The following is a 57041-nucleotide window of genomic DNA, read 5'->3' as shown; positions in this document are numbered from 1 at the left end:
TACCAACAAACGACTGGCAGAGGTCGCCGCAATCGTGGTCGAAGCCGCCGACATCCTGTTTCGCGACTGACGGGTCAGCTTCTCCCGCAAGCATATGCCCTTCGTGGAGGTCTTGACCGAATTCAACCCAGAGCATCAGGCCAGATTGAAACAGAACTATTCCCTGCCTCGCCGCTCAATCTTCAGACTGACAAGCAGAGTGGCCACCTTTCTCTGTTCGCATTTCTGCGCGCCGCATTGGCATCGTATCGATCTGCGACAGAAAGTCCTCCAGCGCATCCGGATCACTGGTTCGTGCCTTGACACCACCATCCTTGCCAACCAGCAGCATCTCGAATTCCGGATGTTCCCTGCTGCGTAGCTGCATCAGTTCCGCGAGCACACCTGCCGGTGCCGTTACAGCATCTGCATCCGGCAAATCGCTGGTATCGACGAAGCGCACATCCGTGTCACGTTCCTGGAGCTGACAGCTCAATTCATCGACCGACGCCTGCATGCGTTTTCCCGCCGGCGAATCGGGAGCGGCAAACACGATTACCTGGCGCCTGTCGGAATAGCCTGCATGACAGCTCATGACGAGCGCCCCGCAAAGCGCCAGTACGAACAGGAAAAATCGGCACGAAATCGATCTTTGCAACATCGCATTCTGCTCATCAATCACTCACCCAGCTGATACGAATATTTGACATCGCCTGATCACTTTCAGCCCGATGAATTTGCCGAACCGTTCACAGATTATCGGGTCGGACCACAAGTGCGATGGAACAGCCCCATAGATGAACCGGTCGGACCACAAGTGCGATGGAACAGCCCCATAGATGAACCGGTCGGACCACATGTGCGAAGGAACAGCCACAGAGAAGAACCGGTCGGACCACATGTGCGAAGGAACAACCACATCGATGAATCGGCAAGACCAAATGTCCAGTGGAACAGCCACAGGATGCCAGCCCTGCCGTGGGAAAAACGAGCCTGGTCGAATTTTCAGTACGATTCCGCACTCTTCTCTGCCGGCAAATGTCAACCGCTTGCGCGTTCGAGGCTTCTGTCCTTGCTCAAGCGGCGACCACGTGCCGTGGGCAAGCCACGGCCGCTGGGTCCCGAAAGTGTCTCTCTGGCATTTTGTGCTGAAATCTCGTTTTTTCGTGCACTGTAACGCCCTGGCATCGGCGCTAGCATGTAGACATTCCAACAACACAGCGATATGGACATGACATCCGTCGTACTGATTACCGGAACTTCCACAGGATTGGGCATTGCGCTGAGCATACAGTCAGCGCAAGCTGGCCATGAGGTCTATGCCACCATGCGCAATCCTGACAAGAAAGAGGCCCTGCTGAGTGCTGCCAGGGACGCTGGTGTGAACCTGAATCTCTTGCCGCTTGATGTTCAGGACAACCAGAGCGTGAACAGCTGCGTCGAACAGATCATCCAGGCACATGGCCGCATCGACATTCTGGTGAATAACGCCGGTGCTGGCTGCGTACGGACGACAGAACACATCACGGAGGAAGAGGCCGATTGGGTCATGGATGTCAACTTTCATGGCGTCCTGCGCTGTACCAGAGCGGTACTGCCGCACATGCGTGCTGCCGGACAAGGCAGGATCATCAACATCAGCTCGGTGGGTGGATTGGTAGGCCAACCGTTCAGCGACATCTACTGCGCCGCTAAGTTTGCCGTGGAAGGCTACACTGAATCTCTGGCCAGCTACATCACGCCCAATTTCGGCATTCAGTTCTGCTGCGTGGAACCAGGCGGTATTGCCACCGAATTTGCCAACAATGCCCTGACACAACTTCAGTCCAGAGGCACCATGCCGGAGGATGACTACAAGCCCGTTTTCGAGCGCTTCGTGGCAAGTGGTGTGGGCGAAGCTCGTGGCGATGTATACCAGAGTGCGGAAGATGTTGCCAGGGTTGTCATCGATATTGCAAGCCAGGAACAGATGCCGCTGCGTCGACGTACCTCATCATGGGCAGAACAGTTCACGGCCCTGAAAACACAAGCTGACCCGGATGGTCTGAAACAGGTAGCACTCGTACAGCAAGCATTCACCTGACCCCGTGAGCGACAAGCACATTCATTTCGAACACATCAGCGACTATTTCTCGGCCATCGGACGAGTTGCACCGTCTCACCCGCTGGTGTCCACCCTGAAAGTCAGCGCCAGCGAACTGGCTGCGCGTCCTCGCCGTTTTCCCGAGGGCGCGCGTCTGTCAGGTGGTTTCTACTATCTGTCACTCAAGCAGATAGTCAGCGGGCAGGTGCACTACGGGCGTACCGAGTACGATTGCCAGACCGGCACCCTGCTCGCGATGGCACCGCGACAGACCATGGCCACCAGCGATGTCATCACCCGATCCGACACTCGGGTGCTGATGCTTCACCCCGACTACATCCGTGGCCATGCCGTTGAGACCCTGATCAGCGACTGTGGCTTCTTTCACTATCAGGTAAACGAAGCACTCCACCTGTCCGAGTCGGAGCAACAGACATTGCACCATCTGTTCGACGCCCTTGACGAAGAATTGATGAGCAGTCGCTACGATCCATCGAGCCGCGACATCGTTCTGGCGCACCTGACGGTTCTGCTTCACTACTGCCAACGCTTCTACCGACGCCAATTCCTGCAACGTCGCGAAATGGTCGGTGATTGGCACACTCGCCTGCAAGGTGTTCTCGATACACATTACAGTGGCAACGGCCTCACGACGCTGCCTGATCTTCAAGTACTCAGTACACAGCTTCGGGTATCCCCGCGCTATCTGAGCGATGCATTGAAGTCGGAAACCGGATCTAGTGCGAAGGCCTGCATTCAGCAATACATCATCGACAAGGCCAAGAGCCTGTTGCTGGCAGATGATCAGAACGTGAGCAGCGTAGCCTACAGTCTGGGCTATGAAAGCGGCAACTACTTCACCAGAGTATTCAAGAAGAAGACCGGAATGACACCGAGTCAGTATCGAGATACCTTGCGCTCAAGACATTGACGCAGGCGTTGCATTCTTCACCTTTGCTGCATTCCTGAAACCCATCGTGTTCATCTCCTCGCCCGACATGTTCACCCAGCAACAGGCACTGACGCAGTTCGCCTACGCTTACTGTGGCACCATGTGGAACATCCAACTTGCTGCCGCCACCATGACTGACATTCTGCAGGTGGAAGCCATGACCATGGCCGACAGAATCGTCGTATTGCAAGGCTGGGTCGTGGAACAGATTGGTACACTGCTGGAGCTCGACGACCGTCCTGCCAACCAGTTCGTGGCAGCCTTCATCGGCTCACCGTCAATGAACTTCATTCGCGGCCGCGTCTGGAACGATACTTTCATGGATCCGGCCGTCAAAGGCAGGAAAACGTGCCTCCTTCATCAACTGAAATCACTGCGGTCACCCCCGTGATTTGACTGAATATCTCCGACGATATCAAGGTTTCAGGTGACGAAACGCGGCGTAAACTGCTCGCCAGACTCAGCGTGAGTCCTGCGACGGTTACCGAACCTGCAAAGTCCCTGGATGCTTTGAGTGAACATTTCCTGCAGGAAACCGAGGATGAATACGCGGTTGAAACGGATGAGCAGGTCAGATGGACTCGATTAATCAGCAGCCGCTGCGGGTCCGGAAATGCGTACCTGCAAACCCGGGCCGTGTGTTCCATTCCTGAACCGATTCAGCTGAAACAGGGACTGGTCGACTACCTGTAGCAGAAGGTTGTATACGTCATCCTGACTTGTATTTCACGAGGTGTGCCATAGTTGCCATGGAATTGATCTTCTGCATTGACCATTGTTTCAGGAGGCGAGACTCGGACAGCCCTTGTACCTGGCTCAATCCTTCTTTTGACACGAAGGTATAGTGGCACGGTCGATACCCGACTGTTAGTCTCCCCGTAGATCTTCCGTTGAATTTCTGATCATCGGGCAACCATTTCATTCAGAAAATGGACGGTTATTCCGCTGTGGAAATATCTTTCCCCTAACGTCAGGAATCAAGCCATACATCTCGATAGTCACCAGGAAATCTCATTGTGAGCATCACCAAAACTGACTTGAGTCATTCAAAACGCATCTGGCTGTCCGGTCTCATCTGTGCGGTCCTGCTGAGTGCTTGCAGTGATGACGATGAAGCAGACAACCCTCCGGCCGCGGGCGATGAATACCAGATATGGGCATCAGATCAGTCGAATTCCGTCGCTGATGCAGACGGGCCAGGCACCAAAGGTAGCTATCTCTGGATCTGGAACTCGGAAGATATGGAAACGCAAATCGCGGGAGGCGACGATGCCATTCCTGTCGGCTGTCTCCCGGCAGACGATGAATCGGTCGCGGTGCCTGCAGGTCCTTGCGACCTTCTGGATGTTTTCCCTCAGGAGCTGGTGGAAATTGACGCGAACGGCAATCCAACAGGCCAGACATTGGCTGATCTGAATGGCTTTGGGCGCTTACATGGCATGCTGGCGGACCCTCAGGATCGGTACGTGACAGCCAGTATCTTTGCACCAGGAGGTGGCTTTGTTGGTGTCATCGACACACGAACACGAGAAGCGATCAGCCTGTTCCGAGTCACGGGAACCAATGTTGGCGATGGTACTGATGTGCGGTCGGTACACATGTCTGACTGGACGACGGATGGTAATGCGATTCTTGTGGCCAATCTCAATGGCAAGGTGCTCGAACGCATTGATGCGACACGGGACGCTGAGGGCAAGATCACAGACATCGTCTTCAATCGGTCGGCGTCACTGGGAGTGGGCAAGGGACAGGTTGTAACGACTTCAGCCACGACTTTCAGTGGCAATAATGCATTTGGCAACCCTTTGCTTGGCAGTGTCGGAGGTGATTATGCCAACGCGGATTTTGCAGATTTGACCCCCGGTGGTGTCTGCAAGGAGAACGGCTGCGATGGCACCGACGGAGCACTGGGTGGCAGACCGAACAACGTGATCATTTGTCCCATTTCCAGTACTGGCGGAAACAGCTATGTCACCTTGGGTGGTGGTGGTTTGATCATTGCCAACACGCAAAGCACACCCATGAGTATTGTCGGAGAATACGGCAATCAGTCTGTCAATGGTGCTGGTTGTGGTGGCATACAAACCGGGGATACAGTCTGGATCAATGCGGGTGTCTCTGCCTCTGCCGCCGGAGCCACCCAGTCCGTGTTCACGATGTACACGTTCAACGACAGTGACTTTCAGGATGTGTCCAATCCGCAAAATACGCCTGCGCCCATGTTGCTGTACAAGGATGAGGGAAATACAGCCACAGGGGGTAACGAGACCGGAGTTGAATCCAATGACAGTGGGCAGTTGCCTGACGCAACCACTCGTCGTGACTCACACGGAATGGCACCCACTGTAGACGGTAGATACGTGCACACGGTTGACCGAATCCGCAACGTGGTAGAGGTGTTCGACTCCACGGAATTCAACAGGACAACCTATGATCTGACATCGGAAGATGGTCGTGGCAATGGCGAAGGCCCCTGTCTGGCGCGGTCCATAACGGACGATGCAGGATTGCCACAAAACGATCCAGCTCCCGATCTGGTGGAGAACACGCCGGATGGAAAATATCTGCTCATTGCCTTTCGCGGGCCATCCCCGGTATCCGTCAATCATTCAGCACAAGGTTCCTGCCCAGGAGCGGGAGTTGTAGAGCTGACCGATGATGGTGCCTATGGCCGATTGGTTACTGTGCTGAATACGCGTAATTCGGTGGATACATCCGCTGTCAGTGCTCCGGGTGGGCATGCCTACAGTGGGACGGAGCGCAGTGATGTTCACGGGGTCATTTCCGTACGAATGCCCTGAGGTTTACGCGCTCTTGATCTGGACACCATCGGCAAGGATTCCACCACAGAGCGTGACGCGGTGCGCCGGTTGAACATGGCTGTGCAGCTACTGGAATACCGCCTGACCCAGTCAGGCGGTGGTACTGGCACGCAGGAGGCGTAGGCAGGCTACCCTGCCACACGCTCCACCAACTGCTCGATCTCCTTCGCCGTTACCGAGTCCGGCAAGGCGGTGGGTGGGCGCACGGTAGCGCGATCAAACTGATTCGCCTCACACAAGATCGCCTTGTGCACGTGATAGAACAAGTCGGCGGATTGAAAGCCCAGACGGCTCACCGGCAGTATGCGGTTCTCGACAATCTCTGCTGCCTGCTCAGACTTACCCTCATTCAGGCAGTTCCAGATCTGCATGAAATCCTGCGCCTGGCTGGCGAACGGCATGGTGCCTCGCGCACCGCGTCGATACTCCTCCACGATTGTGCCACCACCGGCACCTCCGAGAATGGTCAATTGCTCACCCACCGCCGCGGTCATGGCAGCCACTTGCGCCACCGTGGGTTGCGTCTCCACCTTGATGGTGTCGACAAGCGGTACAGCCTCGGCAATGCGCAGTGCCAGTGCTGGTGAGATTGGTGCCTGGGGGACGTCCTGCAGGACAATGGGCAGACTCACGGCATCGGCGATTCGGCGCAAGTGGTCGATCACCGATTCCGCGCCGCAGGCAAAGAAATCCGGCGGCCAGATCATCAGTCGTGTGGCACCGGCCTCAGCCGCCTCGATGGCCAGCTGCACTGCCGGTGCCGTACCGGGAGCCGAGGTGTTCATGATGACAGGCACCCTGCGGTCAACCTGCTTCGCTACCGCGCGCAGTATCTCGCCACGCTCCTTCGGTGTCAGCTTGAAAATCTCGCTGCCGATGGCAATACCGATGCCATGCACGCCAGCGCCGAGCGTGGCCTCGACTTCACGCTCCAGACTGGCGTAGTCGATCGACAGGTCGTCGTTGAAGGGGGTCAGCAGAATGGGGATGATGCCTTCCATACCAGTCATGTGTCGTTCTCCGTCGTGGGCTCCAGTGCGAAAACCTCACGCAATACAGTGTGAATCGGTTGTTGGTCGTCACCCGTCGTCTCCATCAACGGGGCCATCTTGCGCCACCAGCGACGGGTGATGTCACTCGGTGGCGCCGTGGTTGAATCAAAAGGCTGCGCGCGCTCCTGAAAGGCAAAGATCGTGGTGCCGGAACGGTACAGAAAGAAGCGCACGATGCCGCTGTCTGTCATCTGCTCTCGCAACTCCGGCCAGATCTCGGCATGCGCTGCCTCGTAGGCAGCTTCCGAGCCTTCTGTCAGTTGCATCGTCCAGGCGCGGCGGTAGAGGCTCATGAGGCTATCCGGTTGTCGTCGATGTGCTCCCAGATGATTTCGTAGCCAAGCCCCGGCGTCTGTGGCAGTGCCACGTAGCCTTCAGCGTCCATGGGGTCACAATTGCGTTTCAGATAGGGATGGCTTGCGTTGTAGTCGACCCCGGGGGCCAGCAGCCCTTTTTCGTACCATTCACTGGTATCTTCCGAGGTGGCTCCCATGACCTGCAGATTGCCCCAGCCTGCCATGTGAATCTCGCAACGCTGACCGAATGCTTCGCAAACGACCGCTGTCTTGCGACAGCCCGTGACACCGCCGCGCCTGATATCCATGCGGCTCATGTCCGATGCACCACGCAATATCCATTCAGCGCGGGTAAACACCCCACCAGCGGCGATTTCCGGGGCAAGAACCGGGATCGACAATTCCCTGCACAAGCGAACATAACTCTCGACACGGTATTCGGGCATCGGATGCTCGAACCAGTAGAAATCGTTCTTCTCCAGTTCACGACCGACCTTGATGGTCTCTTCGATCGTGTGATACGTACCCCAGACGTCGTACATCAATACCATGTCCGGCCCCACGGCTTCCCGCACCAGATTGATGGTCTCGATATCGGCGCGAATGTTGGACGGGCGCCCCTTGGTCGGTTTGCCGGTGTCCGGATTCCAGAAGTAGTGAGGATGAATCTTGTAGGCCTGGTAACCCTCCTCACGACAGGCCAGCGCATGTTCGGCGTAGACCTCGGGCTGCCCGATATTGGGATAAGTCGAGGCATAGGCCGGCACCTTGTCACGCGCCGCACCCATCAGTTTGTACACCGGCAGGTCGGCGTAGCGCCCCGCCAGATCCCAGAGCGCACAATCGATAACGCTCTGCGCCACTTCCGGAAGATTGGCCACCCACATCCATTTCCACACGGCTTCGCGATCGAAAGGATCTTCGCCGAGCAGAAGATCACGAACGCGCCCTTCGATCAGACGCTGTTCGTCAGGCGTCATGCCGTCCTGATCACCGTGTTTGCCGCCGCCCAGGAAATAGCCGCTCACCCCTTCATCGGTATCGATGCATGTGATCGTCTGATGCACCTCCGCCTGCGGCTTCAGCCGCGCATGACCGATGTCCCATCGATCCGCATGCGTGCGAAAGCGAATTACCCTGACATCCGTGATCTTCATCAGACAGAACCTTGAATCGTCCGTTCAGTCTCCGAGTCGAAGCCGTGCAGCTTGCCTGCGGAGATCGAGAAATGCACTTGATCGCCCGGTGACAGCGTGATTCGATCACGCGTGGTCATGATGATCGACTCACCACCGGTTCGCAGTACCAGCTGGGTTTCCGCACCGGTCGGCTCGATAAGCGCAACCTTCGCCGCAACGCCCGCATCCGACAGACGGATGTCTTCCGGACGAAAGCCGGCAATGACTTCACGTCCTTCATTCAGAGCAACCGGCAGTTGACCCAGCGACTCCTGAGTATCCAGAACCAGCTCACCACCCTTCGCCGTGGCCTTGATGAAATTCATCGAAGGCGAACCGATGAAGCCTGCCACGAACACACTGGCCGGGTTGTCATACAGCTCCAGCGGCGATCCTATCTGTTCGATCTGACCACCTCGCATTACCACGATGCGGTCGGCCATGGTCATGGCTTCGATCTGATCGTGTGTCACATAGACCGTGGTGGTCTTCAGGCGTTGATGCAGTTCCTTGATTTCCGAACGCATCTGTACGCGCAGCTTGGCATCCAGGTTCGACAATGGCTCGTCGAACAGGAAGACCTTGGGATCACGTACAATGGCCCGCCCCATGGCAACCCGCTGTCGTTGTCCACCGGACAACTGTCGTGGATAGCGGTCGAGCAAATCGGTCAGATCCAGAATCTCGGCGGCCGCATTCACCTTGCGATCGATTTCTGCCTGAGACTCCTTGGCCAGTCGCAGCGAAAAGCCCATGTTCTTCGCCACACTCATGTGCGGGTAAAGGGCATAGTTCTGGAACACCATGGCGATGTTTCGCTCTTTCGGCGCCAGGGTATTGATCACTGTTTCGTCAATGCAGATATCACCACCGGTAATGGTCTCCAGCCCGGCGATCGATCGCAGCAAGGTGGATTTCCCGCAGCCGGAAGGACCCACGAGTACGGTAAATTCGCCATCGCGTATGTCAAGGTCGATGCCATGCAGCACTTCGACAGGGCCATAGGATTTGCGGATGTTTTTCAGTGCGACGGACCCCATGGGGCTAGCCCTCCTTTATATGATTGACAGCCACCTCGAAGGCGGCGGAAACGTGTGGTGGTGGACGATTGCCGGCCGGATCGCAAGGCACGGCAACCCGCCCGTCAATGAAATCGGGGCGTGACCCCATCAGACTGTAAAGCGGCGATGCTTCTCCCCGGTCGACACACTCGACCAGTGCATCGTTCTGTCGAGCAGCGGCAAGCGCCAGTGCCCAGGGTTGTTCGCAGGTGTTGTGCAGAATGACCGGCACATCATGACCACTGGCCAGATCGAGAATGCGCAGCGCTTCGCTCACGCCTCCCGCCCAGGCCACGTCCGGCTGCAGAATATCCACCAGCCCGCTGCTCAGCAGATCGGTGCAATCCGCGTGTGAAAACGCAAAATTGCCCAGGGCCAGCGAGATGGATGGATCCATCTCGCTGCGTATCTTCCCCAGCGCTTCCAGATCCTGCGGAGGTGTGGGGTCTTCTATCCAGGTCAGTGGCAGATCGGCGACCCCTTCGGCGAAGCGCAGAGTGTAGTCGGCATCCCACGACAGGAAGGCATCGATCATGATCGGCACATCGGGGCCCGCTGCGGCAGCAAAGCGCCGCATCAATGCGATGTTCTCATCCAGGCCCTGCTGTCCCGATTCCGGACCATAGGGAGCGGCCGCCTTCAGCCCACGCCAATGACCGCCATTGAAGGTCTCGGGCCTCTGGGTGGTCATGTAGACCGGCAATGTGTTCTGGTCCGACCCTCCCAGATGCTCCAGCAGGGATTGTCCCGAAGATTTTGCGCTCAGATCCCACAGCGCAATATCCACCCCCGCCACGGCCATCATGGCAAATCCGGATCGGTCGCACGGCAGTAGCGAGGCACTCATCTGGTCATTCAACATCGCCAGATCATCGATCTCCTCTCCATGGAGCAAGCGTGCCAGATGCTCGTTCACGATCATCTCGACGATCTCACCGCCATTGGTGCATCCCCAGCCGGTGTTGCCATCTTCGCCAGTGACGCAGACAAACACCTTCTTCGTCGGCCACATCCAGCTTGAACGCTCTTTCGCAAAGCGTGCAAAGCGGGACATGGGCGAAGCAACACGACTCGTCTGCAGTGACTGTCGGTTGAAGCCGCAATCCACGGCCCGTGCGCTGATCGAGGTGATCCTCATCCCTTGACAGCCCCGGCCAGCAGTCCGCGGGTGAAATAGCGCTGTCCGAAGAAGAACACCAGCATGATGGGCAATGCCACGATGGTCGCTGCGGCCCCCACGTACTGGAACTCCAGCGTGAACAGTTCGACAAAGCTTGCCAGCCCAATGGTGACGGTCTTGTTCTCGTTGGACTCGAGCAATATGGAGGCAAAGGCAAACTCGGACCAGGCGCCGACAAAGTGCCACATGGATGCGGTGATCAATGCAGGTGTGGCCAGTGGCAGTACCACCTTGACCATGCTCTGCAGACGAGTGGCACCATCGATCATGGCGCTCTCCTCAAGCTCCTTGGGAATCTCACGCAGACTTGACGCGATGATCCAGGTGGCGAAGGGCAAGCCGAAGGCCGAGTAGAGCAGCACCAGCCCGATGAGACTGTCCTGCAAGCCCAGCATGCTCATCAACCGGTAAGTGGGCAGCAGTAGCGCCGCCCCCTGGAACATGCGGCTGATCAGCAGTCCGCCCAGAATGAGGTCACGACCCGGAAAGCTCAATCGTGCGAAGGCATACCCCGCCAGTGTGCCGAAGAACAACACCAGCACGGTGGAACTGATGGCCACGAAGAAGCTGTTGCCGATCAGTTGTGGCCAATCCAGCAACTGCCCCTTCTGATGGGTATCCGAGAACAGCGCCGTGTAGGCATCAAGAGTTGCAGCCTGCGGCCAGAAAGAGATCGGCAGTTGCGCCAGCTCGGCTTCCGTCTTGAACGAGGCCAGAAACAGCCAGAAGACCGGAAACAGCACATAGATGGATATCACCAGGCCTACCAGGCCGAGAAAGAGCCAGTAAAGCGGACGTGGTTGCTCGTTCATTTCGACTCCTCCGACGCCCAGGAGCGGCGATTGACATACAGGTAGAGCGCAACGATGGACGCCAGCATGAAGAGGTTGACCACGGACATGGCTGAGGCAACACCCCAGTTGAAGAACTCGAAGCTCTGTTGATAGATATAGGTGGCCATGATCTGGCTGGCATTGGCGGGGCCGCCTCCGGTCATGATCCACGGCAAGGCAAACTCGGCGGTAATCCAGATCATCGAGATCACGGTGACAGCCGTCAGCGAAAAGGCGATATTGGGCAAGGTGACGAAGCGAAAGCGTTCTACAGCATTGGCCCCATCCATGCGAGCTGCCTCCAGCTGGTCATCCGGCACCGATCGGATGGCGGCACACAGAATCAAGGCCACCAGAGGCATCTTGCGCCAGATGAGCACGATGACCAGCATCCACATCACCAGATCCGGGTCGCCGAGAAAGGAAATGGTGTCCTCGGTAATTCCACTCGACTCCAGTGTCTGGCCGATGATGCCGACCTGCCCATGCAGCATCCACTTCCAGGCCATGGCCGTGACCACATCAGGCAGTACCCATGGCAACAGGATCAGTGCACGCAACCAGCCGGTCATGCGTGAATCAATGGCCAGATACGTTCCGACACCAAGACCGACGGTGACGCACAGGAATGTACCGCCCAGAATCCAGATGGCCGTGTTCTGCAGTACCAGTCCGAAGACCGGATCAGCGGCCAGTGCCCGGAAATTTCCGAGCGTACCGAAACCACGCTCCTGCCCCATCACCACTTGAGTGAGGCTGAGTGTGGCCACGTTGTAAGTAGGCCCGACGACGAATGCAACAACAGCAATCACGACAGGCAAGATCATGGCATACGCCAGTAAACGATCGCTTCGCAGCATCGTCGGGCCCTCCCAGGGGTTGTTGAAGACTTAGCCGCGGATCAGATCGATTTGTGTCTGTGCGGCAGCTGTGGCTTCGTCCAACGCTTCCTGCGGTGTCTTCTGGCCAAGTACGGCTTGCTGTATTGCGGTACCCAGCGAGGACTCGATGGCCGATACCCCGATGAAGCGCGGCATGGGTGCACCGCCCTTGAACAGAGTGCCTGCATCGTAGGACTTGACCCAGTTCGGCCAGGCTTCCTTCAGCTCGGGGTTGTCCCAGGCAGCCTTGCCTGCCGGGATACGTGCAATCTCGGGCTGACCACCCCAGATTTCCATCTGCTGGTTCTGCGACCAGAAGTCGACGTACTCCAATGCCGCTTCCGGATTTTTCGCCCGCGAGGAGATCATCAGCATCGCTGTGCCATCCATGATCGCGCTGACGGGTTCATAACTGCCACTGGGCTTTTCAGGGCGCGGGAATGGCACGCCGGTCCAGCGCACATCATCGTTCACACCCCAGGGGGTGTTGAGCCATGACAAGCCGATCCACATTGCGGTACGCCCCTGTCCGAACAGTTGCGCCGTATCGCGGAAGAAGGTTTCGGTCATGGAAGTGGCCGCCGGGGTCGAGCCATCGGCAATCAGATCCATGTACAACTGCAGGGCATCAACCACGCCCGGATCGTTCAGTGTGACCTTGCCGGTCTCCTCATCGAAGATGCGTCCACCATTGGCATAGGCCAGGCCCTCGAAGATATTGATATCCACAGGCGCTGTCGTCGCCGGGAAGGCAATACCCGGGCGATCGGGCTTGGTCATCGCCTTGGCATACTCACGCAGCTCTTCCCAGGTTTCCGGCGGCCTGTCGAAGCCGGCCTCTTCCATGGCATCGAGGTTGATGGCAAGGAAGCTGGCCATGTCCACATAGGTAGGCAATGCGTAGAGCTTGCCTTCGTGAACACCGGACTGATAGACCTCGGGAACGATGCGCTCCTTCCAGCCGTCCATCTTGCTGCCAGCGATATCGTCAAGTGGCTGCAGCATGCCGAAGCCTGCGAATTCCGGGATGTCCTGACCGAAGGCGATGACGACATCCGCCACGCGGTTGGTCTGGAATCCGGCCAGGATCTTCTGCCGACGGATCTGCCCGTTGAAATAGGAATACTTCAGATCGATGTCCGGATTGGCCTGCGAGAAGACATCGTTGCGTTGTGCCCAGGTTTCGATTTCCTGAGGCGTTCCGCCGAACTTCCAGACGGAAACTTCGCCGGAGGCCGCGTGACCCCGACTGAACGGCAGAAATGCAGCTGCACCGGCAGCTGCGGTGGCGCCCAGAAACCTGCGACGGTTGATTGATGTAGACATGCTATCCCCCTCATGTGGCCTGAAATGGTGTTTCCAAGAAATCTCTATCAACGAATGACATTCGAATATCATTGCGTGTAAACTGACGTTAACGGAAATGATGTTCGTATGTCAATTACAAATTGAGATTTTTCAATTCCGCCTTGCACAAAAGTGCACGGCGCGAATACCTGCACGGCCAAGATGCTGGAGAGAGTGCGACATGACACAACACAACAAGAGGAAAGTGACCCTCAAGGACGTGTCCAGGGCTTCCGGACTGTCATTGATCACCGTGTCCCGCGCCCTGCGCAAGCCGGATACCGTGCACGCAGATACACGCGCCAGGATTCAGCAGACCATTGAAGACATCGGCTACATCCCCAACCTGACGGCGCGCTCCCTGGTGTCGCAGCGCTCCGGCATGATCGGCATCGTGGTACCCATCATCGCCAGTTCCCTGTTCGCCGACTTCGCCCAGGGAGCCAATCAGGTGCTGGAGCCCAAGGGGCTGCAGATGCTGCTGGCCATCAGCGACTGGTCGCCGGCGAAGGAGGAAGAAGCGGTACGAACCTTCATTGCGCGCCAGGCTGACGCCATCATCGTGACCGGTTTCTCTCACACCGAGGCCACCCGCAAGATGCTCGACACCTTTCCCGGTCCCGTGGTGGAAGCCTGGAACCTGTGCGACAAGGTGGTAGACAGCGCAGTCGGCTTTGACAATTACAGCGGTGCCGTGGACATGACGCGTCATCTGATAGAACGCGGATACCGACACATCGTCCTGGCTGGCGGCGCCTCCTCGGATAACGACCAGGCGCAGGACCGGACACGCGGATTCATCGACACCATGCGTCAGGCAGGGCTTGACGCGGATGAGAACGTGATACTGGCTTCAGACAAGCCTGCCACCATCGCCAGCGGCATGACACTGATCCAGTCACTCCTGTCACGCGAGCAAAAGCCCGAGGCCGTTTTCTTTCTGGCAGAGCTGCCAGCGCATGGCGCGATGATGTGGTGCCTGTCGAACAAGCTCAGTGTTCCGCAAGATGTCGCCATTGCCGGCTTTGGCGATCTCGACCTGTCAGCGCTTCTGCCGGTACCCATGACCACGGTCCAGATCAAGGGACGCGCGATCGGCGAGCGCTCCGCCCAGCTGGTCATGGAACGTCTGGAGGGCAAGATCGACCAGCCCTCCACCCATGACGTTGGCTATCACCTTCAAATCAGAGAAAGTACCTGACCCACTCAAGAGGCATCAATCAATGATAAAAGCAGCAATCATCGGCGCAGGGCACTTCGCCTATCGCATGCATATTCCCGTTCTGGCCAATCGGCCCGAGGTCAAGCTGGATTCGGTCTGCCGCCTTGGCCAGAAGGAGCTCAACCTGATCCAGAAGGAATTCGATTTCGACTTCGCCACGGAAAACTGGCAGGAAGTACTGGACCGGGATATCGACATCGCGGTCATTTCCTCGCCACACCACCTGCATCATGAACAGGCCAGAGCGTTTCTGGAAAAAGGCTGTCATGTACTGGTGGAGAAACCCATGTGCCTGGAGCCCGTAGACGCCTGGGATCTGGTTCAGGTGGCAAACGCCTCAGAGCGGGAGCTACTGGTTGCCTACGGCTGGAATTACAAGCCCGGACTGGACGAGATGCGCGAGATGATCTCGCAGATTGGCGAGATCGAACACGTGGTCTGTCACATGGCCTCGTTCACCCGCAGCATATTCTCCGGTGGTGAGCTGGCCAACTGGCGACATATCGCCATTCAGCCGGAACCCAGTACCTGGGAATCTCCCGACCAGGGCGGCGGATATGCCTACGGTCAGCTGTCCCATGCGCTGGGTATCCTGTTCTGGTTGACCGACCTGCGCTGTTCGACCGTGCGTTCGATGAACTTCAGAGCCCCCTCCACCATCGACTTGCACGATGCCGCCGCCGTGCGATTCGACAACGGTGCGACAGGCGTCTTTTCCGGCAGTTGCGGTGTTCCTCATGGGCATGGATTCGAAGTGGACATTCGAGTGTATGGCAAGCATGGCTCGGTGCTGCTGGATATCGAAACCCAACGTCTGGTACTGAAGCTGCCTGATGGAGAAACGCGGGTGGCAGAAGTGCCTGAAGACGCCTGGAAATACAGCTGCGAGGGGCCCGCCGACAGATTGGTCGACATCGCCCTGGGGCGTGGACGCAACGAGAGCCCCGGCCATGTGGGCGCTCGCGCCGTTGAAGCACTGCATGCCATCATCGAATCCGACAAGGCGGATGGGGAGGAGCAGCAGATCACCCGATATGACAAGACAACGACAGAACAGAGTGATGGCTGAGCCTCAACTTCCCGGCACAGGCTTTCTGCAAGGCATCGACATCGTCGATGCGCATCACCATTTCCTGCAGCTTGACCGCTTCCCCTTTCACTGGCTGGCGCCCGATGCCAGCCCGGGTCGCTTTGGCAGCAAGGAGAGCCTGCGCCGCGATTTCCTGCCCGTGCACTATCTCGACGAATTCTCGGGCCTTGCACTGTCGGCAAGCGTACATGTCCAGGCCAATTGCGGGGCCGAAGACCCGGCAGAGGAAACCCGCTGGTTGCAGCAACTGCAAGCCCGGACCGGCTGGCCATCGGCAATCGTGGGAGAGGCCGAGCTGCTTGATCCGACGGCTCCGGAGCTGATTGCACGCCACCTGGAGTGCCCTGCCCTGCGTGGCATCCGAACGCCCGTTGCCTGGGACAGGCAGGGGCGCTGGCGTGTGGCGTCGCAAGCGGGCGTCATGGCCGACGCCGGGTTTCGTCGCTCTCTGTCGATACTGGAAGCCAATGGGCTATGTCTGGAAGTGGTTGTGGTGCCTGAACAGTTCGACGAACTGGCCGCACTGGCCAGGGCACATCCCGGGCAGCTTATCGTCGTTGATCATTTTGGCACACTGGAACCGGACGAGCCCGGCAACGCGCAAGCCTGGAAAACGGGAATCGACCTGCTCGCCGACCTGCCCAATGTTCATGTGAAGTTGTCCGGACTGTGGACTGTGGACAGGAACTGGGAACCGGCGGTGGTTCAACCATACGTTCGCCACTTGCTCGACACCATCGGGGCCGAGAGGATCCTGTATGGCTCGAACCTGCCAATCGAAACGGTCAATTGCTCGTTGGTCCGGCAGATGTCGCAATTGCAGCAGATATTGGCCGAGTGTTCCGCCAATGAGCTTGGACAGATCTTTTCGGACGCAGCCAGACGGGTTTACCGCCTGGTCTGAGGAGGCAGGATTTGTCGCCCAGCACCGCAGGATGTCGCCCATCCACCCGCGCGGCGCGGTTCCACAATCCGCAGCGGGTGGAGGCGAATTGTGACGAGAGACTCGTATGTCGTTGATATCGCTGCATCAGGGTCGTCATGATATGCTGTTTGCACTATCGATCCTGCCAAGGAAGTTCGCGTGTTCTGCATCACATGAAGTCCAGTCATCGGAACGTCACACTCCGAGATGTAGCCAAGGCCTCTGGCTTGTCCCTGATCACCGTATCCAGAGCCTTGCGCCAACCGGAACTCGTGCAGCCACAGACGCGTGAGAAGGTCATGCGTACCATCAACGAGATCGGCTACCTGCCCAATCTGACGGCACGCTCCCTGGTCTCGCAGCGCTCCGGCATGGTCGGCGTGGTAGTGCCCATTCTGGCCAGTTCCCTGTTCGCCGACTTCGCCCAGGGGGCGGCATCAGAATTGCGCCAGCACGATCGCCAGATGCTGCTCGGTGTCAGCAACCGCTCGGTGGATGATGAGTTCGAGGTCATCAAGACCTTCATGGCAAGACAGGCCGACGCCATCATCGTTACCGGTTTCACGCATTCCGATGCCTGCCGGGAACTGTTGTTGCGCTTCGACGGCCCGGTGGTAGAGACCTGGAACCTCAGACCGGATGCCATCGACATGTGTGTCGGCTATGACAACTTCCAGGCATCCGAAGCCATGACCCGCTATCTGTTATCCCGAGGTTACCGCCGAATCGCCATGGTGGGCGGTGCGTTCGAAAACAATGATCAGGCGACTGACCGGCGAGACGGCTTTCTGGCCGCCATGACCGAGGCAGGTGCCAGCGTTGCCCCCGAGCATGTGGTGTCAGTGCCCAATCCGACAACCATTGCCAGTGGCAGGGATGCATTATTGCAGCTGATGAGCAGCAGCACGAAACCCGAAGCCATCTTCTTTCAGGCAGAGATACCTGCACACGGCGCCATGATGGCCTGCCTGTCTCATGGCTATTCGGTGCCGGACGATGTTGCTTTGGCCGGTTTTGGCGATCTGAGCCTGTCCGAACACCTGCCTGTGCCACTGACCACCGTGCGCTTGCGAGCACACGATATCGGCTCCCGCGCTGCGAGCATGGTGCTGGCCGATCTGGATGGACAGAAAAGCGGCGAAGCTGCCCCTTCCCGCCACTGTGACATGGGCTTCGAAATCATCGAACGGCAAAGTACCTGAGCGATTGATACCACGTCGCCCCGGATTACCGGCACTGCCAGCAGATTGACTCGACCTGGCGATTCCAGCGACAATGGCCACCGTTCAATTGCCAGCCCTTGCCGAGCCCATGCCCGATAACGACCCGGATAAGGATCGCCTGTCGCCTTATCGCAGTTTCTCGGTCACCGAGTGGGCCCGACTGCGCGAGAATACGCCGTTGCCCCTGACCGAAGAGGAGTTGACGGAGCTGCGCGGCATGAACGAGCGAGTTTCTCTCGATGAAGTCGCTCAGGTCTATCTGCCCCTGTCTCGTCTGCTGAGTTTCTACGTGGCCTCCATTCAGACACTCAACGAGGGTACGCAGCAATTCATGGGAACCAATACCGAGAAGGTTCCGTTCATCATCGGTATCGCGGGGTCGGTCGCCGTGGGCAAGAGTACGGTGGCCCGAGTCCTGCAAACGCTGCTGGCACGATGGCCCGAGCATCCCAAGGTCGATCTGATCTCCACCGATGGTTTTCTGTACCCCACTGCCGAGCTCGAAAAGCGTCAGTTGATGCATCGCAAGGGCTTCCCGGAGAGTTTCGATCGCGCCGCCCTGCTCGACTTCCTCACCGCAATCAAGAGCGGCCGTGGCAATCTGCGCGCCCCCATCTATTCGCACCGACTCTACGATCGCGTCAAGGATGAACACATTCTGGTCGACCAGCCGGACATACTGATTGTCGAAGGCCTCAATGTGCTGCAAAGTGGCAAACTGACTCCCGGCGAACCGCAGGTGTTCGTCTCCGATTACTTCGACTTTTCCATCTATATCGATGCCGATCTGGATGTCATTCGGCAATGGTATGTGAAGCGCTTCCTGAAACTGCGTACAACGGTATTCAACCGGCCCGATGCGTATTTCAGGGACTATGCAAAACTGGGGGAAGACGAGGCCATCGAGACCGCCAATCGTATCTGGCGCACGATCAACCAGGTAAACCTGCACGAGAACATCGAACCGACCAAGTATCGGGCAAAACTGATTCTGCACAAGGGACCAACGCACGCCATTGATGCCGTGCATCTGCGAAAGCTCTGAGCAGCAAGCGATATATAGCTCGCTCAGTAAGCATGAAACGCTGACACAATCAGGTAATACCCATCCGGATCGCGCAGTGCGAACTCCTGCTGCCCTGAATTCGGATTCTGTGCCAGATCCGCTTCCATTGGAAAGCCCAGTGTGATCACGCGATCATGAGTATCCTGCAGGTCTCCGGTACAGACGTACAGAATCAGACCATTGCCCGGGCTGATGTCGGCTTGCATCATCGTCGGATGATCATGCGCTCCCCAGCGATGCAGGCAGAGTTGAATCTCACCCTGCCTGTCGGCCATCACCGCGAATTCATCACCGTCATGTCGGCTCTGCCAGGCAAATACGGACCGATACCAGTCGCGGCTGACGCCGACATCGCGCACCGCAATGATGGGGTCGAGTCGTGTCTTCATCGCCTTGCAACCCTCTATTTCTGACCGTTCTGTGTCGTCAGTCTGCGCAGGTCTTCCGCGATGATTCTGAATTCATCCGCCCTGGCCTGCTGCTCGGCATAGCCTTGCACGATGACAGCCCCCGGATCTTCTTCACCATCGTTGACACTGGCGCGTTCGTCGAGCCAGTCGATCAGGCCTTTCTGCTGCCCGGGCTCTGGGGACAGTTTCGCCAACAGATGCGACAGGATGTAGCGATGCGCACTGAGGCGCCCCTCCACCTCCTCTTCGTTCATCTGCGTCACTGGATTCGGCCTATCAGCCGCGTTGTCGTTGTTCATTGTTGACGGTGTCTCCGGTTGCTTTCGTGGCGGCGCGACAGCCGTTCGGCCACGCCGTTGACACGAGACGATAGCGACACTCACAGGATGGACTGCACTCTACTCCAGCCAATGAAGACGCTGCATTCATCCTACTCTTCATGGCACCCAACCATCAAATGCTGTCCGCGTTACCTGCATCAAGCCATAGCAACAAGAAGATGAAGACACAGCTTTGCGGAAGCTGCAGGTCGCGAAAGGGAGCATCGCGCGAAATCATCCGGAGTGCGCAAGTGACAATCAACTATAAATTGATATATATGTATATATATTTTATAGTATAGAATCAGCCACGGATTTGCGAATTGTTCAGGTCGGATCTCGCGCCGAAAATGTCCAGACAGTTCACTTCGCCGAGCGTCCGCTATCGCTTGTACATCCGCGGCCGGGCAGGCACCACTTGCCACCCTTCCGCTATCAACAAGTAACCGACCGGTCCGGAAACTTCAACACGACAACAGGTAAACACAACATGCCTCTTTACTCTCTTGGCGATATGTCGGTCAAATCGGCAGGTCCAGGTACCTACTGGATCGCTCCCGGCGCACATGTCATCGGTGATGTGCACCTGGGCCGTGATGTCGGCATCTGGTTTGGCGCCGTACTGCGGGGTGACAAAGAACCCTTGCTCATCGGAGATGGCACGAACATTCAGGAACACGTCATGATCCATGCCGATCCAGGGTTTCCTGCCACGATTGGTGCAGGCGTGACGATAGGCCATCGGGCCATCGTCCACGGTTGCACCATTGGTGATGGCACACTGATCGGCATGGGCGCCACCGTACTCAATGGCGCAAAAATCGGCAAGCAGTGCCTGATCGGGGCCGGTGCACTGGTGACCGAAGGCAAGGAAATTCCGGACGGATCTCTGGTCATGGGCTCTCCAGCCAAGATAGTACGCCCCCTTTCCGAGGAGGGTCTCGCCCAGTTGCGTAAATCTGCAGAAAACTATGTAATGAACTGGAAACGATTCAAAGCGGAATTGACAGTTCAGGAATGAGCTCATGGAAAGCAACTCGAGATCTGGGGATCGTCACACGATGACCCGCAGAAACATCATCCACCTCTCGCTGCCGAGATCAAGCGCTGCGACCAGACGCCGCCTGTCGCAACACCGACAATGACATGAAGTCAACACGTTTCGTGGCTATACGTTTTCTAGTTTTCACTAATGGAAGGTCAACCCTGTGTCACTGCAATCCAATCGTCGGGCAAACGTACCACTTCATGTCGAAGTTGCCGCACTGCTGCGAAACCGTATCAACAGCGGTGACTTGAAGAGCGGTGACAAGCTCCCCTCACTGGCAGAGTTGGCCGAGGTCTTTGGCGTGACCAGCCTGACAGTTCGTCAGGCAATGAACACGCTGCATGCCGAAGGACTGATCGAACGATCCTCGGGCCGAGGCACATTCGTCAAGGATGTCGAAATCAAACCGCGCCGGGTATTTTCTGTCAAATCCGATCTCTCCCAGTTGTCAGGTGGTGATATGCCGCTGGAAGTTGTCCTGACCACCGATTCCGCCTCCGAGGCTGAAGTCCTGATAGAAGGTACAGCCTTCAAGCGCCTGAAGCGCCGTCACGAACTGGGCGGCAAACCCTTCTGCATGCTTGATGTACAACTGAGAATGGATATCTATGACAGTGCGCCCGGAAAATTCGACAAGGAACTCATTGTTCCCACCTTGAAGAAGCTCGGCATAACGCTGGGCTCAGCGACACAGACTGTGGCGCTGTCCGCAGCGGATCTGGAGATAGCCGAAGGATTGCAGGTCGATGTGAATTCTCCGGTATTCAAGGTGGTTCGTACCGTGAAGAACGACAAGGATGAGCTGATCTACCTCGGCGATCTCATCTATGCAGGCGATGCGCTGGAGTTCCGCATCGACTTTCTCTGAATAATGCCCGAGTTGCTCAGGAAACCGTCATCCCACCATCGATCACGATGGTCTGCCCCGTGATCATCGGCGCCCCGGTCAGCAGGTAGACAATGGTCTGTGCTACGTCTTCCGCCTGGACGTGCCGTTTGATCAGCATCTTGTTCAGAGCGGCTTGTTTACGTTCGGCCGGCCAGTCCTTCGTCCAGGGAGTCGCGACCTGTCCCGGCGCGACCGCGTTTACCCGAACATCGGGAGCGAGTCCACGTGCAAGCGATCGGGTGACACTGACTACGCCCGCCTTGCTGGCCGCATAGGGAGTACTACTACCCTGCAACCCCATGCCAGCGGTAGACGCCGTGTTGACAATGGCACCACCCGAATCGCGCAGCGCGGCGGCAGCGACCTTGGAGCACCGAAAAACACCGATCAGATTGGTGTTGAGCAGCGCCATCCAGAGATCCTCGTCAATCCGGTCCAGTTCTGATGCAGGGATAGGATCACGGGTGCCCGAAATGCCGGCATTGTTGACCAGGTAATCCAGTCCGCCAAGATCCTTTATGGCAGTTTTCACCATGGATTCTGCACTACCGGGAATCGAGACATTGCCTGGTGCGCCAATGACATCCAGACCCTGCGACCGAAGACGCTCGATCTGTTCGGGACCTTGTGCGTCCTCGTCCAGATGATTCATGGCAACCCGAATACCCTGCTGCGCCAGCAGGGTCACACTGGCCAACCCTATGCCTGACGCACCACCGGTCACCAGTGCCGTACGTGTCTTGCCACTTTGCCTGTCCATTACTGTCTCCTGTTTTCGATGTTGAACGAGCTGCCGAGGCAACTTGCTCTGGGTAGTGACAATCCGACGACTCTACGCCGAATTGCTTGACCAACATTAAAACATATAGTAGTTTATAACAATAGATATTTATAACACTGTTGAAAATCCACTCGCATCGCGGAGCCATTACCGGAGAATCCGGCAGGTCCGCGCCAAACCGAAAGGACTACTGCCTTGACTAGAAAAACCATCCTGACCTGTGCGGTCACCGGCAACGGAACCATGCCTTCGCAGAATGAAAATCTCCCGGTCAAGCCGGCCGATATTGCGCAGGCAGCGATCGATGCAGGCAAGGCCGGCGCTGCGATCACCCATATTCATGTGCGCGATCCGGAGACGGCAAAGGGTTCGATGGATATCGCCTTGTACAAGGAAGTTGTCGATCGCATCCGGGATGCGGGCTCGGACGTGGTCATCAACCTGACCACCGGTGAAGGGCAGCGTTTCGTGCCCAGCGAGGAAGATCCCAGTATTGCAGGACCGGGCACTACCCTGTGTCACCCCGCGTTGCGCTCGGCTCATGTAAAGGAGCTGCAACCGGAGATCTGCACTCTGGATTTCAACACCATGGTCAACAAGACCTGGACAGTCATCAATACCCCGATCACACTCAAGACCATGGCTGACATTGCCAATGCGGCTGGCACCAAACCCGAGATCGAGATATTCGATTCCGGCGATCTGAACATGGCCAAGGATTTTCTGGCCAAGGGCATCCTCAAGTCACCTGCCATGTTCCAGTTTGTCATGGGAATCAATTTCGGCTCTGCCGCCAATTACCAGACTCTGGCGTATCTTGTTTCGCAATTACCTGCCGAGAGTGAATGGGCTGCATTCGGTATCGGCAAGAATGCTTTCCGCATGCTCGCACTCTCCTATCTCATGGGAGGCCATGTGCGTATCGGTATGGAAGACACGGTGTATATCGACAAGGGTGAACTGTGCAAGAGCAATGCTCAGCTGGTTGAAAAAGGCGTGGACATCGTCGAGAAACTCGGCGGCGAGATGGCCACGCCGGCAGAGGCTCGTGACATTCTGGGGCTGCGGCAGCTCTGAGTCCCGCATTCCATCGTCCAGCCCTTACCCCGTCGCAGGGGCTGGACTCCATAATTTATCCATTAGCTTCAGGAGCTTGCATGGAACCGGATTTCATCATCGTTGGCGCAGGTTCATCGGGCTGCGTGCTGGCCAACAGACTCAGCGAGAACCCGACACACAAGGTTCTGCTGATCGAAGCAGGTGGGCGAGATACCTACCCATGGATCCACATTCCGGCCGGGTATTTCAAGACCATGAACAATCCGAGCTACGACTGGTGCTACAAGACCAGCCCCGTTCCCGGTTTGAATGACAAGGCCATCAACTGGCCTCGCGGCAAGGTTCTGGGAGGCAGTTCGGCGCTGAACGGTTTACTGTATGTACGCGGTCAGGCCGAGGACTACGACCGCTGGCAGGAACTGGGCAACACGGGTTGGGCCTGGGAAGATGTGCTGCCCTATTTCAAACGTTCCGAGGACAATGAACGAGGCGAAGATGCGCTGCATGGCGTCGATGGCCCATTGAGCGTGTCCGATCCTCTTTACACACATCCGATCTGCGATGCCTGGCTCAAGGCCGCGCAAGAGGCGGGATACCCGGGCAACGACGATATCAACGGAGGCACACAGGAAGGCGTTGGTTATTATCAGTTGACCACTCGCAACGGTCGTCGATGCAGCACCGCCGTTGCCTATCTCAAACCAGCTGAGAAACGTCCGAATCTGGAAATACTCACGCGAGCGCAGGTGCGTCGAGTCATCCTGGAAGGACGCCGTGCGGTGGGCGTTGAGCTTGTCGATGCGTCCGGCCAGACTCGTACCATCAGGGCGAATCAGGAGGTTGTTCTTTCATCAGGTACCATCGGTTCACCGCACATCCTGATGCTGTCCGGCATTGGTAACGGAGAGCAGCTCAACAGGGCGGGGATCGTTCCGCAACATGAATTATCCGGTGTCGGCAAGAATCTGCAGGACCATCTACAGGCGCGTACTACGTTCAAGACCCGTCATGGTACTGTCAACGATGAGGTTCGCAGTCTTCTGGCGAAAATGAAGACGGCCATACGCTATGGGCTGAACCGCAGTGGCCCGATGACCATGGGTGCCAGCATGGTGGCAGGGTTTTTACGCAGTTCCCCCGATCTGAAGACACCGGATATCCAGTTTCACATCAATCCCTGGTCTGCCGACAGCCCGGCTGAAGGCGTTCATCCCTTTTCGGCGTTCACGGCAACCGTATGTGTTCTGCGTCCGACCAGCAAGGGGGAAATCACTCTGAACGGACCAGACCCCATGACCGCCCCCAGGATACAACCCAACTATCTGAGCACCGAAGACGATTGCCGCAAGACCGTAGAAGGCGTGCGCATCTCACGCCACATTGCCCGTCAACGCGCATTGTCAGCAGAAATCTTCGAGGAGTTCCGACCACCGCGTGAGCTCGATCTGGACGACTATGATACGGCACTGGATTGGGTACGCAATCATTCGACAACCGTGTTTCATCCGACCGGTAGCTGCAAGATGGGGACAGACGATATGGCGGTCGTAGACGCACGACTCCGGGTACGGGGAATCCAGGGGCTGCGTGTCGTCGATTGTTCGATCATGCCCGAGATCGTGTCCGGCAATACCAACGCAGCTGCCGTGATGATCGGCGAAAAAGCCAGCGACATGATCCTGCAGGACCGAGCCGACCACTGAGCCTGCTACTTTCTTGATACGACCGTGTTTGCTGGTGGTGATACCACCCGTAGTCCACAAGATCTCAACATCCACCGTCCAATTCATGGAGTTTCCTGAATGAGCACTACTGCCGATCACCACGAAAAGAGCCTTGAACTCATGTCGGTAGAAACCCGGCTGGTACGGACGCCCATATCCGTTCCGGTGCGTACCTCCTTCGGAATAATGCATGACCGGCCAACACTTCTGGTTCGCGTGACTGATTCATCCGGCACGCAAGGGTATGGGGAGATCTGGTGCAACTTTCCGGTTTGCGGTGCCGAACATCGAGCCCTGCTCGTGGACACCGAAATTGCGACACGCCTGGTTGGCCGGCAATTCTCCAGTCCACAGGACTGCTACGAGACAATGAATTCTCTACTGCGCATCCTGCGGTTGCAAACCGGTGAAACAGGGCCGATTGCTCAGGCAATCGCCGGGGTGGACATCGCCGTTTGGGACATGATCGCCAGGCGAAACAATGTACCGCTGCATGCATTGCTTGGATCCACACGACACAGGATTCCAGCCTATGCCAGCGGTATCAACCCGGTTGGCGTTCTGGAAACCGTCGAACGCGCCCGCGCGAACGGACACCGGCACTTCAAGGTCAAGGTCGGCTTCGGCGAGGAAACCGATCGCTCCAATGTTCACGGAGTGGCCGACAACCTGGGCGAGGCGGAAACCTTCATGCTGGATGCCAATCAGGCCTGGTCACCATCGGAAGCCATCCAGGCCATGTACTGGATCGAAGCATGCAACCCGCGCTGGATCGAGGAGCCGATGCCGGTCGACACCACCAGAGCAGCATGGCGCACCTTGAAGAACGCGACGAACATACCGATCGCCGGTGGCGAGAACTTTCTGACCCGTGGCGAATACGATGAAGTGGCACGCGGAAACTGGATGGATATCGTTCAGCCGGACATTGCAAAATGGGGCGGTTTCAGTGAATGCCTGCCGGTAGCAACTGATGTAGTTGCCAACGGGCTGACCTATTGCCCGCATTCTCTGGGTGGTGGTGTCGCACTGGCGGCGTCCGCGCACCTCCTGGCAGCGGCGGGCGGGCCCGGATTACTGGAATGCGACGCAAACGAGAACACATTCCGCGACGAGGTGTTCCCACTACCGTTGAGCAAGGGTTGGGTCACGCTGACAGACGAACCCGGGCTCGGAGTCAACATTGCAGCGCTGGAACGTGAATTCGAGCGATGACAAACGGAGAAGTCGAACCCTCAAGGGGCTTGTGCGTTGGCCCCTGTGCTCCCCTGAACCCTGAACCCTGAACCCTGAACTCGGGACTCGGGACTCGGGACTCGGGACTCGGGACTCGGGGCTCGGGGCTCGGGGCTCGGGGCTCGGGGCTCGGGGCTCGGGGCTCAAGTTTTGCCCCCCGGGATCAGGCCTTGATGGCACCATCAACGACAAACTCATGGCCAGTACAGTAGCTGGAGTCGTCGGAAGCCAGGAACAGGACAAGCTTTGCCACCTCGATCACCTCGGCGGTACGGCCAAATGGAATCCTGGCCACAAGCTCTTCTCGCGGTACACCGAAAGCATCCAGCATCGGGGTTTCGATATAACCGGGGTGAACCGAATTGACGCGGATCCTGGAAGGTCCGAGTTCAACGGCTGCAGCCTTGGTCATGCCCCGTACAGCCCATTTGGTGGCACAGTAGGCATGAGCCTTGGAGGCCGCCAATCCGGCAATGGAAGAAATGTTGACGATGCTGCCGGCCTTCTGCCGCTTCATTTCGGGTGCTACGGCCTTCATACCCAGGAATACACCTGTCTGGTTGATGGCAACCGTCTGATTCCAGACATCCAGCTCGGTCTCTTCCAGACCCAGCACCCTGAAAATACCCGCATTGTTCACCAGTACATCGATCTGACCGTACAATTTGACCGTGCCATCGATGACACGTGCCCAGTCTTCTTCGGAGCTGACGTCGTGCTCGAAAAACGTGCAGTTCTCTCCCAGGCGTGCGGCTACTTCCTCACCCGCTTGACGGTTGACATCCGTAATTACAACTCTGGCTCCTGCTGAAACGAACAACTCTGCCTCCGCAGCTCCCTGCCCGTTTGCGCCTCCAGTGATGATGGCGATCTTGTTATCAAGACGATTCATGCGATATCCTGTTGATGGCTTGCCACATTCGCGGCGTCAGTATTGATGTGAATGAGTCGGCGCTCAGCTTGCCTCAAGCAGCTGTGAAACCGTCGAGAACAATCTTGCCAATAGCGGTACCACGTTCCTGTTCGGTCAAGGCTGCTCGCAAGGTATCCGCACTCAATGCGCCGTGATGCCTGTTGACTGTCGATACCAGCACCCCCTCGTCCAGCAATGCCGATACGCGGTCGAGCAATGCCCCCTGGGCATCCATATCCTGCGTCTGAAACATCGAACGAGCGAACATGAATTCCCAGCTGAAAGTCAGTGCTTTCGATTTGATCAGTGTCATGTCGAGTGTCTGTGGGTCATCAATCATGGTGATATGGCCACGTGGCTCGATCAGGTCGACAATGGACGGAAAGTGCAGTTCAGTGTGATTCAGCGAGGCCACATAGCGTGGTTGTATTCCCAGAGCTTCCATCGCTTCCGGAAGCGACTTGCGGTGATCGATGACATGATCCGCGCCCATCCTGCTCACCCATGATATCGATTCGTCACGAGAGGCGGTGGCAATCACGGTCAACTCCGTGAGTCGGCTGGCCAGCTGAACCAGCATGGAACCGACACCACCGGCAGCGCCGACAACCAGCAAGGCTTCACCCTTGCCCTCACTGGCATTCAACCTGAAGCAATCGAACAGGATCTCCCACGCGGTGATACTCGTCAGCGGCATGCCTGCAGCCTCAGCGTGACTGAGCGATACCGGTTTACGTCCAACCAGCTTCTCGTTCACCAGTTGAAATTCGGCATTGGAACCAGGTCGCGTGAAGTCCCCTGCATAGAACACTTCGTCACCCGGCTTGAATTGTTTGATTGCCGAGCCCGCCTCAACCACGGTTCCGGAGGCATCGAAGCCCAGAATGCGAGGGGAACCTTCCGGCGGCTGCCGGTTGGCTCTGACTTTTACATCCACAGGGTTGACCGAGACTCCCTTGACTTCGACCAGCAGATCCTTCGCTCCGGGGCTCGGCTTGTCTGCCACGAACTCCACAACCGATGAGGCAGCATCAATGGCTCCCCGTTCCGTGTATCCAATAGCCCTCATATCGTTCTGACTCGTTTAAATGTCTGTGTTACCGTTCCTGCAAGGTGACAGAACAGCCTGATTCAAGCGAAACGCCGCGACTGTGACAATACAGGCGACTCGTTCGCCAACTCCGATGAACTACTGTCGTCCACTGCTCACACGATGGTCGCCTCCGTGGCTGCCCGCAAATCCTCTTCGCTGACGCCATCGGCACATTCGACAATCTTCAAACCGCCTTCAACGACATCCAGTACGCCCAGATTGGTGATGATCCGGTTGACGACTGCCTTGCCTGTCAGAGGCAGAGTGCATTGTTTCAGCAGCTTGCTCTCGCCGTGTTTGTTGGTGTGATCCATGACCACGATCACTCGTCCGACACCCGCGACCAGATCCATCGCACCACCCATGCCCTTGACCAGCTTGCCCGGAATCATCCAGTTGGCCAGGTCACCGTTTTCGGCTACCTCCATGGCCCCCAGTATCGCCGCCGCGATCTTCCCACCGCGGATCATGCCAAAACTGCTTGCACTGTCGAAGTAGCTGGTTCGCGCCAGTTCCGTGATGGTCTGTTTGCCTGCATTGATCAGATCGGCGTCTTCCTCACCTTCCAGCGGGAACGGCCCCATGCCCAACATGCCGTTTTCGGACTGCAATGTGATGTCCTTGTCGCCGGTATGGTTGGCAACCAGTGTCGGAATACCGATGCCCAGATTCACGTACATTCCATCGTCAAGTTCTTCGGCTGCGCGTGCAGCCATCCGGTTACGATCCCAAGGCATCAGTCTGTCTCCCTCTTGCGCGTGGTGCGCTGTTCTATTCGTTTTTCGTGTGTCCCCTGCACCAGGCGGTGCACATAGATACCCGGCAGATGAACATGATCGGGATCCAGCGTGCCGCGTGGGACGATTTCCTCAACTTCGGCGATACAGATTCTGCCGCACATCGCCGCGGGCGGATTGAAGTTGCGTGCGGTCTTGCGAAACACCAGATTACCGGTATCATCGGCTTTCCAGGCCTTGACGATCGACAGATCCGCCACGATTCCCCTTTCGAGTATGTATTCCTCGCCATCGAACAGCTTGCTTTCCTTGCCTTCTGCAATGACGGTTCCCGCGCCAGTACGAGTATAAAAGCCCGGAATACCACAGCCGCCTGCACGCATCCGTTCAGCCAGGGTACCTTGCGGATTGAATTCAAGCTCCAGTTCTCCCGAGAGGTACTGACGCATGAATTCCGCATTTTCCCCCACATAGGAGCTGATCATCTTCCTGACCTGACGGCTCTCCAGCAATATGCCTAGTCCGAACCCGTCAACGCCTGCATTGTTGCTCGCTATCGTCAGGTCCCGGGTGCCTGCGTCTCGAATGGCCGAGATCAGCAATTCCGGAATTCCACAGAGGCCAAAACCTCCCGCAGCGATCAGCATACCGTCAGTCAGCACTCCGTCGAGCGCTGCCACGGCCGTGTCGTAAGTCTTGTTCATGAGATACCTGTCAGCTTGCCTTGTTCAAAATGATTCACTGCGTCGAAGCGGCTCAGCGCCAATGTTCTGCCCCACCGCCCTGTTTCATGATTCGCCTTGTCGTCTTGCATTACCAACCTGCGCCATTGGCTTACTCGACTCTCGCAACATCAGCTGCACCGACGAGATTCGCCGGTGCAGATACCGAAGGTGAGTACTACTGCTTGATGAAACTGGCCCTCTCGGCTTCGATCTCGGCATTTGCCCTGTCGACAGCCGCCTGAACAAGGTCGTAATACTCGGAACCATACTTGTCGACAAACCAGTCGATCACCGGCTGCTGTCCGGGCAGAAACGTCGCTTTTTCCTCGGCAGAGGGGATATGCACCTCACCGCCGCCATCCACGAACTTCTGGTATTTCTCGAGGTACAGGGCACCAGGCAAACCATTGCAGGTCTTGTTCAGCTCATGGAAGCCGTCAGCCACCACTCCCTGCAAGTCTTCAGGTAGTTTCTGCAGCCAGGTATCCGACATCCACCAGAAGATCAGATTATGCGTATGGTGATCGGCAACAGCGTATTTGACATAGTCGTTCAATGAAGTATCAACCACGTCGGAAAGGGCATTCTTGGTACCGTGGACCACGCCAGTTGCCAGCGAAGTGTAGAGCTCGGGCCAGGGCACCGGCGTCGGGTTCATGCCAAGCGCGCGGGCAAACTCCATCGAAACCGGCGACTCCACCGTACGCATCTTCACACCCTTGAGGTCTGCTGCCGTCTTTATCGGCACATCGGCGAAGAAGTCTCGCCAGCCAACACCACCCGTCATGCCCATCAATCTTACGGACCCTGTCGCCTTGAGTACGTCGGCACGCAACCGCTCGGTCAATTCACGATCAGCCATGACCTTGTCCATCACCTGATCATTCTCGAACATATAGGGAATATCAAAGGCCTGGATGGGGCCGAAAAAATTGGCAATGCCACCGCCGGAGGTCAGCGTCATCTCGAGCGTTCCAAACTGCACCGCCTCGACATTTTCCCGAAAGTTGCCCAATTGACCTGCCGGATAGTGCTTTACCTCTATACGCCCCCCCGAGTATCGCTCGACATGGGACTTCATCACCTCGGCGCAGGTCGACAAGGGCTGTGAAACCGCCGAGACATGGCCAATCTTGAGCGTGTAGTCAGCGGCATGCACACTGGCTGTGAATGCCAAGGCACTGAACAGACTACCGCTCAGGCCAATGACAAGTTTTCTACTGCTGTTGTTGATAGACATCGGGTCCTCCCCCTGTATTGTCTGTAGTGGGTCTGTGCGGCTTTACATGAAACCGAACAGGCGTGGAATGGTGAGGGTCAGTGCCGGGATCATGGAAATCAGCACGATGACCAGAAAATGCACAGCGAGATACGGCCAGAGTTCACGGGAGATCTTTTCGATGCCCGTTCGGGTCAGCCCGGATGCGACAAACAGAATCATGCCCATGGGTGGCGTCACCAGGCCGACGGTAACGTTGACGCACATGATGATGGCAAAGTGAACGGGATCGACACCTACCTGCGCCAGTGCGGGACCAAATATCGGCCCCAGAATGAGAATCGCAGGCACCGCATCCAGAAACATGCCGATGAACAGCAACAGTATATTGACCAGCAGAAGCAACAGATACGGGTTCTCGGTAATGGTGAACAGAAGTTCAGCCAAAGCCTGTGGTACGCCAGACACGGTCGCCGCCCAACCGAAGATCGTGGCCGAACCGACGATCAGCAGAATGGATGAGGACACCAGACCAGTGCGGTACAGGATGCCAGGCAGATCGGAAGGCTTGACCGTGCGTGTAATCAGCATGGACAGAATCAAGGCATAGAAGACGGCAGCTGCGGCAGCCTCGGTGGGAGTAACGATTCCCGACACGATGCCGCCAAGTATGATCACCGGGGTCATCAATGGCAAAAGAGCGGGTTTGAAAGCTCCCCACATCTCACCTTTGCTGGCTCGTCGTTCAGCCTTCGGATAATTGCGTCGCTTTCCGATGATGGCGGTAACCACCATCAAGCCAATACCAACCATGGCACCAGGTATGATGCCAGCAAGAAACAGTGCAGCCACCGAAACATTCATCACATAGGCATAGATAACCATGATGATACTGGGAGGAATGATCGGTCCGATGACCGAGCTTGCCGCAGTCACGGCCGCGGAGAACGCACGAGAATAACCGTCCTTTTCCATTGCCGGAATGAAGATGGAACCCAACGCTGAGGTATCTGCCACCGCCGATCCACTGAGCCCGGCAAACATGATCGAAGCAAGAATGTTTGCCTGCGCCAGACCGGCGCGCACATGACCGATAAGCACGTTGGCAAAATGCACCAGACTCCTGGTGATACCACTGACATTCATCACCTCGCCCGCCAGGATGAACAACGGAATCGCGAGTATGGGGAACTGCGCTATACCGCCAAACATGCGCTGCGGCAGCATTTTCATGAAAGCAGCCTGATCGGTCAGCAGGAACCCGGCCAGCGGCCCCGCAGCCAGTGCGAACACGATCGGTATCCCCACCGCCATGAAGAACAGAAATACCCAGAAAAACGTCAGAGCTGCCATGGTGCCAATTTCCTCCCTAGATTCCGCAGAATGGCTGCGGCCTGAACTTGATTATTGAGGTCGAATGCCGTTTCACGACAACGAGTTATCGATCATGCTTCCCGGTTCGAGATCAACCTCGTCGGGACTGAAAATGCCGAGCAAGGCACTCAGGGAAAATTCCAGAGATATCAGGGCCATGACAAAGCTGCCAAAGGGAATGGCAAAGTAGATCCAGAAAAATGACATCTCGAAAGAAGAGGGTTGTTGATTGCGGGCGATCCAGGCAATGCTGTAGCCCTGCCAGACAAACACGCACATCAGCACAAACACGATGCAATAGATGATCAGGTAATTGAGATTGCGTAGCCTTGGAGGCAACAGGCTGGGCAGGATATCCAGCGCAATCTGTCCACGGTTTTTCAAAACGATCGGTGCGGCGACAAATACAAGCCAGAACATCATGTACTTGCCGGCTTCTTCATACCAGGGAATCGAGCTATTGAGGGCATAGCGCCAGAAAACGCCGACGAAAACATTCAGCGTGATCGCACCCATCAACAGGATGGTCAACCATCGCAACAGTTTGCAGATCGCAAGATTGGTCTGATTCAGGCCTGCTATCAACGCTTTCATCATCTATACCCTTGGTCGCTGGCAACAGCTGCCACGTAAAATCATCATCGGAGGTAAGCGGAAGCCGCGATTCGAATGACTCTTCAAAGCGGGCGTCGTGCAAGCGAGAAACTCTGGCCTGTTGGCCCGCCGACAGGCCGTGTTGCCATGTACAGTGCCAACTCCCCGACTTCATCGGGATGCTTCAACCTTTCCCACTCGGGGAACCCCGGCGGCAGTGCGTCTGCGAATCTCTCCAGCACTTCTTCGGGCGTGGTGCGTCGATCGCCGGGCTTGTCCTTGTTGAGCATGCTGGTCGCTACGGGGCCGGGAATCAGATTGTTGACGTCGATTCTGCGTGGCCATAGCTCATTGGCCAGAGCATCGGTGAGCATGTTCATCGCCGCCTTGGAAACATGGTAAGCGCTGTTGCTATTACCGGCACGCTTGCCCATTCCGGATGAAACGTTGATGATCTTGGCCCCTTCCGACAGCCCTTCCAGCAGAAATCGAGTCACCATATAGGGCCCTCGAACATTGATCTCGACCGTTTTCCACCAGTTCTGCGGGTCCGACTCTTCGATTTTTCCATTTTCGAGTTCCGCCCCTGCATTGTTGACCAGTACATCGATAGATTTGAATTCAGTCATGACATCTGCACAGAAGCGCTGCGTAGCCTCCTGATTCGCAAGATCCACGGCAGCAATGATGCAACGAACACCCTCGGCCTCCACTTCGGCCTTGACCGCTTCCAGCTCCGCCAGAGTGCGCGAGCAAATGGCGAGATCGGCTCCCGCGCGAGCAAAATAAAGCGCAATCGAGCGCCCGACACCACGACCAGCTCCGGTTACTACTGCTGTCTTGCCGGCAAGCGACTTCTCTTCGGACATGTGATTTCCTCTTTCTTATCGTGAATGGACATGACGAGCGGATACTATCCGTATCGTGCCAGCTCACCCGGCCCCATGGGTGCGCACTCTTCCGTGGAATCCTCCACGCAGCTTCTGCAGCCTCAACACACCTCCATCAGGACGTGTGTGCATTCGAATACAGACGACGATTCGTTACCACAACTGCACTGTAAAACATATAAAGGTATATATCAATACATATTTTTACTTTTGTGCGTTCCAACGTAGTAGCATCTGCTCGGCCTTGATCGACGAGCTGTGCCTGAGCGTTTGAAAATCACGCTTGTCCCGACTATCAAGGTCAACAACATCACACGCGTGAACACCAATCATCGATACAGGAGATACGCATGAAATCGAATCGCTACCACGCTCTCGGCCTGGCACTGAGCCTGCTGGCTACCGCAAACACCCCGCTGCTGGCAGCAGAACCGGGCAACGAACTGGTCAGGGACACGGATGTCAAGTTCATCCCGCTCAACCCGGCACGTGGCGATGCCAGTCCTCGGTCCGGAGCACTCTGGGGCAATATCCGCGAAGACGTTCCCTCGGGCATGCTGGTGACCTTCGCAGACGGTTTTTCATCCCCACCACACATACACAACATTACCTATCGCGCAGTCGTGATCAATGGGCTCGCTCATAATGACGATCCCGACGCAGCCAACATGTGGATGGGACCCGGTTCGTTCTGGACTCAACCCCTGGGTGAAAACCACATTACCGCCGCCAAGAGCGCCGATGGCAAGACCCCGATGATCTTCCTGGAAATCCTGTCAGGCCCCTATCTGGTCAAACCGGCCGACCAGGCTTTCGCCAGCGATGAACTTCCGGTCAATGTCGATGCCCGTAATGTTGTCTGGCTGGATGCCGAGGATGTGCAATGGGTGGACGGTGATGATGGAGCGCAGATGGCATTCCTCTGGGGCAGCCTGGAAGGCAACGAAAAGAATGGTACGTTCGTCAAACTGCCAAGTGGTTACAACGGGACACTGAGCACCGATGCCCCACTGATGCGTGCCGTCACCATTCAAGGCACCACGCAAGTCACGATGTCAGGCGAGACAGAAACCAACAGTTTGAATCCGGGAAGCTATTTCGGGTCCCGCGGAGAGGCCTCACACACGGTTGCGTGTGAGTCTGACGATGATTGCATCCTGTACATGCACACCGAAGGCGATTACGTACTCGCTGCTTCCTGATCATCCGACTGCTTCGAAGAGGCCACGCCCATCGCGCGTGGCCTTTTCCTGATGATCGGTGTAATGATTATCAGGCTTTTACAAGCCTGGCTTCATGGCGATGGACTTCGGCACGACATAATGATCCAGACTTTCGGGGCCACCCTCGACACCGTAACCACTTTCCTTGACCCCACCAAACGGGGTTTCCGGAATGGCTATTGCCACCGTATTGATGCCAACCATGCCGGCCTGCAACGCTTCGCCAATTCGCGTCGCGCGCTCCAGTGAATTGGTCAAGGCATACGATGCCAGACCAAGCTCCAGCGCGTTGGCGCGTTCGGCCACTTCATCGATCGAACGGAATCGCGTCATCGGTGCCATCGGACCGAACGGCTCCTCGGTCATGAGCAGACTGTCGTCCGCGGCATTCTCGATCACGGTTGGTGCGAAGAAATAGCCTCGTTCACCCACTCGTTCGCCACCCGTCGTGATGGTCGATCCACGAGACTTCGCATCGGCCACGAAGTCATCCATCGCAGCCAGCCTGCGTGCATTGGCCAATGGCCCCATCATGGTACCCCGAGTCATGCCATCACCCACCTTGATAGCTGCAGCTCGTTCGCTGAAGGCCTTGACGAAATCCGAGTAAATCGCCTCCTGCACGAAGAAGCGAGTCGGCGAAATACAGATCTGCCCGGCATTGCGAAACTTGCCCGGCACCAGCAGGTCGACAGCCTTGCCGATATCCACATCATCAAACACGACGACAGGGGCATGACCTCCCAGTTCCATGGTCAATCGTTGCATCCTGTCGGCTGCCATTGCCGCCAACTGCTTGCCAACAGGCACCGAGCCTGTCAGCGACACCTTGCGAACGATGCTGGATGACATCAGATGGCGGGTCAATTGCGCGGAGGGACCGAAGACGACATTCACCACGCCCGCAGGCAGGCCTGCATCCATCAACGCCTGCACCAGCAGAATGGCAGATGCCGGTGTCTCGTTCGATGCCTTGAGAATCAGTGAACATCCCGCACCCAGCGCTGCCCCGGTTTTCTTGGCGACCGTATTGATCGGAAAATTCCAGGGCGTTATTGCAAGGCAGACTCCAACCGGCTCCTTGACCACATGATGCTGAACGCCAGCTGCACGTCCCTCGACGATTCTCCCATGCAGACGTTTTCCTTCCTCTGCGCTGAACTCGAGAATATCGGCCACCGTTCCGACTTCCATGCGAGACTCTGCCAGGGGTTTGCCGTTCTCCAGTGTCACGGCAATTGCAATCAACTCGTTGCGTTCGCGGATCAGCTGCGCTGCCATCATCATGATTCGAGCTCGCTCATAACAGGACATGGCCCGCCAGATTGCGAAGCCACGCCCGGACGATTCAAGGGCCGCGTCAAGATCCTCAGCCGAGGCAACCGGAAGAGCACCCAGAACTTCTTCGGTCGCTGGATTGATCACATCCTGCGTTGCTCCCGTCGAGCCGCCACGCCACTCGCCGTCGATCAACAATCTCAGTTCGGGATAGTCATTCATGTTTTCATTCTCGTGTTGTCGTGATGATGCAACGCTTGTCACTACGTGCAGTGTTCACAGGATGTAATGGATGTACAAACTTGCATTGTGTGGAATCTGAGCTCATGGCGTTCCGCATCAGTCCCTGAAACTCATTCCATGCGTACCAAGCGCGTCCACGACCGGTGGCGTGCTTTCTCGAGAAACTCCGTCAGGGGCTGGTTTGCCTGCGCACTCGACAAAGGCCCGAATGCGGCATCCGGCACAGATGTCCGGATCAACCTGCTCCATGACAGCACCGATCGCTTCAGCCTTGCTCGGATGAACCCTGGACTTGTCGATGACCGAAAAAAGATTCATCCGTTTGAGCGCCAGCACGGTTTCCTTGTAGGCGATCACGACATGCAGATCGCCGCCTGCCTTGCGAGACCTCAGATACTCTGACACCAGCAGATCAACACCGGACAGGTCGATCTTTCCCAGCCCTTTCAGGGCCAGAACCTTCAAGTTGCGATTCGGAGCTCGACTCTCGAAGCGACGAAGCTCGGATTCCACATGTTCAACCGAGCCAAAGAACAAAGGTCCTTCCAGACGCAACACACTGATTTGCGGGCATTGCTCAAGCGCGTGGTAGTCCACACCACGCAACAACCTGCGACCGTGATAGACGATGGGCGAGATCTCAGCCAGATGTGGACGCGCGCTACGGTGCAGAAATACGGCAAGCGAAGTTATAACTCCGACAAATATTGCGTTCTCCAGCTCAGTGGTCACACCAGCCAGAAAGGTCAGACTGAGGATCAGCGTTTCACTGCGGCTACTGCGCAGGATGTGATGAATTTCGACGAAGCTGATCAGGCGCCAGGCCACATAGATGACGATACCAGCCACCGCCGGCTTGGGAATTCGATCGACCAGAGGTGCAACCAGGAACAGCAGGATGAACAGGAAGAGTGCCGCCAGAATCGCTGCCAGCGGGGTGCGAGCGCCAGACTCCAGATTCAAGGCCGAACGGGTAAAGGATCCGGAGCCCGCATAGGCCTGGAAAAATCCGGCTACGACATTCGACATGCCTTGACCCACGATTTCCTGATTGGAGTCATACCGTTCCTGGCGTCGCATTGCAAACGAGCGACCGATGCTGATCGCTTCCAGCAGCCCGACAAAGGCAACCGACAGAGCAGCGGGCATCAGCGCAGAGATGTCCGACAGCGAAACCTCCGGAACAGTCATCGCCGGCACGATGGAAGGCAGCTTCTGGAACATTGCCACGCCGGCCTCCTCCGCTGCCAGCACCTCGCCGATAGCCGATCCGACAAACAATGCCAACAGATAGGACGGTATGCGCTTGCTCAAGCGTTGACAGACGATGATCGTCACCAGAGTCGTCAAGGCGATCATCATGGCCACCGGATTGACCATTCGCCAGTGATCGGCGACCTGCATGATCCGCTCGGCCACCCCGCCGCCGCCATCTACGCTGATTCCGAGCGCTCCGCCAATCTGCGACGCACCGATCAGCAACGCTGCTGCGGCTGTGAACCCGACCATGACGGAATGCGAGATGAAGGAGATCAGTCCTCCCAGCCGAAAAACGCCTGCCAGCAATTGAAACAGACCGGCGACAATCGTCAATGCAAGCGCAAACTGCACGTAGAGAGGCGTACCCGGTGGCGCAAACTGCGACAACGAGGCGAACATCACCGCCGATATCGCCGTAGTTGGTCCCGACACCATCACCATGGATGAACCCCAGATGGCTGCAATCACCGGCGTGATCATGGCCGTGAACAATCCATACTCCGGCGGAAGACCGGCGATGACTGCAAAGGCCACTCCCTGAGGCAGGACGATGGCTGCATTGGTCAGGCCTGCGAGCGCATCCTCCCGCAAGGTATCCAGCGTCACTGCTGCATGCCATGGACGTCGTAAGGAGAATTTCCCCAATAGCCAGGAACCGGTCATGAGGCCTCGGGTCCAGGACAAGAACTACCGTCATCGGCAAACGATCCGAGCAGCGAATTCCTGCCGAGCTGCAGACTTGCCCACAGGTCGGCACCACCCACCCGCACGCCAACTCTCCACCAGATGCAACTCACCAGACCTTCGACCTTGCGAATCTGCCGATGCTCATCACGCCTGAAGGCCGATGCAATGGGCTGAGTGAGCAAGATTGTTGGTTCTCCCGAGGTCAGTGTTCAACCCGGGCGAAACACCCGGGCCGCAGACCGAGCTTGGCGAGTTGGCCGTCATGCCCACTGCCAATCGACCGGGCATCACCCCAACTTGTCGACTGATCCGAACCCATTGATGATCTGCAGTTGACTTTATAACATATATACTTCTATATGTTTATAACAAATTGCTATTTCTGCAGATTGGAGTTGCTCTATTTCTTCGAAAACAGCGCCGAGTCCCCCTGACGACTCACCAGACCATCCACCACGTCTCCCGATATCGACTTCGACAACAATGAGAAATCGCCCTGTTCGAACATGGCGCTGCCGGCGTCGACGATAAGACGATGTGTGGCTCGTGCAAGGGCCGAACCCAGGGATATGCGAGCCACTCCGGCGGCGGCGAACTGCCCCCAGCTATGGCGGGTGAAAGGACCCGCAGCCAGCGCATTCACCGGAAGTTCCGTGGCTGCGCAGATGCGAGCCTGATCCTCCAGCGTACCCGGCAAGGGCACATACACACAATCGGCACCCGCCGCCTCGTAACCGGCCAGGCGCGCCAATGCTTCATCGATGTCGTACTGGCCATTCATCACGCCGTCGGCGCGTGCCACCAGCACGAAGTCGCCAGGCAGTGCGCGCGCAGCAGCGCAGGCCGCACGAATGCGTTCAACGGCCAGCGCGCGCTCATAGGGCGTGGCCGAAGGCAGTGCAGTATCTTCAATGGAGATACCGGCAAGACCGGCCTCGAACGCCAGTTTCACCGTCATGGCGCAGGTATCGGGGTCATCGCCGAAACCATTCTCGAAGTCGCCGGAAACCGGCACTTTCACGGCGGCTACCAGGTCGCTTGCATGCGCCAGAGCTTCGTCCCGGGTTACATGGCCCATGTCCGGCCTGCCCAGAGTGAATGCGTGCGCGGCCGAGGAAGTCCCGATGGCTTCGGCGCCGAGAGCTTCGAGCATCCTTGCCGATCCGGCATCCCAGGCATTGGCAAGGACGAAGGGCTTGCCGGGACGGTGCAGATCGCGAAAGCGTGAACCTGATTGCATGCTCATGACAGTGGTGTCTCCAGTGGTCGGGCCGGGAATCAGCCGTCATCTCGCATTCCAGCTTACCGCGTTCGACGCGAGAACAAATTGCAAGTCGTTCTCCTGTCTGCCTGTTTCAGGCTAGTTTTGGCCTTGTCAGAAGCAGGCCCCTGCCTTCATCAGCTCCACGGGAATCAATCATGTCATCATCGAAATCACGCGAGGAAATCTGGTCGGAATGGCGCGATCTGGTCAATATGGCGCCACAGGAACTGCAAGACTGGCTGGAGACCGATGACTCGAAATCGGTCGGCGACAGCGACGACGGGGAGAGCACCGGACACGCCTCCGGGCGCCGCATCGTCGAGATCAAGCGCAGCAACAAGGATGACATCAGCGATGATCAGTGGGACCACATGGCCAAGGTTGTGGGCTACATCAAGCGCCACTTGTCGCAGGGCGGACCGGATGAAGGCAAGGAACACTCGAACTGGCGTCATTCACTGATGAACTGGGGACATGATCCGCTCAAGGAGGATTGACTCCGCCACCTCTACCCACCTGCACGGCCGGAAATCGCCTGCAGCCAGGCAGGCAAGCGCTCCGCTTGGCGATTCCGGCGACTGCATCCGCCGCTACACACCATCACAAGCAGTGACGTCGGTGTCTGCCATGTACTCTGCGGTCAACCGAATCTCGCTACGTGCGTTTTATCCCTGAGTAACTTCAATCATCAGGCTCAATGCAATGTGGAACGGTCCTACACGGTCATTGCCGAATTCGATGCGTTGACGAAGTCACTGGCATACTCGTCAGTGGACAATAGGCAAGCCAGCACCCTGGCGCACAGGGTGCCGAATGAAGAGCAATGGGTTGCGATCGACAGGCTGGAATTGCGCTCGAAAGCGGCACATGCTGACATGGCGTCTGCCGTCGATGCATTGAAAGCCGGCGATGAATACTACAATGCGGCCGTTCTGGCCGGCATGAGCCGCTTTGTCAGGGATGTCGAACAGGAGATCAGCCGGTTTCAACAGAACCGGCTGCGCACGGAGTCCTGAACTCGGGGTGCGACTGCGTGCCACCGTGTGCGATCACGGCGGCAACGGGTCTCGTATCAGCCGCCGAACTCAGGCCAGAAACAGATTTTCTGCGGAATAGCCACTGCCTTCCAGAATCCGGCGCAATCGCTTCAGCGCTTCCATCTGGATCTGCCGGACTCGCTCGCGAGTCACGCCCAGTTCCTGACCGACTTCCTCGAGTGTGCACTTCTCGTGGCCGTGCAGTCCAAAGCGTCGTACCAGCACTTCGCGCTGTTTGGATTCGAGCTTCAGCAACCAGTCGTTGATGTTGGAGTTCACCGTCTCGTCCTGCAGCACCATGGATGGATCCACGTTGTTTTCGTCAGGAATGATGTCCAGCAGTGGTCGTTCGCCGTCCTTGCCGATGGCCACATCCACAGAGGTGACTCGATCACGCAGTCCCAGCAGGCGAATCACGTCTTCCACCGGTCGTTCCGTCAGAGCCGCGATGTCTTCTGCCGTTGGCTCACGATCCAGTGACTGTTGCAGACGACGCTCGGCCTTGATGTAGACATTCATCTCTTTCACGACATGAATCGGCAGACGAATGGTGCGTGTCTGGTTCATCAGGCCACGTTCGATGGTCTGGCGAATCCACCAGGTCGCGTAGGTGGAGAAGCGAAAGCCGCGCTCGGGGTCGAATTTCTCGACCGAGTGAATCAGCCCCAGATTGCCTTCTTCGATGAGATCCAGCAGGGCCAGCCCACGGTTCATGTAGCGGCGAGCAATCTTGACCACCAGGCGCAGATTGCATTCGATCATCTTGGCACGAGACTTCTCGCAACCTTTCTGAGCCAGACGGGTGTACATCTTTTCCTCGTCGGCAGTCAGAAGCTCTGAATGTTCGATTTCCTTCAGATACAGACGCGTGGCGTCCATCTCCTTCCTCGAACCATCCCGCAACTTGCTGGCAGTGATCTTCTCGCCAGAGTCGTCATCGCTGATTGCAGCGGCAGTTGAAGACCCACTACTACCTCGTCGGCTCCAGCCGGCGCGGTCGTCAGTGGACATCGTGAAATTTCCCCAATGCTGTGTCATGAGACACTCTCTTGCTGTTTTTTTTATATATTAAAGCAACTTAGATCGACTTGCTAATGCAATTTCCATGGACTAACGTATAAATTCCCCGGGACACTGTTACTCGCCTGTGCCTGCAAGGCGCGAGACTCATGAAAAGTTGCATTACCGAGCGGAAAGAAAATCCATCGGATTCAATGAATTGCCATCCTTGCGTACCTCGAACCTGAGCACAGACTCCTGTTGCGCGTTCCAGCCCAGCGTACCGATCGGATCCCCTGCCCTGACGGTGTCGTTCTCTGCGACATACAGATCCTTGGTGTGGGAATAGGCCGTCAGCAGCGATCCATCGTGCTTGACGATGATCAGATTGCCCGAACCGCTGGGATCCTTGCCCGAGTAGGCCACCACACCATCCTTCACGGCTACCACGGGTTGCCCGGGAACACCGGCAATGTCGACGCCATGTCGTCCTTCCTGAATCGGTGCGAATCCGCGGGCCACCGGTCCCTGCGTCGGCCAGGTCCAGCTGCCGACCAGGGGCTGCAATCGATCGCTCACCCCCCGGCTGTCAAGCAAGGCATCATTGCCGGCATATTCCTCTTCAACGATCTCCCGACCGGCAAAGGTCGACTCGCGCGGCACCATGGGCTGAGGAGTTTCCGGCGCAATCTCCTGCACCGGGGCTTCCGGTCGCCGATACGGCTTGCGGGTATCGAGCAGTGTCACATCGGAGACCACGGCGTTGACCGCCGGTGTGAATACCGATCGGTTCTCGGGCACTTCATGGCGCTGCGGCTGCGTCTGCGGTACTGCCCTGGGTGTTTCGACGCGAGATACCACGGCGCGATCATCCCGTTCATCCCGATAAGGGTCACGTCGTGGCGCCGATGCCGCGGCGGGCTGCTGCGCTTCTGCCCAGGCAGCCTCCGAGCGATAGCTCTCCCGCGCGTTGGATGCCGAACGAATGTTCAGATGGGTGCCGGCCGCAAAATGCCTGCCCTTGTCCGGGTTCAGAGCTGCCAGCTCATTCGGTGAGAGCTTGTAGCGAAAGGCGATACTCTCCAGCGTATCCCCGGCCCGCACCACATAGGTGCCCGAGTCCAGATCGAGACTGTTCAGGCTTTCCTCGACTCTGGGCACTGACACGCAGCCCGAGACAGTCAGGGACAGAACGGTCAGGCAGCAAACGCGTTGCAGAAGCTTCATGGATCACTCGATAATACTGTTTGTGTTCGCCATCACCATCCGGCAGGACGTGACAGATTCACTCACGATCAAGGAAGTGTAGTTGCCTGCTCAGGACTTACCAGAAAGAAAAGGCACAAATTTCACGTCACATTCACGATATTGACTGAATCCCTGCCGCGTTCGGGTAATGATCGTCAACGCCTGCATGCCGCTCTGCTCACCCACCGGTACGATCATGCGGCCGCCAATGGCAAGCTGTTCCAGCAGAGGTTCGGGGATACTCGGCGGGGCCGCGGTCACGATGATACCGTCATACGGGCCATGACTGGACCAGCCCCAGCCACCGTCACTGTAGCGCGAATGAATATTGTGATACTGCAATGCCCTGAAACGCCGGCGTGCCCGCTCCAGCAGGGAACCGATGCGCTCCACCGTGAACACCGCTTCGACCAGTCGAGACAGCACGGCGGCCTGATAACCTGAACCGGTTCCCACTTCCAGCACACGGTTCAGCGGACCGTCCTCGAGCAGGATTTCCGTCATGCGAGCCACCGCATAGGGCTGCGAGATGGTCTGTCCTTCACCGATGGGCAGAGCCACATCCTCGTAGGCACGTGAGGCAATCGCCTCATCGACGAACAGATGCCGCGGCACCGAGGCCATGACCTGCAACAGGGCTTCGTTCTCGATGCCGCGATCGATCAGGCGACGGATCATGCGGCTTCGAGTGCGTTGCGAGGTAAATCCGATACCGGCAATCTGCTCGGGGCTGGCGATCACGAGAGTCTCTCCAGCCAGGCACTCACCGGGGCTACACTGTCCATTCGCGTCAGATCGATCTGCAGCGGCGTCACCGACACGAAGCCGTCGCGAACGGCACCGAAATCGGTGCCCGGACCGTCATCGGCCACATCCCCGGCAGCCCCTATCCAGAAGATGGTTTCTCCACGCGGACTGAGCTGCTTGATGGCTTCCTTGGAGGGATGCCGGGTGCCGAGGCGTGTGGCACGCAGACCGGCCAGTTCATCAAAGGGCAGATCCGGTACATTGATGTTGAGGATGGTATCCATCGGCAAGGGGACTTCCTTCAGGTGCGCCACCAGATTGCGCATGACTGTTGCCGCCGTCTCGAAATGCTTCGGTGCGTGGCTGGCCATGGACACGGCCACCGCCGGATGCCCCAGATGACGCCCTTCGATGGCCGCCGCCACAGTGCCCGAATACAACACATCATCGCCCATATTGGGCCCGTCGTTGATTCCGCTGACCACCATGTCGTGCTCCTCTTCCAGCAAGCCACTGAGCGCGACGTTCACGCAATCGGTCGGCGTGCCTTCGAGTGAATAGATGTCCGGCTCATGGCGCCGGGCATGGATCGGATGGGATAATGTCAGTGAATTGCTGGCACCACTGTGGTTGCGATCCGGCGCCACAATGGTCGCCTCGCCCAGCGTCTTCATGGCGTTGTGAAGCGCACGAATGCCGGGAGACAGATACCCATCGTCGTTGGCGACAAGAATTCTCATAGTCCGGTCCGCTTACACACAGTTGTAGTCATCGGACTGTAAATTTAGTCCGCATTGGCATTTAAGCAACAGAATATTCGCAAAAAAGTCACTCACCCATGCCGATCATCCAGAGCACCTATACACCATCACGCTGGCTCAGCAACCCTCATCTGCAGACCATCGTGGCCAGTCAGCTTCTCAGACCGGCTGCGGTTCAGACCGATCATGAGCGCATCGAACTACCGGACGGTGACTTCATCGACGTCAATCTCAGTCAGCAGAGCCAAGGCGAACTGGTTGCCATCTTCCATGGCCTTGCCGGGAGCGTGAACAGCAACTACATCCGTGGCGTCTGGAGGACTCTGGAACTGGCCGGCTTTCGGCCGATGCTGATGCACTGGCGCGGCTGCAGTGGCGAACCCAACCGCCTGCCACGGGCCTATCACTCGGGCGCCAGCGATGATGTCCAGTGGTTCATCCGGTTCCTGCAGCAGCGCTTCGGCGACACGCCGCGCTATGCCCTGGGCTATTCTCTGGGTGCCAATGCGCTGCTGAAATACCTCGGTGAAAACGGCAGCAATGCCCTGTTGAGCGGCGCCATGGCCGTCTCACCGCCGCTGGTTCTGCAGGAAGGCGCCAACAAGCTCAACAGCGGTGTCTCGCGCCTGTATCAGGCGCACCTGCTGCGGCTGATGCGCAGACACCACGAGAACAAACGTCAGATCTACCCCGAACTGAACCTGCCGCCTGCCACCCGGCGTCTGGACTCCCTGTGGAAATTCGACGATGCCATCACGGCGCCGCTGCACGGTTTTGCCGACGCCCGTGAATACTATGAGCGCTGCAGTGCTCGCCAGTTCCTGCCCGCTATCCGCACCCCCACGCACATCCTGTGTGCTCATGACGACCCCTTCTTCACCCCGCAGATTCTTCCGGAGGCCGCAGAACTGTCCGCCGAGACCACGCTGGAGATACCGCAGGCCGGTGGCCATGTCGGTTTTCTTCAAGGTCGCCAGCGTTGGCTGGACACACATGTGGCCGAGGTGTTGAGTTCGCTCAGGGAGCGCGCCGCACATTGATGCCGCGGGTCAGCCAGCGAGCCTCGCTGGCGTCGAACTGCAGGTGCGTCAGCGAGGCCGGGTCAACCCGGAAACTCATGGCGCGCTGTAATGACCAGCCCAGGCACAGACACAACAGCGCCCGGATACTGCCACCGTGGCTGACAACCACGGCCGATGCCGATTCGACATCGGCCAGCGCCTTGCGGGCCTCTTCCAGCCACGCCTGACAACGCGCCGCCTGACTGGCAAAGCGCTCTCCGCCGGGAGGTGCACGATTCACCCAGTCTTCTGCCCAGGCTTGCATGACATCGGCGTGCTGCTCATGCACATCGGCCCAGGTCATGCCCTCCCAGTCCCCGAAATCGAGCTCCACCAGACGCGCATCCAGCAGGGTATCGGGCAATATCCGGTCAGCTGCAGCCGTGGAACCGGTCTCATCTGACCACCAGTGTTCGCGCAGCAGATCCGAGCTCTGCCGGGTTCGCAACATCGGACTGCAGTACCAGGCTTGTGGTGTCACCATCATCTGCTGCAAGCTGGCAGCCAGCTGCCGGATGGCATCTCGCCCCTGCTCGGCCAGTGCGATATCGGAACTGCCCGCAACGCCGCCCGTCGCATGCCATTCGGTATGCCCGTGTCGAATCAGGTAGAGGGACTTCAATGCCATGACACCACCATCAGCACACTCAGCAGGACTGTCACTTCGACCACCTGATTGGCAGCCCCCAGGCAGTCCCCGGTTATCCCTCCGAAAACGGCACGAAAGCGTCTGCCGGACAGCAACACGACCAGCCAGGCAACGATGAACAGCAGGTAGAGACCGGCACCCTGCCACAGAGCCAATGGCAACAGAACCGCCGCGGTGCACAGGCTGGCGTGCAGCAGACAACGCCGATCAACCCCTTCAGCCACGACCTTGTTGGCAGCTTCCGGCCGGGCATACTCTTCCAGCACCATCAGACAGACACTGCTCCAGCGACTCAGCACGTGGGCACAGATCAGCGTGGCCAGACACAGCTGCGGGGCCAGCATCCACAGTTCCCACAGACTCAGCAGCTTGATCACGACGAGCAGAATCAGCGCCAGTGCACCATAGGTGCCGACGCGGCTGTCGCGCATGATCTCCAGCTTGCGATCAACGCCGAAGGCACCGGCACTGTCAGCGACATCGGCCAGCCCATCTTCGTGAAAGGCGCCGGTGAGCCGCACGGAGAGCAGCAGCATCAGTGCAATCGACACGGAGATCGGCAACAGCTGCTGCAGGATGGCCAGACTGGCTGCCAGCATCGACCCCACGATGAAACCCACCAGCGGAAAATAGCGGGTCGACCGGACCAGCTCGGTGGCCTCGCCACTGGCCAGAGTTCCCGTGGGCAGTCGCGTCAGGAACATGATCGCTGTTGCCAGACGATTCAGTTCCTGCATGGGTTCGCCAGTCCTGACAGTGTGGTGCAGCAGCCGGGCAGTACCGCCATCACGCGCTGGTGGAAACGCCAGCGTCGGCAAAACTGGCCATGTCACGCAGTATGGCGGCAGCTCCGCGCAGTATCGGCAGGGCCAGCGCCGTGGCCGACCCTTCTCCCAGCCGCATGTCCAGTTGCAGAATGGGTCTGGCCTGCAGTTCGTTCAGGGCGAGCACATGACCCGCTTCAGCCGACTGATGGGCAAAGAACAGCACATCGCGCACCGAGGGCTTCATCCGACAGGCAATCAGCGCGGCCGCCGTGACAATGAAGCCGTCGACCAGTACCGGCAAACGATGCGCAGGTGCTTCCAGCATGGCACCCACCAGTGCAGCCACTTCCAGACCACCTGCCTGGCGCAGGCACTCCAGCGGATCATCGCTCTGCCCGGTCAGACGCTCGATGACGTCGCCGACCACCACCTGCTTCCAGGTCAACTGCTGATCATCCACACCGGTGCCACGCCCGGTGACGGTCTGCGCATCCTCGCCACACATGAGGCCGACGAGAATGGCGGCCGATGTGGTATTGGCTATGCCCATCTCACCCAGACCCAGACAGCGATGTCCATCCGCAACAGCCCGCACCACTGCTTCACGCCCGACCTGCAACGCTTGATCCAGCTCCTCATGCGACATGGCAGCCTCATGAATCAGATTGCGGCTCCCGCCCCTGACCTTGCAGTCGAGTACGCCTTGCAGATGACCCAGATCGGACGCCACGCCAACGTCCACCACTTCCAGCGAGGCACCTGCGTTGGCGCCCAGTACATTCACGGCGGCACCGCCCGCTGCAAAGTTGGTCATCATCTGCGCCGTGACTTCAACCGGAAATGCACTGACTCCGGCTACTCCGACGCCATGATCGGCACCGAAGACGATGATGCGCGCCGGATCCACCTGCGGTTTCAGAGTCTCCTGAACCGTGGCCAACTGCACAGCCAGGGCTTCCAGCAGCCCCAGGGAGCCGAGTGGCTTGGTCTTGTTGTCGATACAGTGTTGCGCATCTGCGCCAATGGAAGTCATCACTCAATCCTGTAGATTTGTTCTCTTGCCGAGCAGACTCTGCACGTGATCGCCAATGGTCTGGCGATCCGCGTCACTCATTCGCACGAATCTGGCGCGATAGGTCGGTGAATCCCCGCGAGCCACCTCGGGTGAATCATTACCTGCCAGAATCAGCGCATCCGTTCCGATCCGCTGTCCACTGGGAAAGAGCGTCATGGTCAGACCTACCATTTCACCCGGCTGCAGCAACAGCGTATCCTGAAACCGGATCCCGCCGGCCGACAGGCTGACCTTGTGTGTCGGCCGGATCGGTGCGCTTTCTCCGCCGAGCAACAGTTCACGGATGCGTTCTTCCAGAGCATCGATGTAGGCAGCCACTTCCGGGTGATCCCGGCAGACCTCCGCGTAACCATCGATCTCGTACTTGTCGCGCTTGCGGACCGACTGCCTCGCCGGTGCACGGACGACCTGACCGGCTGCCGGCAGATCGGTCAGTCGCTCGACATGCAGGGCAATGGCGTCCTGCACACGCTCGCTGGAGCGCCGTTCGGAGGATTCCTGCGTACCACCCATATCGGACTGATCTGTCATGTGACTACCTGTAGTGAATGCTCGGTTCTCATTCGACTCGACATTGCCTGTCAGCTCGAATCACGCAATGTTCATCCCTGCGGCCCTGTTTTAGCTATACTGCGGCACTGTGTCTGCCGTCCCGGTAGCTCAGCTGGATAGAGCAGCCCCCTCCTAAGGGGCAGGTCGGGGGTTCGAATCCCTCCCGGGACACCATGCACAACGGCAGCCGTAGCTGCCGCCGCGCAACACAGCGCTACTTTCCCTTCTTCTTGTCCAGCTTGGCAAAGCCCTGATGGCTCAGCGGTTCCGTCTGGTCGAGTCGAGGATGTGAGGTTCTGAATGCATGATGCAGATCCTCTTCCTGGTCCATCGCCAGCAATGTCGCCTTCAGCGCATGAATAGCGGCCAGTACATCCCCCGTATGACCCGATTCCGAGATCGTGTGCATGTTGCGCGTGGGAAAACCGACGGAGGTTGCCGCACTGTCCACACTGGCCAGAACCGAGGCCATGCCATCGGTGCCGGTGTCACGACCGCTGACATCGATCTGCATGGGTATGCCTTCACTGGCCGCCGCGCGCTTGATCCGGGCATTGAGCTGCTCGCTGACAATGGCGCCACTGGTCAGTGTGAAGCCCTTGCCCATCTCCAGTGGCTGCATGTTGCGATCACCGATGCCCGGAGCTGCCACGTAGTCGTGATTCACATCAATGGCAATCAGGACATCCGGCGCCATCTCTCCGGCCAGCACCCGGCTGCCGAACCGACCGATCTCTTCATGCGAGGCAATGGCGTACAGCACACGAATGTTCTGCGTATCACCGGCCTCGGCCACCAGTCTGGCCACCTCGGCGGTCACGAAGCAGCCCAGACCGTTGTCCAGGTAGGCGCCGTAGAAGGTATCGGGACTGAATCCGCGCTTGATGGGACGATTCAACAGGATCGGATCGCCGGGCTTGAGACCCAGACGCTTGATCTGATCAGCCTTGTTGTCACCATGGACCTGCAGATCCAGATACAGGGAATTGGGACGGATGCCCTTGTCGCCGGTACGCTGCGCCGGATCCGAGAAGTGGATGGCTCCCATGGCCTCGATGGTGCCGCCATTCAGTGATCGATAGGCACCCGGTTCGTCCGGGTTCTCGCTGAACACCGTCACTTCGTGGCCGATCAGGGTACACGGCAGGAAGGAGTCGCTGTTGACGTAGACCTTGCCATCGCTGCCGATCTTGCGCACCTGCATGCGAATCTTGTCGGCATGGCCCACCAGCATCACGCTGAAACGATCGTCCTCGCCCGGGTGAGAATCCCACACGACCCCGGCATTGCCGACAAACTGATGCATTTCCCAGCTCGAGGGCATGAAGCTGTCGAAATAGGGCTGCAGAACGCCCAGGGTCATCGCCGACTCCAGGCCCACCGGGCTGGGAGCCGCAATGATGTCGCGCATGATCTCGAACTGTTCGTCCGGCATGGGAGTCGACCAGGGATTGGCTTTAGTCATGATGAAGAATGGATTCGTTGTGAAATTCGGAAAGTGTGAAGTATACCCAGTGGTGCGCCCATCGGATGATTTCGCATGCAGAGTGTCAGCCTTCGCACTGACCAGATGTTGCCGCGAAGGCGTACCGGGGTACGTCAGGCAGGAACACCGCGCTCATCGAGGCGACTCGACTTCTCCTTCGGCTGACGTTCGCCAGGTACGGTGTCGTGTATCCATTATCGTGCCGTTCGCGGTCATTGTGTAACCGGTGACGCCAGCGGCCTGTCCGTGCGGCGCTGACCAATGGCAATACCGGCCAGAATCAGCAGCAATGCCACCCACATGGCAAGGCTGGGCTGCTGTGACAGGAACAGCCAGCCCCAGAACACGGCAAACAGCGGAATCAGATAACCGACATTGGACATGTAGACCGCGCCGTTGATCTGCACGATCTGCGCGCGCAGTACATAGGCAATGGCGGTCGGTCCGATGGCCAGCACTGCAAGAGCGCCAGCGGTCTCCAGATGCCAGCGCTGCTCCCAGGGTGGGCTCGACAGCAGCAGAATGGGTACCATCACCACGCAGCCGGCCACCAGGGTACCGGCCACCAGCAGCAGCGTCGGCATGCCTTTCAGGCGACGGATCAACAGTGATGATATCGAGTAACAGCAGCCAGCTGCGACGACCGCCAGCATGCCGCTCAAGCCACCACCGCCCTGCAGCAGCCCCTGTCCCAGCAACACCACCACCCCCAGAAAACCCAGTATCAGTCCGGTGAGTTTGGGCCATGAGAAACGATCATCCTGCGTCATGAAATGCGAGAACAGCAGCGTGAAGAACGGCGACGAGGCCAGCAGGATGGCCGTGGTGGCACTGTCGATTCGCAATTGTCCCCAGCCGATCAGCGTGAATGGAACCGCGCTATTGAGCAGACCGATGGCGCCCAGCAACAGCACAGAGCGACGATCCAGCTTCACTGGCAGTTTCATGCTGCGGCACACCAGGCAGATGATCACAGCGGCCAGCAACACCCGGTAGCTGGCAATCGCCACGGGCGTGAAATCCCCCAGCGCCACGGCATTGAGCAGAAAGGAGGAACCCCAGATGGCTGCCGCCGTCAGAAGGCGCAGATGATCGCGCAACAGGGGTTTTCGCAACGTCGTCTCGTTAATCTCTTGCAAGGTGTGACAACTGCTCGAAAAAACAGGAAATGGGCAGGCATAATGCCAGCACTACTCCATCTGCACATCATGATGAAAAAAAATTCCTTGAAACTGACTCTTGCCCTGCTGTTCACGGCAGCTCTGGCAACTGCCTGTGGCGGTTCCAGCAGCTCCGGCGGCAACACTGACGGAGGCACCGTTGGTGGTACCGACGGTGGTGGCACGGACGGCGGTACCACTGGCGGTCAGGACTCCGGCGACTTGTCGGCCCTGAGCCACACAGGCAAGCCCTTGCCACAGAACGCGGTCAACCCGGCCGATACAGCCCTGTATTCGGATGTTGGGCGTGCCAAGGCAGCCGCTCTGCCGGACAATCTGGCAGTGGTCTACGAAGTGGTGGAAAACCATGGCGGAGATGCCTTTCCGACGGGCAACCCCAGCTGTCAGTCACTGGCTGCCGAATATGCCTCCTGCAGTGTGACCAATCTGCACATCAAGGACGCCAATGGCGAACTGAACGATGGCAACTGGAAACTGTACTTCCACAGCATTCGCCGCATTCTGCGGGTAGACAGCGAAGAATTCAGCGTCTCCCTGGTCAACGGTGATCTGAACTACCTGGAGCCTACCGATGCATTCACCGGGTTCGATGGCAACGTCAAGACCATCGGCCTGGTCACGGAATTCAATCACCTGATCGAATCGGATTTCATGCCGCGCTACTGGCTGGTCCGCGACAACGGCAATGTCACGCTCATCGGCAACACCGATGAAGACACCGACGAGTCCGCCTATTCGGTGGCGATCACCGGTGACAATGCCAAGTCCTACAATGGCGAACCCACGCCGGTTGCCTCGGCCAGCAGTCGCTTCGAGGCCAATGGGGATGCCCAGGCCATCGCCGACACGCTCAGCGCTGAAGAGATCCAGGCACGCATCATTCCCCGCCCGGCCAGCATGACTGTGGGTAGCGGCACATTGAACATCGGCAACGGCTTTTCATTCAATGGCACGGATCTCCCGGCCGAGTCAGTGGCCGCCTTGCAGGCGCGCCAGGCGCAGTTCATGGGTACCGCTGCCGGAGTACCGCTGAGCGCCACCATCAATCCTTCCCTGACAGTCGGCAGCTACACCCTGGATGTCACCAGCGGTGGCATCAGTCTCGAAGGTGCCGATGAAACCGCACTGTTCCATGCCGCCCAGTCTCTGCTGGCCCTGGTGCAGCCCGGTGTCGGCACTCTGCCGCTCGTGAGTGTGCAGGACGCCCCGCGTTTCGACTTTCGTGGCATGCATGTCGATGTTGCGCGCAACTTCCATTCGGTGGAGTCCATGCAGAAGCTCATGGATCAGATGGCCGCCTACAAGCTGAACAAGCTGCACATTCACCTCACGGACGACGAAGGCTGGCGTCTGCAGATCCCCTCCCTGCCCGAACTGACCGATGTAGGCGCACGTCGCAGCTTTGCCCTCGACAGCGACGGCAATGTTTCGGAAGCGGCCAGCCTGATGCCGCAGCTCGGTTCGGGTCCCTTCAGCAGCAATCAGGGTAGCGGCTTCTATACCAGCGCCCAGTTTGTCTCTCTGCTGCGCTACGCCGCTGCCCGCAAGATCGATGTCATTCCCGAGTTCGACATGCCGGCTCATGCGCGAGCGGCCGTGGTTGCCATGCGGGTCCGTGCCGCGAACCTCGGTGATGCCGACGATATCAATGTTCGAGTGGATGATCCGGAAGACACTTCGCGCTACCTCACCATTCAGCACTATGACGATGGCATCCTGAACCCCTGCATTCCGGGTACCTACAACTTCATCGAGACCGTCATCGGCGATGTCTCCGCAATGTATCAGCAAGCCGGCCTGGAACTGGAAATATTCCACATGGGCGGTGATGAGGCTCGCAATGTCTTCACCGGCGGCGGTTTCCAGGACATCAATGCCGGCGACAAGGTGTCCTTTCGCGGCAACATCAACCGCAGTGAATGGGACTATCCCTGGGAGAATTCTCCGGCCTGTGCTGCTCTGATCGACAGCAATCCGGGCATTGCCTCTCGCGAAGTCCTGCAACCCTACTTCGTCAAGGAAGTGGCTCAGCGGGTCGCCGATGCCGGCATTCCTGCACTGTACGCCTATCAGGATATCTACGATGACCTGGATGCCGATGACCTGGCCACTCAGCGAGCCGGCGTAGGCTACTGGGAAATGCTGGCGACATCCACCGGCTACAACAACATCAACGGTTTCTCCAATCGCGGTTACGAGACCGTGGTATCCGTGCCTGACTTCCTGTACTTCGACTTTCCACAGGAAGCCAACCCCGAGGAGCGTGGCTACTACTGGGCGACGCGTTTCACCGATCTGCGCAAGGTCTTCACTTTCGCACCGGAAAACCTGCCACAGAACGCCGAGACCTCGATCAACCGCGAAGGCCGCAGCTGGAGCGCCACCGGCGATGTGGCCAACCAGGGTTTTCTGGGCATGCAGGGCCAGTTGTGGAGTGAAACCATCCGTACTGCGGAGCAATTCGAGTACATGCTCTTCCCGCGCGTGATTGCACTGGCGGAAAGAGCCTGGTCCAGAGCCGACTGGGAACTCGACTACGTCCCGGGGCAGACCTTCTCCGGTGATACCAACCTGGTCGATGAGGCTTCCCTGACCAGCGACTATGCCGGTTTTGCTGCCGCTCTGGCGGTCAAGGAATTGCGCAAGCTTGACGCCGCCGGCATCCGTTACCGGATTCCGGTACCCGGCGCCAGTACTGCTGGCGGCACGCTGGTCATGAACAGCGAACTGCCGGGTCTGCCACTGGAATACTCCACTGATGGTCAGAACTTCTCGACCTATTCCGCAGGCTCACCGCCCAACGCGGCCGTTGTCGCCATTCGGGCCCGTTCAGCCAATGGACAGCGCAGCGGTCGTATCGAAACCCTCGCGCAGTAAGAGAAAGAGACATGCCCATCGAGCCCGGTGGGCATGTCTGCTCAGAACGTACCCAATCGACATTCTTTTACGTTTTGCGTGTGAACTCGCCGACAGTTGATCGGCAAGATGTTACGCGCGTCCCCTTCCGGATGCCGATTGCCCATCGCTTTCCGGAATCAGCGTTCATGGACGCAGGAAGTTACCGATACATGCTATGACAGACGATTGAAAGCGGGTCAGACCGATTGAACCTCAGCCCGGCCACCGCTTCGCGTCACACGATAAAAACAATAATAAAAGTGAGCCGAGCCAATGCGCTTCACCATGTATCAGCAAGTTCGCAAGAACTTGTCCCGGCAAAGACCCCCGTTAGCCAGTACCTCCATGGCTCGGCCATTGGTCAGCCTGAGCTCGGCAGCGCTGATCGTACTATCGGGCTGTGCAAGGGCCGACCCACCGGAAATGTTCGAAGCGGACCCTGCACTGCTCAACGATTTCACCGCCTCGCTTCCCAGTCACGGCCGTACCGGTGCCTACCAGTACGAGATCATTCAGGGCCTGGCCATCTTCGAAGGCGACATCCTGCTGGGGGAAGTCGACAGCACCGGATCGATTCCTCGAACTACCAGCGCCCGTGGGCTGGCACGGGAAGATGCCTTCGGTCGATGGCCTGACGGTATCGTGCCCTACATCCCTCCCACCAGTAATTCGGGCACCCAGCAGATCAATATCAGGCAGGCAATCGATCACTGGATGGAGCATAGCCGTATCACCTTTGTCGAGCGCACGGAGGAGAACGCCGATCAGTATCCGCATTATCTGCGATTCGCCAGCAGCAACGGCTGCGCCTCCTACGTCGGCATGCAGGGTGGTGAGCAATCCATCATGGTATCCGACGGTTGCACGCCCGGCAGCATCATCCACGAAATCGGACATGCACTGGGACTGTTCCACGAGCACACGCGTTCGGACCGGGATAGCTACGTGCAGATCAACTGGGACGAGATTGTCGATGGCAAGGACATCAACTTTCAGCTGCAGAACGTTGGTACCCGCAACTACGGAGATTACGACTATGGCTCCATCATGCACTATGGCGAATATTTTTTCAGTGCAGGCACGACCCCTACCATAGTCGTGCCTGATGGCGTCACGATCGGTCAGCGTGTTGCCCTGAGCGACATCGATGCCCGTTCGGTCGATCAGATGTACGCAACCGATCTGGCACTGCTGCCACCGAGCGACATCGAAACCAGCGAAGGGCTGGAACTGGGTATCACCGTGCTCAACCAGGGTAACCTGGGTGCCAGTGAGGTACAGCTGGTGGTCAAACTCGCCGATGATACCGAATGGCTGGGTGTTTCAGGCGATGGCAGCTGGGACTGCAAGAACTACAGCTCCGAGTTGCGTTGCACGCGCCCGACCCTGACCGAGAAAACCGAATCGCGCTTCACCATCCTCGCCGATGCAGGTAGTGGCAATGCCGATGATGTCAGTATCCTGCTCACCTCGCGTACTCTGGACACCAACGAAGACAACAACCGCTACAACGACGATGGTGCTCTGAGCGAAGAGCCAGTCGACAACGACGCCAGGAGCATCGCAAACACGACCGACGAGCAGGAATCGGTGGATGAACCGACCGGCGAGACGGTGATATCGATTCCGGCGGTTGCGGCAGCCCAGTCACAATCCTTTGCCAGCAATGATGCCTCGGCGGGAGGGTCTGACAACGGCAGTCTGTTCCTGATGATGCTGAGCCTGATCGGCTGGAGAGCCTGCCGCACGACTCGCAGGCAATAACGGTAAAATGCTCATCATTCACTCGTGACAGTGCATGATGACAGACGAAAAACCCTTGACCGTCATGGTATCCGCCGGAGAAGCCTCCGGTGATGCCCATGCGGCACACGCCATCGCAGCCCTGAATGATCAGGGCGTCTCCTTTTCCGGTTTCGGCATGGGGGCGGACCAGTTGCAGACTGTCGGCATCGAACTGATTGTCGACTGCCGCGACCTGGCTGTCATCGGTATCGTGGATGTGCTGATCAATTATCCGCGCTTCATGAAACGTCTGGCGCGATTGCGTGACGCCATGCGGCAACGCCGGCCGGATGTGCTGCTGCTGGTGGATTACCCGGATTTCAATCTGAAGCTGGCAGAGACGGCGCGTGAGCTGGGCATCCCGGTGCTGTTCTACATCAGCCCCAAGGTCTGGGCCTGGCGCGCCGGTCGAGTCAAGCGTATCAGCAGGCTGGTCAACCACATGGCGGTCCTGTTCCCTTTCGAGGTCGAGATCTATCAGAAGGCAGGGGTAGCCGTCAGCTATGTCGGCAACCCGGTGGTCGCCGATGCGGTGTCTCCCTATTCGCGAGACGAAGCCTGCCACCACTTCGGCCTGGACAGCAGCAGGCCTGTCATCTCGCTGCTGCCTGGCAGTCGCACCGGCGAGATAAACCGCA

56 protein-coding genes and 1 tRNA gene (2 of these 57 only partly in view) are annotated in these 57041 nt (G+C 57.8%); 23 read left to right on the top strand and 34 right to left on the bottom strand.

Annotated features, from left to right (window positions below; translation table 11 throughout):
• A protein-coding gene (locus tag ACUNV4_RS04825; RefSeq protein WP_430877357.1) for an ANTAR domain-containing response regulator crosses the window boundary here: on the top strand, positions 1-70 show its 3' end. Its footprint begins 578 nt before the window's first position; 70 of the gene's 648 nt are visible here — the last part of the coding sequence; its start codon lies beyond the left edge, outside the window; its stop codon occupies positions 68-70.
• Between the two features lie 105 nt (positions 71-175).
• Here the strand turns inward: ACUNV4_RS04825 and ACUNV4_RS04820 are convergent, their stop codons facing one another.
• Complete coding sequence (locus ACUNV4_RS04820; protein WP_430877356.1) at positions 176-574, bottom strand: DUF4174 domain-containing protein; 399 nt, start codon at positions 572-574, stop codon at positions 176-178.
• Positions 575-1210: 636 nt separating this feature from the next.
• Here ACUNV4_RS04820 and ACUNV4_RS04815 point away from each other — a divergent pair.
• The 4 genes from ACUNV4_RS04815 to ACUNV4_RS04800 all read left to right on the top strand — a co-directional run bounded on the left by ACUNV4_RS04815 (position 1211) and on the right by ACUNV4_RS04800 (position 5815).
• Entirely contained in the window at positions 1211-2062 is an 852-nt protein-coding gene (locus tag ACUNV4_RS04815) for an SDR family oxidoreductase (protein WP_430877355.1), read from the top strand.
• 4 nt (positions 2063-2066) lie between these two features.
• Entirely contained in the window at positions 2067-2993 is a 927-nt protein-coding gene (locus ACUNV4_RS04810) for a helix-turn-helix domain-containing protein (RefSeq protein ID WP_430877354.1), read from the top strand.
• A gap of 46 nt (positions 2994-3039) precedes the next feature.
• Positions 3040-3405: a hypothetical protein gene (locus ACUNV4_RS04805; RefSeq protein ID WP_430877353.1), complete on the top strand. Its 366-nt coding sequence runs from the start codon at positions 3040-3042 to the stop codon at positions 3403-3405.
• 646 nt (positions 3406-4051) lie between these two features.
• On the top strand, positions 4052-5815 hold the full coding sequence (locus tag ACUNV4_RS04800; protein WP_430877352.1) for a hypothetical protein: 1764 nt from the start codon (positions 4052-4054) through the stop codon (positions 5813-5815).
• 149 nt (positions 5816-5964) lie between these two features.
• On the opposite strand, the gene ACUNV4_RS04795 is transcribed toward ACUNV4_RS04800, so the two are convergent.
• The 8 genes from ACUNV4_RS04795 to ACUNV4_RS04760 are packed head-to-tail and all read right to left on the bottom strand — an operon-like array spanning position 5965 to position 13643.
• Entirely contained in the window at positions 5965-6846 is an 882-nt protein-coding gene (locus tag ACUNV4_RS04795) for a dihydrodipicolinate synthase family protein (protein WP_430877351.1), read from the bottom strand.
• On the bottom strand, positions 6843-7181 hold the full coding sequence (locus tag ACUNV4_RS04790; RefSeq protein WP_430877350.1) for an L-rhamnose mutarotase: 339 nt from the start codon (positions 7179-7181) through the stop codon (positions 6843-6845). Before ACUNV4_RS04790 ends, ACUNV4_RS04795 begins: the two co-directional genes overlap by 4 nt.
• A complete protein-coding gene (locus ACUNV4_RS04785; RefSeq protein WP_430877349.1) occupies positions 7178-8341 on the bottom strand; it encodes an enolase C-terminal domain-like protein in 1164 nt (387 codons plus the stop codon). Before ACUNV4_RS04785 ends, ACUNV4_RS04790 begins: the two co-directional genes overlap by 4 nt.
• A complete protein-coding gene (locus ACUNV4_RS04780; protein ID WP_430877348.1) occupies positions 8341-9402 on the bottom strand; it encodes an ABC transporter ATP-binding protein in 1062 nt (353 codons plus the stop codon). The genes ACUNV4_RS04785 and ACUNV4_RS04780 overlap by 1 nt, the downstream gene beginning before the upstream one ends.
• A gap of 4 nt (positions 9403-9406) precedes the next feature.
• Positions 9407-10561: an enolase C-terminal domain-like protein gene (locus tag ACUNV4_RS04775; protein ID WP_430877347.1), complete on the bottom strand. Its 1155-nt coding sequence runs from the start codon at positions 10559-10561 to the stop codon at positions 9407-9409.
• On the bottom strand, positions 10558-11415 hold the full coding sequence (locus ACUNV4_RS04770; protein WP_430877346.1) for a carbohydrate ABC transporter permease: 858 nt from the start codon (positions 11413-11415) through the stop codon (positions 10558-10560). The genes ACUNV4_RS04775 and ACUNV4_RS04770 overlap by 4 nt, the downstream gene beginning before the upstream one ends.
• The gene (locus ACUNV4_RS04765) at positions 11412-12296 is read right to left on the bottom strand and encodes a carbohydrate ABC transporter permease (RefSeq protein WP_430877345.1); all 885 of its coding nucleotides are present in this window, start codon (positions 12294-12296) and stop codon (positions 11412-11414) included. The genes ACUNV4_RS04770 and ACUNV4_RS04765 overlap by 4 nt, the downstream gene beginning before the upstream one ends.
• A gap of 30 nt (positions 12297-12326) precedes the next feature.
• Positions 12327-13643 carry an extracellular solute-binding protein gene (locus ACUNV4_RS04760; RefSeq protein WP_430877344.1) on the bottom strand — a complete coding sequence of 439 codons (1317 nt, stop codon included), beginning with the start codon at positions 13641-13643 and terminating at the stop codon, positions 12327-12329.
• A gap of 202 nt (positions 13644-13845) precedes the next feature.
• On the opposite strand from ACUNV4_RS04760, the gene ACUNV4_RS04755 reads away from it, so the two are divergent.
• From ACUNV4_RS04755 to coaA, 5 genes are all read left to right on the top strand, one after another.
• Positions 13846-14865, top strand: coding sequence for a LacI family DNA-binding transcriptional regulator (locus ACUNV4_RS04755; protein ID WP_430877343.1), 1020 nt, complete (start codon positions 13846-13848; stop codon positions 14863-14865).
• A gap of 22 nt (positions 14866-14887) precedes the next feature.
• Positions 14888-15955 carry a Gfo/Idh/MocA family protein gene (locus tag ACUNV4_RS04750; RefSeq protein ID WP_430877342.1) on the top strand — a complete coding sequence of 356 codons (1068 nt, stop codon included), beginning with the start codon at positions 14888-14890 and terminating at the stop codon, positions 15953-15955.
• Positions 15948-16880 (top strand): amidohydrolase family protein, encoded by a 933-nt coding sequence (locus ACUNV4_RS04745; protein WP_430877341.1) that lies wholly within the window; start codon positions 15948-15950, stop codon positions 16878-16880. Before ACUNV4_RS04750 ends, ACUNV4_RS04745 begins: the two co-directional genes overlap by 8 nt.
• Positions 16881-17074: 194 nt before the next feature.
• A complete protein-coding gene (locus ACUNV4_RS04740; RefSeq protein WP_430877340.1) occupies positions 17075-18103 on the top strand; it encodes a LacI family DNA-binding transcriptional regulator in 1029 nt (342 codons plus the stop codon).
• Positions 18104-18176: 73 nt separating this feature from the next.
• Complete coding sequence (gene coaA / locus ACUNV4_RS04735; RefSeq protein ID WP_430877339.1) at positions 18177-19169, top strand: type I pantothenate kinase; 993 nt, start codon at positions 18177-18179, stop codon at positions 19167-19169.
• A gap of 23 nt (positions 19170-19192) precedes the next feature.
• Here coaA and ACUNV4_RS04730 read toward each other — a convergent pair whose 3' ends face one another.
• A complete protein-coding gene (locus tag ACUNV4_RS04730; protein ID WP_430877338.1) occupies positions 19193-19579 on the bottom strand; it encodes a VOC family protein in 387 nt (128 codons plus the stop codon).
• A gap of 14 nt (positions 19580-19593) precedes the next feature.
• Positions 19594-19899, bottom strand: a complete 306-nt coding sequence (locus ACUNV4_RS04725) for a hypothetical protein (RefSeq protein WP_430877337.1) — start codon at positions 19897-19899, stop codon at positions 19594-19596.
• 439 nt (positions 19900-20338) lie between these two features.
• On the opposite strand from ACUNV4_RS04725, the gene ACUNV4_RS04720 reads away from it, so the two are divergent.
• Together ACUNV4_RS04720 and ACUNV4_RS04715 are read left to right on the top strand one after the other, a co-directional pair.
• Complete coding sequence (locus ACUNV4_RS04720; protein WP_430877336.1) at positions 20339-20941, top strand: gamma carbonic anhydrase family protein; 603 nt, start codon at positions 20339-20341, stop codon at positions 20939-20941.
• A 187-nt stretch (positions 20942-21128) separates the two neighbouring features.
• The gene (locus ACUNV4_RS04715) at positions 21129-21836 is read left to right on the top strand and encodes a GntR family transcriptional regulator (protein ID WP_430877335.1); all 708 of its coding nucleotides are present in this window, start codon (positions 21129-21131) and stop codon (positions 21834-21836) included.
• A gap of 16 nt (positions 21837-21852) precedes the next feature.
• Here ACUNV4_RS04715 and ACUNV4_RS04710 read toward each other — a convergent pair whose 3' ends face one another.
• Positions 21853-22617 carry an SDR family NAD(P)-dependent oxidoreductase gene (locus ACUNV4_RS04710; RefSeq protein WP_430877334.1) on the bottom strand — a complete coding sequence of 255 codons (765 nt, stop codon included), beginning with the start codon at positions 22615-22617 and terminating at the stop codon, positions 21853-21855.
• Between the two features lie 216 nt (positions 22618-22833).
• On the opposite strand from ACUNV4_RS04710, the gene ACUNV4_RS04705 reads away from it, so the two are divergent.
• The 3 genes from ACUNV4_RS04705 (at position 22834) to ACUNV4_RS04695 (ending at position 26636) form a co-directional block, all read left to right on the top strand.
• Positions 22834-23715 carry a BKACE family enzyme gene (locus ACUNV4_RS04705; RefSeq protein ID WP_430877333.1) on the top strand — a complete coding sequence of 294 codons (882 nt, stop codon included), beginning with the start codon at positions 22834-22836 and terminating at the stop codon, positions 23713-23715.
• An 80-nt stretch (positions 23716-23795) separates the two neighbouring features.
• Positions 23796-25400 carry a GMC family oxidoreductase gene (locus ACUNV4_RS04700; protein WP_430877332.1) on the top strand — a complete coding sequence of 535 codons (1605 nt, stop codon included), beginning with the start codon at positions 23796-23798 and terminating at the stop codon, positions 25398-25400.
• Positions 25401-25499: 99 nt separating this feature from the next.
• Positions 25500-26636 carry a mandelate racemase/muconate lactonizing enzyme family protein gene (locus tag ACUNV4_RS04695; RefSeq protein ID WP_430877331.1) on the top strand — a complete coding sequence of 379 codons (1137 nt, stop codon included), beginning with the start codon at positions 25500-25502 and terminating at the stop codon, positions 26634-26636.
• 184 nt (positions 26637-26820) lie between these two features.
• On the opposite strand, the gene ACUNV4_RS04690 is transcribed toward ACUNV4_RS04695, so the two are convergent.
• The 8 genes from ACUNV4_RS04690 to ACUNV4_RS04655 form a co-directional block, all read right to left on the bottom strand.
• Positions 26821-27549 (bottom strand): SDR family NAD(P)-dependent oxidoreductase, encoded by a 729-nt coding sequence (locus tag ACUNV4_RS04690; RefSeq protein ID WP_430877330.1) that lies wholly within the window; start codon positions 27547-27549, stop codon positions 26821-26823.
• Between the two features lie 73 nt (positions 27550-27622).
• Positions 27623-28639, bottom strand: coding sequence for a zinc-binding alcohol dehydrogenase family protein (locus ACUNV4_RS04685; protein WP_430877329.1), 1017 nt, complete (start codon positions 28637-28639; stop codon positions 27623-27625).
• Between the two features lie 137 nt (positions 28640-28776).
• Positions 28777-29400, bottom strand: coding sequence for a 3-oxoacid CoA-transferase subunit B (locus tag ACUNV4_RS04680; protein ID WP_430877328.1), 624 nt, complete (start codon positions 29398-29400; stop codon positions 28777-28779).
• The gene (locus tag ACUNV4_RS04675) at positions 29400-30104 is read right to left on the bottom strand and encodes a CoA transferase subunit A (RefSeq protein ID WP_430877327.1); all 705 of its coding nucleotides are present in this window, start codon (positions 30102-30104) and stop codon (positions 29400-29402) included. The genes ACUNV4_RS04680 and ACUNV4_RS04675 overlap by 1 nt, the downstream gene beginning before the upstream one ends.
• A 196-nt stretch (positions 30105-30300) precedes the next feature.
• Positions 30301-31365 carry a TRAP transporter substrate-binding protein DctP gene (gene dctP, locus ACUNV4_RS04670; protein WP_430877326.1) on the bottom strand — a complete coding sequence of 355 codons (1065 nt, stop codon included), beginning with the start codon at positions 31363-31365 and terminating at the stop codon, positions 30301-30303.
• A gap of 42 nt (positions 31366-31407) precedes the next feature.
• Positions 31408-32697 carry a TRAP transporter large permease gene (locus ACUNV4_RS04665; protein WP_430877325.1) on the bottom strand — a complete coding sequence of 430 codons (1290 nt, stop codon included), beginning with the start codon at positions 32695-32697 and terminating at the stop codon, positions 31408-31410.
• Positions 32698-32769: 72 nt separating this feature from the next.
• Entirely contained in the window at positions 32770-33312 is a 543-nt protein-coding gene (locus tag ACUNV4_RS04660; protein WP_430877324.1) for a TRAP transporter small permease, read from the bottom strand.
• 83 nt (positions 33313-33395) lie between these two features.
• Entirely contained in the window at positions 33396-34181 is a 786-nt protein-coding gene (locus tag ACUNV4_RS04655) for an SDR family NAD(P)-dependent oxidoreductase (protein ID WP_430877323.1), read from the bottom strand.
• Between the two features lie 371 nt (positions 34182-34552).
• Here ACUNV4_RS04655 and ACUNV4_RS04650 point away from each other — a divergent pair, with 371 nt between their 5' ends.
• Entirely contained in the window at positions 34553-35404 is an 852-nt protein-coding gene (locus tag ACUNV4_RS04650; RefSeq protein ID WP_430877322.1) for a DUF4437 domain-containing protein, read from the top strand.
• A gap of 78 nt (positions 35405-35482) precedes the next feature.
• Here the strand turns inward: ACUNV4_RS04650 and ACUNV4_RS04645 are convergent, their stop codons facing one another.
• From ACUNV4_RS04645 to ACUNV4_RS04630, 4 genes are all read right to left on the bottom strand, one after another.
• On the bottom strand, positions 35483-36925 hold the full coding sequence (locus tag ACUNV4_RS04645; protein WP_430877321.1) for an NAD-dependent succinate-semialdehyde dehydrogenase: 1443 nt from the start codon (positions 36923-36925) through the stop codon (positions 35483-35485).
• Between the two features lie 117 nt (positions 36926-37042).
• On the bottom strand, positions 37043-38869 hold the full coding sequence (locus ACUNV4_RS04640) for a SulP family inorganic anion transporter (RefSeq protein WP_430877320.1): 1827 nt from the start codon (positions 38867-38869) through the stop codon (positions 37043-37045).
• On the bottom strand, positions 38866-39075 hold the full coding sequence (locus ACUNV4_RS04635; protein WP_430877319.1) for a hypothetical protein: 210 nt from the start codon (positions 39073-39075) through the stop codon (positions 38866-38868). The genes ACUNV4_RS04640 and ACUNV4_RS04635 overlap by 4 nt, the downstream gene beginning before the upstream one ends.
• A gap of 218 nt (positions 39076-39293) precedes the next feature.
• Entirely contained in the window at positions 39294-40139 is an 846-nt protein-coding gene (locus ACUNV4_RS04630; protein WP_430877318.1) for an isocitrate lyase/PEP mutase family protein, read from the bottom strand.
• Between the two features lie 173 nt (positions 40140-40312).
• Here ACUNV4_RS04630 and ACUNV4_RS04625 point away from each other — a divergent pair, with 173 nt between their 5' ends.
• On the top strand, positions 40313-40654 hold the full coding sequence (locus tag ACUNV4_RS04625) for a DUF3140 domain-containing protein (protein ID WP_430877317.1): 342 nt from the start codon (positions 40313-40315) through the stop codon (positions 40652-40654).
• Between the two features lie 273 nt (positions 40655-40927).
• Complete coding sequence (locus ACUNV4_RS04620) at positions 40928-41173, top strand: hypothetical protein (protein ID WP_430877316.1); 246 nt, start codon at positions 40928-40930, stop codon at positions 41171-41173.
• A 69-nt stretch (positions 41174-41242) separates the two neighbouring features.
• On the opposite strand, the gene rpoS is transcribed toward ACUNV4_RS04620, so the two are convergent.
• The 4 genes from rpoS to surE form a co-directional block, all read right to left on the bottom strand.
• Entirely contained in the window at positions 41243-42205 is a 963-nt protein-coding gene (rpoS, locus tag ACUNV4_RS04615) for an RNA polymerase sigma factor RpoS (RefSeq protein WP_430877315.1), read from the bottom strand.
• 171 nt (positions 42206-42376) lie between these two features.
• The gene (locus ACUNV4_RS04610) at positions 42377-43420 is read right to left on the bottom strand and encodes a peptidoglycan DD-metalloendopeptidase family protein (RefSeq protein ID WP_430877314.1); all 1044 of its coding nucleotides are present in this window, start codon (positions 43418-43420) and stop codon (positions 42377-42379) included.
• Between the two features lie 90 nt (positions 43421-43510).
• Positions 43511-44182: a protein-L-isoaspartate(D-aspartate) O-methyltransferase gene (locus ACUNV4_RS04605; RefSeq protein ID WP_430877313.1), complete on the bottom strand. Its 672-nt coding sequence runs from the start codon at positions 44180-44182 to the stop codon at positions 43511-43513.
• Positions 44179-44928, bottom strand: a complete 750-nt coding sequence (gene surE / locus ACUNV4_RS04600) for a 5'/3'-nucleotidase SurE (protein ID WP_430877312.1) — start codon at positions 44926-44928, stop codon at positions 44179-44181. Before surE ends, ACUNV4_RS04605 begins: the two co-directional genes overlap by 4 nt.
• Before the next feature lie 98 nt (positions 44929-45026).
• On the opposite strand from surE, the gene ACUNV4_RS04595 reads away from it, so the two are divergent.
• Positions 45027-45989, top strand: coding sequence for a hydrolase (locus ACUNV4_RS04595; RefSeq protein ID WP_430877311.1), 963 nt, complete (start codon positions 45027-45029; stop codon positions 45987-45989).
• Here ACUNV4_RS04595 and ACUNV4_RS04590 read toward each other — a convergent pair.
• The 4 genes from ACUNV4_RS04590 to ACUNV4_RS04575 are packed head-to-tail and all read right to left on the bottom strand — an operon-like array spanning position 45967 to position 49032.
• Positions 45967-46638, bottom strand: coding sequence for a histidine phosphatase family protein (locus ACUNV4_RS04590; protein WP_430877310.1), 672 nt, complete (start codon positions 46636-46638; stop codon positions 45967-45969). The two genes, ACUNV4_RS04595 and ACUNV4_RS04590, sit on opposite strands and share 23 nt — an antisense overlap.
• Entirely contained in the window at positions 46629-47396 is a 768-nt protein-coding gene (gene cobS, locus ACUNV4_RS04585; protein ID WP_430877309.1) for an adenosylcobinamide-GDP ribazoletransferase, read from the bottom strand. Before cobS ends, ACUNV4_RS04590 begins: the two co-directional genes overlap by 10 nt.
• A 49-nt stretch (positions 47397-47445) precedes the next feature.
• The gene (cobT, locus tag ACUNV4_RS04580) at positions 47446-48459 is read right to left on the bottom strand and encodes a nicotinate-nucleotide--dimethylbenzimidazole phosphoribosyltransferase (protein WP_430877308.1); all 1014 of its coding nucleotides are present in this window, start codon (positions 48457-48459) and stop codon (positions 47446-47448) included.
• A gap of 3 nt (positions 48460-48462) precedes the next feature.
• Entirely contained in the window at positions 48463-49032 is a 570-nt protein-coding gene (locus tag ACUNV4_RS04575; RefSeq protein ID WP_430877307.1) for a hypothetical protein, read from the bottom strand.
• Positions 49033-49150: 118 nt separating this feature from the next.
• Between ACUNV4_RS04575 and ACUNV4_RS04570 the strand changes: the two genes are divergently transcribed.
• Positions 49151-49227: transfer RNA gene (locus tag ACUNV4_RS04570), tRNA-Arg, on the top strand.
• A gap of 40 nt (positions 49228-49267) precedes the next feature.
• On the opposite strand, the gene ACUNV4_RS04565 is transcribed toward ACUNV4_RS04570, so the two are convergent.
• Together ACUNV4_RS04565 and ACUNV4_RS04560 are read right to left on the bottom strand one after the other, a co-directional pair.
• Positions 49268-50518: a M28 family peptidase gene (locus ACUNV4_RS04565; protein ID WP_430877306.1), complete on the bottom strand. Its 1251-nt coding sequence runs from the start codon at positions 50516-50518 to the stop codon at positions 49268-49270.
• A 233-nt stretch (positions 50519-50751) separates the two neighbouring features.
• Positions 50752-51678, bottom strand: coding sequence for a DMT family transporter (locus ACUNV4_RS04560; protein ID WP_430877305.1), 927 nt, complete (start codon positions 51676-51678; stop codon positions 50752-50754).
• A gap of 69 nt (positions 51679-51747) precedes the next feature.
• Between ACUNV4_RS04560 and ACUNV4_RS04555 the strand changes: the two genes are divergently transcribed.
• The 3 genes from ACUNV4_RS04555 to lpxB all read left to right on the top strand — a co-directional run.
• Entirely contained in the window at positions 51748-54597 is a 2850-nt protein-coding gene (locus ACUNV4_RS04555) for a family 20 glycosylhydrolase (protein WP_430877304.1), read from the top strand.
• Between the two features lie 366 nt (positions 54598-54963).
• Positions 54964-56382 carry a M12 family metallopeptidase gene (locus ACUNV4_RS04550; RefSeq protein ID WP_430877303.1) on the top strand — a complete coding sequence of 473 codons (1419 nt, stop codon included), beginning with the start codon at positions 54964-54966 and terminating at the stop codon, positions 56380-56382.
• Positions 56383-56419: 37 nt separating this feature from the next.
• A protein-coding gene (gene lpxB / locus ACUNV4_RS04545) for a lipid-A-disaccharide synthase (protein WP_430877302.1) crosses the window boundary here: on the top strand, positions 56420-57041 show its 5' portion. 536 nt of this gene lie beyond the right edge of the window; only the first 622 of its 1158 coding nucleotides appear in the window; its start codon is at positions 56420-56422; its stop codon lies off the right edge, out of view.

This window comes from Granulosicoccus sp. 3-233, assembly GCF_052681095.1.
Note: the sequence above shows the minus strand (reverse complement) of the source record. Positions and strands in the feature narration are given on the sequence as shown.

Excerpts from the sequence above, each read along its gene's own strand:
- ACUNV4_RS04820 (WP_430877356.1), bottom strand. The coding sequence starts at position 574 with ATGAGCTGTCATGCAGGCTATTCCGACAGGCGCCAGGTAATCGTGTTT.
- ACUNV4_RS04815 (WP_430877355.1), top strand. The coding sequence starts at position 1,211 with ATGACATCCGTCGTACTGATTACCGGAACTTCCACAGGATTGGGCATT.
- ACUNV4_RS04795 (WP_430877351.1), bottom strand. The coding sequence starts at position 6,846 with ATGACTGGTATGGAAGGCATCATCCCCATTCTGCTGACCCCCTTCAAC.
- ACUNV4_RS04790 (WP_430877350.1), bottom strand. The coding sequence starts at position 7,181 with ATGAGCCTCTACCGCCGCGCCTGGACGATGCAACTGACAGAAGGCTCG.
- ACUNV4_RS04785 (WP_430877349.1), bottom strand. The coding sequence starts at position 8,341 with ATGAAGATCACGGATGTCAGGGTAATTCGCTTTCGCACGCATGCGGAT.
- ACUNV4_RS04780 (WP_430877348.1), bottom strand. The coding sequence starts at position 9,402 with ATGGGGTCCGTCGCACTGAAAAACATCCGCAAATCCTATGGCCCTGTC.
- ACUNV4_RS04775 (WP_430877347.1), bottom strand. The coding sequence starts at position 10,561 with ATGAGGATCACCTCGATCAGCGCACGGGCCGTGGATTGCGGCTTCAAC.
- ACUNV4_RS04770 (WP_430877346.1), bottom strand. The coding sequence starts at position 11,415 with ATGAACGAGCAACCACGTCCGCTTTACTGGCTCTTTCTCGGCCTGGTA.
- ACUNV4_RS04765 (WP_430877345.1), bottom strand. The coding sequence starts at position 12,296 with ATGCTGCGAAGCGATCGTTTACTGGCGTATGCCATGATCTTGCCTGTC.
- ACUNV4_RS04760 (WP_430877344.1), bottom strand. The coding sequence starts at position 13,643 with ATGTCTACATCAATCAACCGTCGCAGGTTTCTGGGCGCCACCGCAGCT.
- ACUNV4_RS04755 (WP_430877343.1), top strand. The coding sequence starts at position 13,846 with ATGACACAACACAACAAGAGGAAAGTGACCCTCAAGGACGTGTCCAGG.
- ACUNV4_RS04750 (WP_430877342.1), top strand. The coding sequence starts at position 14,888 with ATGATAAAAGCAGCAATCATCGGCGCAGGGCACTTCGCCTATCGCATG.
- ACUNV4_RS04745 (WP_430877341.1), top strand. The coding sequence starts at position 15,948 with ATGGCTGAGCCTCAACTTCCCGGCACAGGCTTTCTGCAAGGCATCGAC.
- ACUNV4_RS04740 (WP_430877340.1), top strand. The coding sequence starts at position 17,075 with ATGAAGTCCAGTCATCGGAACGTCACACTCCGAGATGTAGCCAAGGCC.
- coaA (WP_430877339.1), top strand. The coding sequence starts at position 18,177 with ATGGCCACCGTTCAATTGCCAGCCCTTGCCGAGCCCATGCCCGATAAC.
- ACUNV4_RS04730 (WP_430877338.1), bottom strand. The coding sequence starts at position 19,579 with ATGAAGACACGACTCGACCCCATCATTGCGGTGCGCGATGTCGGCGTC.
- ACUNV4_RS04725 (WP_430877337.1), bottom strand. The coding sequence starts at position 19,899 with ATGAACAACGACAACGCGGCTGATAGGCCGAATCCAGTGACGCAGATG.
- ACUNV4_RS04710 (WP_430877334.1), bottom strand. The coding sequence starts at position 22,617 with ATGGACAGGCAAAGTGGCAAGACACGTACGGCACTGGTGACCGGTGGT.
- ACUNV4_RS04700 (WP_430877332.1), top strand. The coding sequence starts at position 23,796 with ATGGAACCGGATTTCATCATCGTTGGCGCAGGTTCATCGGGCTGCGTG.
- ACUNV4_RS04695 (WP_430877331.1), top strand. The coding sequence starts at position 25,500 with ATGAGCACTACTGCCGATCACCACGAAAAGAGCCTTGAACTCATGTCG.
- ACUNV4_RS04690 (WP_430877330.1), bottom strand. The coding sequence starts at position 27,549 with ATGAATCGTCTTGATAACAAGATCGCCATCATCACTGGAGGCGCAAAC.
- ACUNV4_RS04685 (WP_430877329.1), bottom strand. The coding sequence starts at position 28,639 with ATGAGGGCTATTGGATACACGGAACGGGGAGCCATTGATGCTGCCTCA.
- ACUNV4_RS04680 (WP_430877328.1), bottom strand. The coding sequence starts at position 29,400 with ATGCCTTGGGATCGTAACCGGATGGCTGCACGCGCAGCCGAAGAACTT.
- ACUNV4_RS04675 (WP_430877327.1), bottom strand. The coding sequence starts at position 30,104 with ATGAACAAGACTTACGACACGGCCGTGGCAGCGCTCGACGGAGTGCTG.
- dctP (WP_430877326.1), bottom strand. The coding sequence starts at position 31,365 with ATGTCTATCAACAACAGCAGTAGAAAACTTGTCATTGGCCTGAGCGGT.
- ACUNV4_RS04665 (WP_430877325.1), bottom strand. The coding sequence starts at position 32,697 with ATGGCAGCTCTGACGTTTTTCTGGGTATTTCTGTTCTTCATGGCGGTG.
- ACUNV4_RS04660 (WP_430877324.1), bottom strand. The coding sequence starts at position 33,312 with ATGAAAGCGTTGATAGCAGGCCTGAATCAGACCAATCTTGCGATCTGC.
- ACUNV4_RS04655 (WP_430877323.1), bottom strand. The coding sequence starts at position 34,181 with ATGTCCGAAGAGAAGTCGCTTGCCGGCAAGACAGCAGTAGTAACCGGA.
- ACUNV4_RS04650 (WP_430877322.1), top strand. The coding sequence starts at position 34,553 with ATGAAATCGAATCGCTACCACGCTCTCGGCCTGGCACTGAGCCTGCTG.
- ACUNV4_RS04645 (WP_430877321.1), bottom strand. The coding sequence starts at position 36,925 with ATGAATGACTATCCCGAACTGAGATTGTTGATCGACGGCGAGTGGCGT.
- ACUNV4_RS04640 (WP_430877320.1), bottom strand. The coding sequence starts at position 38,869 with ATGACCGGTTCCTGGCTATTGGGGAAATTCTCCTTACGACGTCCATGG.
- ACUNV4_RS04630 (WP_430877318.1), bottom strand. The coding sequence starts at position 40,139 with ATGAGCATGCAATCAGGTTCACGCTTTCGCGATCTGCACCGTCCCGGC.
- ACUNV4_RS04625 (WP_430877317.1), top strand. The coding sequence starts at position 40,313 with ATGTCATCATCGAAATCACGCGAGGAAATCTGGTCGGAATGGCGCGAT.
- rpoS (WP_430877315.1), bottom strand. The coding sequence starts at position 42,205 with ATGTCCACTGACGACCGCGCCGGCTGGAGCCGACGAGGTAGTAGTGGG.
- ACUNV4_RS04610 (WP_430877314.1), bottom strand. The coding sequence starts at position 43,420 with ATGAAGCTTCTGCAACGCGTTTGCTGCCTGACCGTTCTGTCCCTGACT.
- surE (WP_430877312.1), bottom strand. The coding sequence starts at position 44,928 with ATGAGAATTCTTGTCGCCAACGACGATGGGTATCTGTCTCCCGGCATT.
- ACUNV4_RS04595 (WP_430877311.1), top strand. The coding sequence starts at position 45,027 with ATGCCGATCATCCAGAGCACCTATACACCATCACGCTGGCTCAGCAAC.
- ACUNV4_RS04590 (WP_430877310.1), bottom strand. The coding sequence starts at position 46,638 with ATGGCATTGAAGTCCCTCTACCTGATTCGACACGGGCATACCGAATGG.
- cobS (WP_430877309.1), bottom strand. The coding sequence starts at position 47,396 with ATGCAGGAACTGAATCGTCTGGCAACAGCGATCATGTTCCTGACGCGA.
- cobT (WP_430877308.1), bottom strand. The coding sequence starts at position 48,459 with ATGACTTCCATTGGCGCAGATGCGCAACACTGTATCGACAACAAGACC.
- ACUNV4_RS04575 (WP_430877307.1), bottom strand. The coding sequence starts at position 49,032 with ATGACAGATCAGTCCGATATGGGTGGTACGCAGGAATCCTCCGAACGG.
- ACUNV4_RS04565 (WP_430877306.1), bottom strand. The coding sequence starts at position 50,518 with ATGACTAAAGCCAATCCCTGGTCGACTCCCATGCCGGACGAACAGTTC.
- ACUNV4_RS04555 (WP_430877304.1), top strand. The coding sequence starts at position 51,748 with ATGATGAAAAAAAATTCCTTGAAACTGACTCTTGCCCTGCTGTTCACG.
- ACUNV4_RS04550 (WP_430877303.1), top strand. The coding sequence starts at position 54,964 with ATGGCTCGGCCATTGGTCAGCCTGAGCTCGGCAGCGCTGATCGTACTA.